Source organism: Cupriavidus sp. GW823-FHT07B10 (assembly GCF_058794355.1).
Window position 1 is genome coordinate 1 of sequence record NZ_JBXAGS010000010.1, and the last position, 56,077, is coordinate 56,077.

The 56,077-nt window shown below is 65.5% G+C and carries 53 protein-coding genes and 3 pseudogenes; 34 read left to right on the forward strand and 22 right to left on the reverse strand.

Going from position 1 to position 56,077, the window contains the following annotated elements:
• Both AC1Q6V_RS20500 and AC1Q6V_RS20505 read right to left on the reverse strand, forming a co-directional pair.
• Positions 1–244, reverse strand: a pseudogene (locus AC1Q6V_RS20500) (bifunctional D-altronate/D-mannonate dehydratase); the annotation flags it as partial.
• A 19-nt stretch (positions 245–263) separates the two neighbouring features.
• A complete protein-coding gene (locus tag AC1Q6V_RS20505) occupies positions 264–1,028 on the reverse strand; it encodes a GntR family transcriptional regulator (RefSeq protein ID WP_011615407.1) in 765 nt (254 codons plus the stop codon).
• 161 nt (positions 1,029–1,189) lie between these two features.
• Here AC1Q6V_RS20505 and AC1Q6V_RS20510 point away from each other — a divergent pair, with 161 nt between their 5' ends.
• The 3 genes from AC1Q6V_RS20510 (at position 1,190) to AC1Q6V_RS20520 (ending at position 5,673) form a co-directional block, all read left to right on the forward strand.
• Positions 1,190–2,686, forward strand: coding sequence for a mannitol dehydrogenase family protein (locus AC1Q6V_RS20510; RefSeq protein WP_010809551.1), 1,497 nt, complete (start codon positions 1,190–1,192; stop codon positions 2,684–2,686).
• A 36-nt stretch (positions 2,687–2,722) separates the two neighbouring features.
• On the forward strand, positions 2,723–3,742 hold the full coding sequence (locus tag AC1Q6V_RS20515) for a TRAP transporter substrate-binding protein (protein ID WP_439670574.1): 1,020 nt from the start codon (positions 2,723–2,725) through the stop codon (positions 3,740–3,742).
• Between the two features lie 62 nt (positions 3,743–3,804).
• Positions 3,805–5,673 (forward strand): TRAP transporter large permease, encoded by a 1,869-nt coding sequence (locus AC1Q6V_RS20520; protein ID WP_454751393.1) that lies wholly within the window; start codon positions 3,805–3,807, stop codon positions 5,671–5,673.
• Positions 5,674–5,752: 79 nt separating this feature from the next.
• Here AC1Q6V_RS20520 and AC1Q6V_RS20525 read toward each other — a convergent pair whose 3' ends face one another.
• The gene (locus AC1Q6V_RS20525) at positions 5,753–6,289 is read right to left on the reverse strand and encodes a response regulator transcription factor (protein ID WP_010809554.1); all 537 of its coding nucleotides are present in this window, start codon (positions 6,287–6,289) and stop codon (positions 5,753–5,755) included.
• A gap of 455 nt (positions 6,290–6,744) precedes the next feature.
• Here AC1Q6V_RS20525 and AC1Q6V_RS20530 point away from each other — a divergent pair, with 455 nt between their 5' ends.
• The 8 genes from AC1Q6V_RS20530 to AC1Q6V_RS20565 are packed head-to-tail and all read left to right on the forward strand — an operon-like array spanning position 6,745 to position 16,241.
• Positions 6,745–7,887 (forward strand): hypothetical protein, encoded by a 1,143-nt coding sequence (locus AC1Q6V_RS20530; RefSeq protein WP_058698647.1) that lies wholly within the window; start codon positions 6,745–6,747, stop codon positions 7,885–7,887.
• Positions 7,888–7,925: 38 nt separating this feature from the next.
• Positions 7,926–9,002 (forward strand): serine/threonine-protein kinase, encoded by a 1,077-nt coding sequence (locus tag AC1Q6V_RS20535; protein ID WP_136227771.1) that lies wholly within the window; start codon positions 7,926–7,928, stop codon positions 9,000–9,002.
• Between the two features lie 38 nt (positions 9,003–9,040).
• Positions 9,041–10,339 (forward strand): hypothetical protein, encoded by a 1,299-nt coding sequence (locus tag AC1Q6V_RS20540; protein ID WP_010811756.1) that lies wholly within the window; start codon positions 9,041–9,043, stop codon positions 10,337–10,339.
• Between the two features lie 51 nt (positions 10,340–10,390).
• Positions 10,391–12,469, forward strand: coding sequence for a hypothetical protein (locus AC1Q6V_RS20545; RefSeq protein ID WP_011615415.1), 2,079 nt, complete (start codon positions 10,391–10,393; stop codon positions 12,467–12,469).
• Between the two features lie 21 nt (positions 12,470–12,490).
• Positions 12,491–13,576 carry a hypothetical protein gene (locus AC1Q6V_RS20550; RefSeq protein WP_010811754.1) on the forward strand — a complete coding sequence of 362 codons (1,086 nt, stop codon included), beginning with the start codon at positions 12,491–12,493 and terminating at the stop codon, positions 13,574–13,576.
• Between the two features lie 59 nt (positions 13,577–13,635).
• Positions 13,636–14,502 carry a hypothetical protein gene (locus AC1Q6V_RS20555; protein WP_011615416.1) on the forward strand — a complete coding sequence of 289 codons (867 nt, stop codon included), beginning with the start codon at positions 13,636–13,638 and terminating at the stop codon, positions 14,500–14,502.
• Positions 14,499–15,173, forward strand: coding sequence for a hypothetical protein (locus AC1Q6V_RS20560; protein ID WP_010811752.1), 675 nt, complete (start codon positions 14,499–14,501; stop codon positions 15,171–15,173). The genes AC1Q6V_RS20555 and AC1Q6V_RS20560 overlap by 4 nt, the downstream gene beginning before the upstream one ends.
• Before the next feature lie 12 nt (positions 15,174–15,185).
• A complete protein-coding gene (locus AC1Q6V_RS20565; protein WP_136227772.1) occupies positions 15,186–16,241 on the forward strand; it encodes a DUF4438 domain-containing protein in 1,056 nt (351 codons plus the stop codon).
• 192 nt (positions 16,242–16,433) lie between these two features.
• Here AC1Q6V_RS20565 and scpA read toward each other — a convergent pair whose 3' ends face one another.
• From scpA to AC1Q6V_RS20610, 9 genes are read right to left on the reverse strand one after another with little or no spacing between them, the layout of a single operon-like run.
• A complete protein-coding gene (scpA, locus tag AC1Q6V_RS20570; RefSeq protein WP_454751082.1) occupies positions 16,434–18,512 on the reverse strand; it encodes a methylmalonyl-CoA mutase in 2,079 nt (692 codons plus the stop codon).
• Positions 18,509–19,345, reverse strand: coding sequence for a Pnap_2097 family protein (locus tag AC1Q6V_RS20575; protein WP_454751081.1), 837 nt, complete (start codon positions 19,343–19,345; stop codon positions 18,509–18,511). Before AC1Q6V_RS20575 ends, scpA begins: the two co-directional genes overlap by 4 nt.
• A 1-nt stretch (position 19,346) precedes the next feature.
• A complete protein-coding gene (locus tag AC1Q6V_RS20580) occupies positions 19,347–20,633 on the reverse strand; it encodes an MSMEG_0569 family flavin-dependent oxidoreductase (protein ID WP_010811747.1) in 1,287 nt (428 codons plus the stop codon).
• Positions 20,634–20,668: 35 nt separating this feature from the next.
• Positions 20,669–20,956, reverse strand: a complete 288-nt coding sequence (locus AC1Q6V_RS20585; protein WP_010811746.1) for an MSMEG_0570 family nitrogen starvation response protein — start codon at positions 20,954–20,956, stop codon at positions 20,669–20,671.
• 8 nt (positions 20,957–20,964) lie between these two features.
• Positions 20,965–21,960 (reverse strand): sll0787 family AIR synthase-like protein, encoded by a 996-nt coding sequence (locus tag AC1Q6V_RS20590; RefSeq protein WP_010811745.1) that lies wholly within the window; start codon positions 21,958–21,960, stop codon positions 20,965–20,967.
• Complete coding sequence (locus tag AC1Q6V_RS20595; RefSeq protein ID WP_454751080.1) at positions 21,957–22,511, reverse strand: MSMEG_0567/Sll0786 family nitrogen starvation N-acetyltransferase; 555 nt, start codon at positions 22,509–22,511, stop codon at positions 21,957–21,959. Before AC1Q6V_RS20595 ends, AC1Q6V_RS20590 begins: the two co-directional genes overlap by 4 nt.
• On the reverse strand, positions 22,508–23,611 hold the full coding sequence (locus AC1Q6V_RS20600; RefSeq protein ID WP_454751079.1) for an MSMEG_0568 family radical SAM protein: 1,104 nt from the start codon (positions 23,609–23,611) through the stop codon (positions 22,508–22,510). The genes AC1Q6V_RS20595 and AC1Q6V_RS20600 overlap by 4 nt, the downstream gene beginning before the upstream one ends.
• Positions 23,604–24,620, reverse strand: coding sequence for a Nit6803 family nitrilase (locus AC1Q6V_RS20605; RefSeq protein WP_010811742.1), 1,017 nt, complete (start codon positions 24,618–24,620; stop codon positions 23,604–23,606). The genes AC1Q6V_RS20600 and AC1Q6V_RS20605 overlap by 8 nt, the downstream gene beginning before the upstream one ends.
• Before the next feature lie 20 nt (positions 24,621–24,640).
• Positions 24,641–25,123: an MSMEG_0572/Sll0783 family nitrogen starvation response protein gene (locus tag AC1Q6V_RS20610; protein ID WP_010811741.1), complete on the reverse strand. Its 483-nt coding sequence runs from the start codon at positions 25,121–25,123 to the stop codon at positions 24,641–24,643.
• Between the two features lie 414 nt (positions 25,124–25,537).
• Between AC1Q6V_RS20610 and AC1Q6V_RS20615 the strand changes: the two genes are divergently transcribed.
• Positions 25,538–26,929, forward strand: coding sequence for an aminotransferase-like domain-containing protein (locus AC1Q6V_RS20615; protein ID WP_011615425.1), 1,392 nt, complete (start codon positions 25,538–25,540; stop codon positions 26,927–26,929).
• 71 nt (positions 26,930–27,000) lie between these two features.
• On the opposite strand, the gene AC1Q6V_RS20620 is transcribed toward AC1Q6V_RS20615, so the two are convergent.
• The 6 genes from AC1Q6V_RS20620 to catA form a co-directional block, all read right to left on the reverse strand.
• The gene (locus tag AC1Q6V_RS20620) at positions 27,001–27,696 is read right to left on the reverse strand and encodes an alpha/beta hydrolase (RefSeq protein WP_454750959.1); all 696 of its coding nucleotides are present in this window, start codon (positions 27,694–27,696) and stop codon (positions 27,001–27,003) included.
• A gap of 109 nt (positions 27,697–27,805) precedes the next feature.
• Positions 27,806–28,591 (reverse strand): 1,6-dihydroxycyclohexa-2,4-diene-1-carboxylate dehydrogenase, encoded by a 786-nt coding sequence (locus AC1Q6V_RS20625; protein WP_010811738.1) that lies wholly within the window; start codon positions 28,589–28,591, stop codon positions 27,806–27,808.
• Positions 28,592–28,608: 17 nt separating this feature from the next.
• A complete protein-coding gene (gene benC / locus AC1Q6V_RS20630) occupies positions 28,609–29,628 on the reverse strand; it encodes a benzoate 1,2-dioxygenase electron transfer component BenC (RefSeq protein WP_439670584.1) in 1,020 nt (339 codons plus the stop codon).
• 21 nt (positions 29,629–29,649) lie between these two features.
• Positions 29,650–30,165, reverse strand: coding sequence for a benzoate 1,2-dioxygenase small subunit (benB, locus tag AC1Q6V_RS20635; protein ID WP_439667935.1), 516 nt, complete (start codon positions 30,163–30,165; stop codon positions 29,650–29,652).
• On the reverse strand, positions 30,162–31,595 hold the full coding sequence (benA, locus tag AC1Q6V_RS20640) for a benzoate 1,2-dioxygenase large subunit (RefSeq protein WP_010811736.1): 1,434 nt from the start codon (positions 31,593–31,595) through the stop codon (positions 30,162–30,164). Before benA ends, benB begins: the two co-directional genes overlap by 4 nt.
• 104 nt (positions 31,596–31,699) lie before the next feature.
• The gene (gene catA / locus AC1Q6V_RS20645) at positions 31,700–32,623 is read right to left on the reverse strand and encodes a catechol 1,2-dioxygenase (RefSeq protein WP_454750960.1); all 924 of its coding nucleotides are present in this window, start codon (positions 32,621–32,623) and stop codon (positions 31,700–31,702) included.
• Positions 32,624–32,769: 146 nt separating this feature from the next.
• On the opposite strand from catA, the gene AC1Q6V_RS20650 reads away from it, so the two are divergent.
• The 5 genes from AC1Q6V_RS20650 (at position 32,770) to AC1Q6V_RS20670 (ending at position 36,947) form a co-directional block, all read left to right on the forward strand.
• A complete protein-coding gene (locus AC1Q6V_RS20650) occupies positions 32,770–33,687 on the forward strand; it encodes a LysR family transcriptional regulator (protein WP_010811734.1) in 918 nt (305 codons plus the stop codon).
• Between the two features lie 113 nt (positions 33,688–33,800).
• Positions 33,801–34,946: a muconate/chloromuconate family cycloisomerase gene (locus AC1Q6V_RS20655; RefSeq protein WP_454750961.1), complete on the forward strand. Its 1,146-nt coding sequence runs from the start codon at positions 33,801–33,803 to the stop codon at positions 34,944–34,946.
• Positions 34,947–34,991: 45 nt separating this feature from the next.
• On the forward strand, positions 34,992–35,270 hold the full coding sequence (catC, locus tag AC1Q6V_RS20660; RefSeq protein WP_010811732.1) for a muconolactone Delta-isomerase: 279 nt from the start codon (positions 34,992–34,994) through the stop codon (positions 35,268–35,270).
• 13 nt (positions 35,271–35,283) lie between these two features.
• Positions 35,284–36,066 (forward strand): 3-oxoadipate enol-lactonase, encoded by a 783-nt coding sequence (pcaD, locus tag AC1Q6V_RS20665; RefSeq protein ID WP_011615432.1) that lies wholly within the window; start codon positions 35,284–35,286, stop codon positions 36,064–36,066.
• Between the two features lie 26 nt (positions 36,067–36,092).
• A complete protein-coding gene (locus AC1Q6V_RS20670) occupies positions 36,093–36,947 on the forward strand; it encodes a 3-oxoadipate:acetyl-CoA acetyltransferase (protein WP_010811730.1) in 855 nt (284 codons plus the stop codon).
• A 133-nt stretch (positions 36,948–37,080) separates the two neighbouring features.
• Here the strand turns inward: AC1Q6V_RS20670 and AC1Q6V_RS20675 are convergent, their stop codons facing one another.
• Both AC1Q6V_RS20675 and AC1Q6V_RS20680 read right to left on the reverse strand, forming a co-directional pair.
• The gene (locus AC1Q6V_RS20675; protein WP_010811729.1) at positions 37,081–37,776 is read right to left on the reverse strand and encodes a TetR/AcrR family transcriptional regulator; all 696 of its coding nucleotides are present in this window, start codon (positions 37,774–37,776) and stop codon (positions 37,081–37,083) included.
• Between the two features lie 74 nt (positions 37,777–37,850).
• Positions 37,851–38,018 carry a hypothetical protein gene (locus AC1Q6V_RS20680; RefSeq protein ID WP_454750962.1) on the reverse strand — a complete coding sequence of 56 codons (168 nt, stop codon included), beginning with the start codon at positions 38,016–38,018 and terminating at the stop codon, positions 37,851–37,853.
• Positions 38,019–38,066: 48 nt separating this feature from the next.
• Between AC1Q6V_RS20680 and AC1Q6V_RS20685 the strand changes: the two genes are divergently transcribed.
• The 5 genes and pseudogenes from AC1Q6V_RS20685 to AC1Q6V_RS20705 form a co-directional block, all read left to right on the forward strand.
• A complete protein-coding gene (locus AC1Q6V_RS20685) occupies positions 38,067–39,791 on the forward strand; it encodes an AMP-binding protein (RefSeq protein ID WP_454750963.1) in 1,725 nt (574 codons plus the stop codon).
• Between the two features lie 71 nt (positions 39,792–39,862).
• Positions 39,863–41,044 (forward strand): isovaleryl-CoA dehydrogenase, encoded by a 1,182-nt coding sequence (locus AC1Q6V_RS20690; RefSeq protein WP_492350770.1) that lies wholly within the window; start codon positions 39,863–39,865, stop codon positions 41,042–41,044.
• Positions 41,045–41,108: 64 nt separating this feature from the next.
• Positions 41,109–42,716, forward strand: a complete 1,608-nt coding sequence (locus tag AC1Q6V_RS20695) for a carboxyl transferase domain-containing protein (protein WP_492350771.1) — start codon at positions 41,109–41,111, stop codon at positions 42,714–42,716.
• A gap of 18 nt (positions 42,717–42,734) precedes the next feature.
• Positions 42,735–44,750, forward strand: coding sequence for an acetyl/propionyl/methylcrotonyl-CoA carboxylase subunit alpha (locus AC1Q6V_RS20700; RefSeq protein ID WP_492297440.1), 2,016 nt, complete (start codon positions 42,735–42,737; stop codon positions 44,748–44,750).
• Between the two features lie 22 nt (positions 44,751–44,772).
• Positions 44,773–44,892 (forward strand): annotated as a pseudogene (locus AC1Q6V_RS20705) (hydroxymethylglutaryl-CoA lyase); the annotation flags it as partial.
• Positions 44,893–45,103: 211 nt separating this feature from the next.
• Here the strand turns inward: AC1Q6V_RS20705 and AC1Q6V_RS20710 are convergent.
• Positions 45,104–45,301 (reverse strand): formate/nitrite transporter family protein, encoded by a 198-nt coding sequence (locus AC1Q6V_RS20710; RefSeq protein WP_354666099.1) that lies wholly within the window; start codon positions 45,299–45,301, stop codon positions 45,104–45,106.
• 414 nt (positions 45,302–45,715) lie between these two features.
• On the opposite strand from AC1Q6V_RS20710, the gene AC1Q6V_RS20715 reads away from it, so the two are divergent.
• From AC1Q6V_RS20715 to AC1Q6V_RS20750, 8 genes and pseudogenes are all read left to right on the forward strand, one after another.
• Positions 45,716–46,900 carry a methionine adenosyltransferase gene (locus tag AC1Q6V_RS20715; RefSeq protein ID WP_454750263.1) on the forward strand — a complete coding sequence of 395 codons (1,185 nt, stop codon included), beginning with the start codon at positions 45,716–45,718 and terminating at the stop codon, positions 46,898–46,900.
• 240 nt (positions 46,901–47,140) lie between these two features.
• Positions 47,141–49,624, forward strand: coding sequence for a heavy metal translocating P-type ATPase (locus AC1Q6V_RS20720; RefSeq protein WP_492316398.1), 2,484 nt, complete (start codon positions 47,141–47,143; stop codon positions 49,622–49,624).
• Positions 49,625–49,997: 373 nt separating this feature from the next.
• Entirely contained in the window at positions 49,998–50,264 is a 267-nt protein-coding gene (locus AC1Q6V_RS20725) for a DUF2933 domain-containing protein (RefSeq protein WP_058698034.1), read from the forward strand.
• Positions 50,264–50,929: a methyltransferase family protein gene (locus AC1Q6V_RS20730; protein ID WP_058698033.1), complete on the forward strand. Its 666-nt coding sequence runs from the start codon at positions 50,264–50,266 to the stop codon at positions 50,927–50,929. The genes AC1Q6V_RS20725 and AC1Q6V_RS20730 overlap by 1 nt, the downstream gene beginning before the upstream one ends.
• A gap of 36 nt (positions 50,930–50,965) precedes the next feature.
• Positions 50,966–51,232, forward strand: a complete 267-nt coding sequence (locus AC1Q6V_RS20735) for a DUF5676 family membrane protein (protein ID WP_010809982.1) — start codon at positions 50,966–50,968, stop codon at positions 51,230–51,232.
• 188 nt (positions 51,233–51,420) lie between these two features.
• Positions 51,421–51,711: a hypothetical protein gene (locus AC1Q6V_RS20740; protein ID WP_454750521.1), complete on the forward strand. Its 291-nt coding sequence runs from the start codon at positions 51,421–51,423 to the stop codon at positions 51,709–51,711.
• Positions 51,698–52,495, forward strand: a complete 798-nt coding sequence (gene ppk2, locus AC1Q6V_RS20745) for a polyphosphate kinase 2 (RefSeq protein ID WP_011615440.1) — start codon at positions 51,698–51,700, stop codon at positions 52,493–52,495. Before AC1Q6V_RS20740 ends, ppk2 begins: the two co-directional genes overlap by 14 nt.
• 163 nt (positions 52,496–52,658) lie before the next feature.
• A pseudogene (locus tag AC1Q6V_RS20750) lies at positions 52,659–52,865 on the forward strand (MFS transporter); the annotation flags it as partial.
• A gap of 26 nt (positions 52,866–52,891) precedes the next feature.
• Here AC1Q6V_RS20750 and AC1Q6V_RS20755 read toward each other — a convergent pair.
• The gene (locus tag AC1Q6V_RS20755; RefSeq protein WP_010809980.1) at positions 52,892–53,752 is read right to left on the reverse strand and encodes an MBL fold metallo-hydrolase; all 861 of its coding nucleotides are present in this window, start codon (positions 53,750–53,752) and stop codon (positions 52,892–52,894) included.
• An 84-nt stretch (positions 53,753–53,836) separates the two neighbouring features.
• Between AC1Q6V_RS20755 and AC1Q6V_RS20760 the strand changes: the two genes are divergently transcribed.
• The 4 genes from AC1Q6V_RS20760 (at position 53,837) to AC1Q6V_RS20775 (ending at position 55,993) form a co-directional block, all read left to right on the forward strand.
• The gene (locus AC1Q6V_RS20760; RefSeq protein WP_010809979.1) at positions 53,837–54,175 is read left to right on the forward strand and encodes an ArsR/SmtB family transcription factor; all 339 of its coding nucleotides are present in this window, start codon (positions 53,837–53,839) and stop codon (positions 54,173–54,175) included.
• Positions 54,169–54,603, forward strand: coding sequence for a YeeE/YedE family protein (locus AC1Q6V_RS20765; RefSeq protein WP_010809978.1), 435 nt, complete (start codon positions 54,169–54,171; stop codon positions 54,601–54,603). Before AC1Q6V_RS20760 ends, AC1Q6V_RS20765 begins: the two co-directional genes overlap by 7 nt.
• A 1-nt stretch (position 54,604) precedes the next feature.
• Entirely contained in the window at positions 54,605–55,036 is a 432-nt protein-coding gene (locus tag AC1Q6V_RS20770; protein WP_010809977.1) for a DUF6691 family protein, read from the forward strand.
• A gap of 372 nt (positions 55,037–55,408) precedes the next feature.
• Positions 55,409–55,993 (forward strand): hypothetical protein, encoded by a 585-nt coding sequence (locus AC1Q6V_RS20775; RefSeq protein WP_439670595.1) that lies wholly within the window; start codon positions 55,409–55,411, stop codon positions 55,991–55,993.
• Positions 55,994–56,077: the final 84 nt, after the last annotated feature.

A 56,077-nucleotide genomic window follows, 5' to 3' on the forward strand; every position in this document is an offset into this window, starting at 1 on the left:
CCCCCCCCCCCCCCCCCCCCCCCCCCCCCCGATACAGGTATTGCCAGATGTCCTCGAGGTTGCGGGGATCGCGCCCGATCAGGCACGGAATCACGTGCTCGTCCAGATAGGCCTGGACCGCCAGTTCCCGCCCGTTGAGCGTGGCATCGCCCAGGCCATGGACGCCTTCATCCGTCATCACCTTGACCGTGACAAAGTTGCGCCCCGGACAGGTGACAATGGTTTGTACCGATTCGATCTTCAAGTCGCCTTCCCCCGCGAGGTCAGTCAGTGAAATAGCTCTCCGGCGCCTGCTTGCGCAACGCCTGGAGGTGCTCGGTGATGTGGTTGATATGCGAAGCGACGCTGGCCCCGAGGCCCGCGACATCGCGTGCCGCCATCTGCGCCAGCATCTGCTCGTGCTCCTGCAGCGCGCGGCTGGCGTGGTCGGCCACCCGGCCCAGCAGCAGCCAGCGCACCCGGTCGAAATGCCGCTTGATGGGCTCGAGCATGGCCCAGACGTTGTGCCGGCCCGCAAACTCGAACAGCCTGCGGTGCATCAGCTCATCCAGCTCCGAGAACAAGTCGGTCTGGTTGCCAGCGACGGCGGCGCGCTGGCGCTCGACGATGCTGCCGAACTCCGCCAGTTGCTCGCTCGTGATGGACAGCGCCAGCTGCACGTGATTGGCGCATTCCAGCGTGCAGCGCACGAAGCGTCCCTCCTCGATCAGCGAAGTGCGCACCGGCGCAACGATGGTGCCGACCTGCCGGTAGATCTGCACTAGCTGCTCGTCTGCCAGCATGGCCAGCGCTTCACGTACCGGCGTGCGGCTGACCTCGATTGCCTGGGAGATCGCCGCTTCCGACAGCGCCATGCGCGGGGGCAGCGTGCCGCGCACGATGGCTCGCTGCAACATCGCATGGACCTGGGCGGTGTAGGAGCGGTCCTTTTCCAGCTGGAATCCAGCCAGCGCACGGGTCAGGACCTCTTCGGCATTGAAGGCTTCCTGGGAATTTTCGCGGACAAGCGAGATACGGGAGGCGCGCATTTGGGGTCGGTTATTTGAGTATCACTGCCATGGTAGCACGTCGCCATTTTCCCAATGGTTCGGCGTAAACCCGCATGGATTCGCCAAATACTCGCGACTACAGTGCACAACACCGCCGCACTACCATGGCAGCAACCAGAGAAATGTGAGCCTATATCGATATGCAGCCCATTTCCGCCACGGCAGCACGCCATCAGCGCCTCTCACAAGAAGCCCTTCTCAAGGTGCGTGCCGGGGTCGAGCGTCCTCGCTACGATCGCTCCGGCCTGGGCCGGGGCATCGTGCATCTGGGTCTGGGTGCATTCCACCGCGCCCACCAGGCGCTGTACACCGAAGCCGCCCTGGCGCAGGGCGATACCCGGTGGGGAATCATCGGCGTCAGCTTGCGCAGCCCCGCCACGGGCAACACGCTGCAAGCCCAGGACCATCTCTATTCGGTCACCGAGCGTCATGGCGATGCCAGCCACACACGGATCGTCGGTGCCGTGGTTGCGTCGCTGTATGCGCCACAGGCCCTGAAGCAGGTAATCGACGCCATCGCTGACCCGGCGGTCAGCGTCGTCACCAGCACCGTGACCGAGAAGGGTTACAGCCAGCTCCCGTCAACGACCGGGCTCGACCTCGGCGATGAAGACATCCGCCACGACCTGGCCAACCCGGAGCGCCCCCGCAGCACCCTCGGCATCCTTGCGGCGGGCATACGCCGCCGGCCGCGCGGCGCCCCGCTCAGCGTGGTGTGCTGCGACAACATGGCGGGCAACGGCGACACCTTGCGTCGGCTGCTTGCACAGTTCGCGGAACTGTCCGATCCAAACCTGCCACGGCGCATCGAGGACGAGATCGCACTGCCCAATTCAATGGTCGACCGGATCGTGCCGGCCGCCAGCACAGCATCGCTCGACCTGGCCAGCCGGCTGCTCGGCGTGCGCGACGAAGCCGCCGTCGTGTGCGAGCCCTTCACGCAATGGGTCATCGAAGACCGTTTCGCGGGACCACGGCCCGCATGGGAAGCCGGTGGCGCGCTGCTGACGACCGATGTCCGGCCTTACCAGGCAATGAAGCTGCGCCTGCTCAACGGCACCCATTCGGCAATGGCCTATGCCGGTCAGCTTGGCGGATTTTCCAGCATCGCAGACGTCATGGCGAATCCCGCTGCCGCCGCATTCGCGCGGGGCGTAATGCAAGACTTGCGCGCCACTGTTGCGGCGCCGCCAGGCTATGACGTCGACCGCTACTGTCGCGAACTGCTGCATCGCTTCGAGAATACCGCCCTCGCCCACCTGACCGCACAGATCGCGACGGATGGCACGCAGAAGATCCCCGTGCGCTGGCTGCCCGCCTTGCGCGAAAGCTGCAGCGCGGGCGTCGAACGGCCATTCCTTGAGCGTGCGCTGGCGATGTGGCTGCATTACCTGCGAACCGGCCGCAGCGACTGCGGCGAGGTACTTGCGATCAGCGACCCCGGCGCCGCGGCATTGGCCGATCGCCTGCGCAGCGCAGGCTGCGACGCCGATGCCGCGCGCCAGGCGCTCGGCCATGCCGCCGTCTTTGGCACCACGCCGTGGCCTGCGCCCCTTGCCGCCCGCCTTGCCGCTTACCTGGCGGCACTGGCAAACCGCGGCGCGGCGGCATTGCTGTCCATGCCGCCGCGCCAATAAGGCGCCAGATCTTTCAATACAGGAGCACACATCACCATGACTTTCTCCCTGACACGCCGCCAGTTCGGCGCCCTGGCCGCAGGCAGTCTCGCGCTCGCATTGCCGGTACGCCACGGCCTTGCCCAGGGCGCCGGCATCCGGCTCAAGTACGGCACGGCGTTTCCTGCGGACCATCCGGGCACACTGCGCATCAAGGAAGCCGCGGAGGCCATCCGCAAGGACACCGGCGGCAAGGTGGATCTCCAGGTGTATCCCGCCAGTCAGTTGGGCAGCGAGCCCGACATGATCTCGCAGACCCGCGCCGGAGCCATGGATTTCATGTCCACTGCCGGCACCAACCTGCAGACGCTGGTGCCGACCGCCGGCATCAACGGTGTCGCCTTTGCCTTCAAGGACTACGCCACGGTCTGGGCGGCCATGGATGGCGACGTCGGCGCGCACGTGCGGGCAGCGCTGGGCAAGGTCAACCTGCACGTGTTTGAAAAGTGCCTGGACAACGGCTACCGCAATATCACCTCGGCCAGCCGGCCGGTTCAGACCCCTGCGGACCTGAAGGGCTTCAAGATCCGCGTTCCCGGCATCCCGCTCTGGATCTCGATGTTCAAGGCGCTTGGCGCCGCGCCCACCGCCATTCCGTTCGGCGAGCTCTACTCCGCGCTGCAGACGCGGGTGGTGGACGGCCAGGAAAACCCGCTGGCCCTGATCCGCAGCGCCAAGCTGTACGAAGTCCAGAAGTTCTGCTCGCTTACCGCGCATACCTGGGATGGCCACTTCATCTTCGGCAACGCCAGGAAATTCCAGGCGCTGCCCAAGGAAGTGCAGGCGACCATCGCCACCCATTTCGACAGCGCGGCGCTGCGCCAGCGCGAAGACATCGCCAGGCTGAATGTCGATGCGCAGGCGGAACTGGGCAAGCTCGGCATCACGCTGAACCGGCCCGATCCCGCGCCCTTCCGCCAGTTGCTGCAAAGCGCGGGCTTCTACACCGAGTGGAAGAAGAAGTACGGCGAGGAAGCCTGGGCCAAGCTCGAGAAATACGCGGGCCGCCTGGCCTGACGCCATACCACCAGACTGAACGAGAAGCCGCGCCTCAGCGCGTGCCGCATGGAGACACGACGATGGAGCACACTGCCGAAACCTTCGCTGGCGCACCGCAGGAACCAGGCGCCGCCCTTGCCGTGTGGGGCCGCGCCATGCGCTGGGTCGTGGAGATTCCGGCCGCGCTGATCGTGCTTGCCGAGATCGCCATCCTGGGCGGTGGCGCCTTCGCGCGCTATGTCCTGCATGCGCCGATCCCCTGGACCGATGAACTGGCCAGCATCCTGTTCCTCTGGCTGGCGATGCTGGGCGCCATCATTGCGCTGCAGCGCAGCGCGCATATGCAACTGACCACCTTCATCAAGGACCTGGCGCCGGGCAGGCGCGCGTGGCTCGATGCCTTTGGCATGTGGCTGGTGGTGGCGTTCCTGCTGATGCTGGTCTGGCCGGCCTACGAGCACCTGAGTGAACACATCGAAGTCTCGTCGCCAACGCTGGAGATCAGCGAGGGCTATCGCTCCGCGGCGGTGCTCGCCGGCGCGCTGCTGATGCTGGCGACGGCCGTCATCCGGCTGGTCGCGCAGGCCGACTGTAAACGGGTTCTCGTCAGCGGCGTGGCGGTGGGCGTAATCGGGGCAATCTTGTGGGCCTTGTCCCCGGTGCTGGCAGAACTCGGCAACATCAACCTGGTGATCTTCTTCCTGCTGGTGCTGGTGGTATGCGTCGCCATTGGCGTGCCGATCGCCTTTGCCTTCGGCCTGGCCACCATGTGCTACCTGGCCTTCACCACCACGACCCCGCTGTCGATCGTCCCGAACCGCATGCAGGAAGGCATGTCGCACCTGATCCTGCTCGCCGTGCCGCTCTTTGTCTTCCTGGGCGCGCTGATCGAGATGACCGGACTGGCGCGCGCCATGATCAGTTTCCTCGCCAACCTGATCGGGCATATGCGCGGCGGCCTGCAGTACGTGCTGCTCGGCGCGATGTATATCGTGTCCGGCATCTCCGGCGCAAAGGCAGCCGACATGGCAGCGGTCGCGCCCGCGCTGTTCCCGGAAATGAAGCAGCGCGGCGCCAGGGACGGTGACCTGATCGGATTGTTGTCGGCGTCCGGCGCGATGTCCGAAACGATCCCGCCCAGCATCGTGCTGATCACGGTGGGATCGGTCACCGGTGTGTCGATCACCTCGCTCTTCATCGGCGGCCTGATGCCTGCGGCCGTGGGCCTGGTCATGATGGCCTGCGTAGTCTGGTTCCAGACGCGCAAGGAAGACATGAGCACGGTGGTACGCCCTACGCGCGCCGTGATCGTGAAATCGCTGCTGGTGGCCCTGCCGGCCCTGGCCTTGCCCGTGATCATCCGCACCGCGGTAGTGGAAGGCGTGGCCACCGCGACCGAAGTGTCCACCATCGGCATCTTCTACGCAGTGCTCGCCGGCATCTTCGTCTACCGGCGCTTCCACTGGGGCAGCATCTACCCGATGCTGGTCGATACCGCTGCGCTGTCCGGCGCGATCCTGCTGATCGTCGGCTGCGCCACCACAATGGCGTGGGCGCTGACGCAATCGGGCTTCGCCGGCGACCTGGTGAAGATCATGTCCGCCGTGCCGGGCGGCAAGACCGGATTCCTGCTGGTGTCGGCGCTGGCATTCGTCCTGCTCGGCAGCCTGCTTGAAGGCATCCCGGCCATCGTGCTGTTCGGCCCGCTTCTGTTCCCGATCGCAAAGATCGTCGGCGTGCATGAAGTCCACTACGCCATGGTGGTGATCTTCGCCATGGGCCTGGGCCTGTTTGCGCCACCGTTCGGCGTCGGCTTCTACGCGGCTTGCGCCATCGGGCGGGTCTCGCCTGACGTGGCCATGCCGCGGGTCTGGCCGCACATGGCGGCGCTGCTGGTGGCTTTGCTGCTGCTGACACTGGTGCCTTGGTTCTCGATCGGGTTCCTGTGAATGCAGTCTTTCGTGCACCCGTCGATGTCTGCCTGAAAAATCGTGTCGTTCCTTCCGGTTAGCCGATACCGGACCGCCGTCAGGTTTGGGCGCCGTCCGCGCCTCCAGCGCATGCCTGCATATAGCAGAACACCATCGCCGCGCGCGATCGGACACCGAGTTTGCAGTAGATCGTCTTGAGATACGAGCGGACGGTAAATTCGCTGATATGAAGCCGGCCCGCGATCTGCTTAGTCAAATAGCCCATGCAGACGAGTTGCACGATCTGCAGTTCGCGCACGGTCAACACGCTTCGCACATCGGGGACGGCGGGACGCGGCTCGCCGGCCGGCAGCGGCGCGGCCGCCGGCACGGCCACCGGATCAGCGATCAGGGCGTAATAGTTCCCCTCGAACTCGAACTGGGTAATCTCGCCTTCCCCGTACGCCCCCCCGCGTGGCGCACGCAGGCCGCCTACCTGCAGCAACCGACATCGCCGGCCGCCCAGTTCGACCTCGCAGACCTCTCTCCCCCAACTGCCCGACCGGATTGCCGCCGCCCCGTACCCGGCCGTGGGCGAATCCCCTAATGCGCTGTACGGTGCCAGCAGCGCCCCCCGGCGGAATCTGTGAAGCATGGTTTTTTCCTTCTTGTCGTTCCGCCTGGCAACACGACGACGAGCGAACGGCACGCCGGATGCCCGCATGACGGCACAGCTCAACTGCCGGCTTCGAGTCCGCATTCGTATCCATGCGCGCTGACAAGCTGCGTTCCCCTGAGTCAGGCTGCAGTGCCCCCGCTGCACTTTTCCCTGACACAGGCCGCTCGAAACTTCTTTGTTTTGGCATATGGCCGGTGACTTTGCAAGGAAAAAGCGAGAGCGCAAGCAGGCTACCCCATTCCGGCTACGGCAAGGCGGCACGCCCCGCCTTGCGGGCCCGTTGTGCCGTACCCCGATGCGCCGGTCCTGTCGCGCCCGGCCGGTCGCGCGAATCCCGCCGTGCCAGAGGCATCGGGCGATGCGGCGGGCACCTCGCCGCATCTAGAGTGGCCATGACAGCGGCATGACACACGGCCGCGTGGAGGCATGCGATGAGCGACCAATTCGACAATGACCTGATGGAAGACCTCAGTTTGGACGAATACGCCAGTAGCACGGACTACGGCGACACGGCCGACGACGCCGCCGATCATGCCGCGCTGCAATCGGGCTTGGCGCGGACCGCGTCCCCGTTTGACGAGGACGGGGGCGACGATGCTTTCACGGACGAGACAGATTCGGCCGATATGGCGGCCGCGCAAGACACCGACATCGGCGACCACATCGACCAGATGGCCGTATGGAACGCCTTCGAGGAAGAAGTAGCCGACGGCCTCGACGCCGCCGACGACGACGAATTTCTCGGCCGCCTGCTGGGCGGCCTCGGCCGCGCGGCCGGGGTGATAAGCCGCCAGGCCGGACGCATGCAGGGCGTCGCACGAAGGGCGGGCCGCGTGGCGGGACAGGTGGGCCGGGTGGCGCAGGCTGCTTCCCCCACCGCCAACGCGGCGGCCGCCCTTGCGCGCATGCTGGGCGCGCCGAACCTTGCGCGCGGCCTGCAAACCGCTGGCCGCCTTGCCGGGGACGTCAGCCACGCGGCGCGCCAGGCGCGCCGGCAGGCGGGCGCCCTCGGCACCCTTGGCGGCGGCACTCAGGACATGCTCGCGCAGATCAGCCAACTGCTCGCCTCGCAGGCCAGCGCGAGCCAGGGCATGGACGCGATGATCGATCTCTATGCCAACGACGGCATCGACGAGGCCCTGCCCGCAGCGGTGGCGCTCGCCACGCGAGCCGCCGCGCGCGGACTCGGCCTGTCAAATGTGGCGCAACTATCGGCCGCGGGCCGGCGGCAACTCGTGCGCGGCGTCGCCAGCGCGGCACGCGAACTGGTGCGCGCAGGCGGACCCGGGGCCACACGCGCCCTGGCACCGCTGGCGCGCGCCGCCACCCGCGTCGCACGCCAACGCCAGCAACCGCCGAACCAGGCCGCGCGGGCGCTGCGCCGTGGGCTGCCCCAGGCCGCGCGCCGCGTCGTCGCCAATCCCCGCATGCTCGATCGCCTGGCGCAACCCGCTCCCCCTGGGCCGATGGCCCGCCCCACAGGCATCGGCCGCGGCGTGCGCACCATCCGGCCGAGAAGACCCCGGACCTTCCACTTCGGCGGACCTGTGACGCTGACGGTCGCACCCCGCTGAGCCAATCACAACTTGAGCCGCACACCAAGGAGCACACCATGGACCGATTCGAGGCCGATGTAATGGACGAGCTGATGGATGAAGCCGCCGAGGGCCCCACTCGAGGCAGCGCGATGGACCTGATGCACGACGACGGGTACGACGAATCCGACGAGGGCAATGACAGCTACGACGAATGGGATGAAGGCGAGGACAACTTCGTCGGCCGCGTGCTCGCAGGCGGCGCGACCCAGTATGACGAAGGCGAGGACGAGGGCGATACCTACGAGGACGTGGACGGCATCGACTCCGTCGACGAATACGAGGCCGCCTACGACGAACTGGACGGCATGGAGGACGCCGTGGCCGATGCCATGGAAGCCGGTGACGCCGACGAGTTCTTCCGCCGCCTGCGGCGCATGGCGAGCGGCGCGGTCAATGTCGCGCGCCGCGTGGGGCAAGGCATTGGGCAGGCCGCGCGTGTGGTGGGACCGATCGCCAGCATGATTCCTCTTCCACAAGCGCAGTTGATCGGGCGCATCGCCAATGTGGCCGGGCGCATGCTCGCCGACGGCGCCGACGAGTATGAGACCTTCGACGAACTGGTGGATGGACTCGACGAGGATGCGATCGACGCCGCCGCGCCGGTGCTGGCCGGCATGGTGCTCCGCCGCGCCCTCCCCTCGGTCGCGCGCGCCGCGCCCGCCGTGCGTCGCGCCGCGGTGCGCGGCGTGGCCCAGGCGGTGCGAACGGCCACCCGCACCAGCGGCGCCCCCGCGGCACGCGCGGTTGCACGCGCGGTGCGCGCCACGCAACGCACAGTGCAGGCGCGCCAGCTGCCGCCGCGCGCCGCTGTGCGTACCGCCACCCGCACTGCGCAAGCCGTGGCACGGCGACCCCAGGCGGCGCGCCAGCTGTCGCAGCCGCTGGTGCCTGCGGCGCGCCGGGCCACGCCGCGCGGCCGCGGCGCGCAGGCCGCCGCGCGCACGATAGCGCCGTTAGCGCGCCGTGTCGCGGCAACCGGCCCGCGCGCCCAGTCCCGCAACTATGGCGGCCATGGCGTCGGCTGCCCACACTGCGGCGGCCGACGCATGCATGTGCGTGGGCCGGTGACCATCATCGTCCGTGGCGCATGAATCGTCGCCAGTGACACCGATCGGAACGGGGGCCGGCCATGAACCTGCAGCGATTCCTGAGCGCAAAGATTCGCGGCCTGTCCGCGCGCCTGTCGCGGCTGGCCCGGGTCGACAACGCCTTTGTCGGACTGCGCCCGCAAGACATGCCCCATGCGCCTTCGCAGCAACATTTCGACACGGCCAACGCGCGGCTGGCCCAGGCCGAGCAACGCATCCGCGCGCGCTTCGATCAGATCCTGCCGGACTGGCAGCAGAGGCCTGCGCAACGGGTGTTGATCGACGTGGCGCTGGTCGAGCGCGAACTTGACCGCGCGCGGCGGCTGTTCGGCATGTTCTACGAAGTGTTCGCGCAGCGGGGCACGAGCTTCGGCCCGTCGCTCGCCGCGCACGACGTCATCGCCGAAGACTGCTACCGCGCCGTTCGACGCGCCGCGCCACGCGTCTTCGATGGCCCGCTGCTCAAGCCGGTCTGCTACATGGAGCACGGCTATTCTCCCGCGACGATGCGCCGTGGCGTGGCGCTGTCGCGGCTGCTCGGCGAGGCCAATCCCTTTCCGCTGATCCGCATACCCTGGGACCGAGACCAGCCGTGGCAATCAGTCTTCCTGCATGAAGTCGCCCACAACCTGCAGGCCGACCTCGGCATCTGGAGGGAGAACCGCCAGGCCGTACTCAGGCGCACCATGGGCAAGACGCGCGATCCCTTCCTCGCCACCGTCTACGGCCGCTGGCACAAGGAGATCTTCGCGGACCTCGCGGCCATCCTGCTCGGTGGCCCGGCGGCGGCCTGGGGCATGGCGGATTTCCTCGCGCACCCCCAGCCGCGCACCATGACCTACCGGCCCGGCGGCGCGCATCCCACCGCCTACCTGCGTGTCTACCTGCTGGCCGAAATGCTACGCCGGCTCGGCTTCGCGCGCGACGCCGCACGGTTGTTACGGGTTTGGCAAAACCTGTACCAGCCCTCCGCCGGGCACCGCATACCCGCCGCGCTGATGCTGAGCGTGCCGCGCATCGTCCCGGACGTCGTCGACGAGATTGCGTTCCAGACGCGCCGCAACCTCGCCCAGCGCGCCCTGGCCGACATCATTCCCTTCTCGCGTGACGACGAGGCGGCCATTCGCGAAGGCGCGCGGCTGCTTGCGTCCGAACGTGAAACCGGACTGCCTCCCCGCCACCTCGTGAGCGCCGCGCACTACGCGATAGTGGACGGGCGCATCCCGCCGAGGCGCCTCGCGCACTGCGTGATCGGCCAGCTGAGCGCGCGCATGGCCTCGCGACGCCCGCGCGCAGCGCCGTACGAGCCGCAGCCTGCGCTATTGCACCTGGTGTCGTAGGCGCGCACGACAACACACGCATCACGCCGTTCAACGCAACAGAGGATCACCATGGCCTATCCCGCGATTCCCCAACCGGTTCCGTCCGGCTCCGACGGCAAACCCATGAGCATCGGAAACAGCCAGCGGCTCGCCTTCGATACCCTGCTGCGGCGCGAACTGAAGATCGGAGATCCCAACGACGCCCAGCAGATCGCGAGAGCATTGCTGGACCGCTACCAGTCCGACGCGCGCGCGCAGGGTATCGGCGGCGAGGCTCAGGGACTGCCGTTCCTGAATACCGCGGCTCCACGGCCCTCGGCCATCGCTGCGCCGGAGGCGACCGCGACCAATCTGGATCTGGATCAGGCCCGGGCGGATGTGGAGCAGGATCTGCAGCAACTGATCGCGAGCAACCTGACCAAGGACATCCGGCCAGAGCTGGAGGGGTGGCATCAGACCCTGTCCCTCACCATCGACGATGGCGTCGCGGCGGCACGCCAGTCCCTCGACCCCTACAGCCGGGACCGGGCTTTCGCCGCACGGCGGCGCCTGGGCGAATATGCCAGGCTGGCGCGGATGGTGGGCGCGCTGTCCACCGAGCTAAACGAAAGCTATCGCAATCTCGGGCAGAGCCTCGACGAAGTGGCTGCGGTGCTTCTGGTGTTGATGGGCGAGGCGCTCGCCAATACAGGCTTCCAGGGCGGGCGCACATTACTGCGCGTGCCCTACTCTGAACTGCAGGCGCGGCGCGACCAGGTGCTGGTGTGCCTGCGCAATATGTCGGGCGTGGCCCAGGAATCGCTGGACCAGAACACGATGCCGCGAGGCCTGGCCGCCTATCGCGGCCTGCACGCCAGTCTCGAAGCGCATGGCCAGTCGGACCTGCGGGCACTGCTCCACGAAGCCGACCTTTCCCGTGCGATGGACGAAATGATCCAGCTGTGTGCGGGAGGCTCGAGCGACGGGCTGCGCCGGGTCGGCGCGACCGCATGGAACATGCTCGGGCGGTTCTCGCGCTTCGTGCAGGTGACGCTGCACCTGCCGGTCCGCGACGCGCCACCGCTGCTGGCGTTTCAGGACGCCTTGCAGTTGTTCGTGGACGGCTTCCAGGCTTCCGGCGGCCTGCGCCTCCTGCGCATTGCGCGTCCCAGCGTACTGATGTATGGCCTTTACGGAGGGAGTGGCACCACCTTTGCCGAGCAGCGTCTGATGAATCTGGTCAGTCTGCGCGGCAGATTTGCTTCGACCATCGACTGTGTCACCCGTTGCGACTGCGACCCCGATACGCTCAAGCTGCAGGTCCTGCTTGACCGTGTCCTGCACGATCTCGACCGCGCAATCGATCTCTACGCCAACGGCACCGAAGAGTTTGGCATGCCGGAACAGCGTGCCGCCGCCCACGCCATCTTTGCGCTGGCGCTGCGTTACCCCGATGTCTGGCTCGATGCCGCTGCACCGATGAAGGACATCACCAATCCCGACAACCCGACGGGCGCAATGCTGTCGGAAATGGCCGCACTGCTGATCCCGGCAGGGGTCAGCTTCGCCGCCCCGCAGGATCCGGTCATCCCCGCGCCCCAATGGCGTGTATGGGACAAGCACACCATTGATCACTTCGATCTGACGGGGCCGGCAGGACCGACACCGCTCGCCTGGCTGATGCATGGCGAGCTTGTGCTCCAGCTGCAGGCCGAGCGCGCACTGCGGCCCATCGTCGAACAGATGACATCCGGCTGCATTCCGGCCTCGGATATGCTTGCAGATGCGACGCTCGCCCCCGTCTATCACAGTCCGCCACATATGGGGACCTTTGGCAATATCGGAATGCTGCCGGGATACCAGCGCGGCGCGTTGATGATGATCGAGCAGCGCGTGCCCGAGTGGCACCGGCGCAACCGCGACTATCGCGAGCACGCCCCGCAGATTCCGCCGCATCCGGACGGCTCGATCGATCGTATCGCGCACGAGTTGGGGGAACGGAATCGCCGGCGACTCCTTACGCCGGGCACGTCCGCCGTGCCGCCCGCCGCTGCCCCCGCCCCTCTCACTCCCGGTGCGGCTGATGCCTTCGACGGCACCGAAGGTACTGGCGCCGACGGTAGCGGAGCGGGCCCTGCGGGTCCCGACGGCGGCCCTGCCAAGGCCTGACCCCCGACGACGGAGCGCATCATGAACTTCCAGACCACCGAAACCATTCAGCGCCTGTGGGAGACCTTTCTGCAGGAGCAGCTGGCCAGCCTGCCGCCCGACCAGCGCGACGCCTTCGCCTCGCAGTTCGAGCAGCGTTACTCTGAACTGTTGTCCAAACCCAATGGCAGCGGGGAGGAAGGCTTCTTCGATCTGCTCGGCCTCGGTCCGCAGGGGGCAGTCGGCTTCGAGAAGATCGGGTATCCCTATGTACAGCCTGACTTCGACGATTCAATCATCCCGAGCCAGTTGCATGCGGCTGCCGAGCTGTACTTTATCTATCAGCACGAGCGCATGAAGATCTTTGAGGTGGTCGAGACCCTGCTGCGCTTGTTCCGCCTGGGGAAGATGCGCATCCAGCGCGGCCCCGGCGCGCGCGGACTCTATCTGCTCGAAAAATGGCGGCCACTGCGCTACACCCGGCAGGACCGCATGGTGGCCTATCGGCGCGCCTTCAACTATGGCACCGCGCAGGCCCCGGCCGGCGCAGTGGTCAACCGCAATTTCCATCGCCAGATGGTCGGCTTCATGGTGGCGATGGGCCAGTACTTCCGCGATCTGCTGATCGGCGAAGTCATCCGGGGCGGACAGCTGATCGACCAGCGTCCCTTCGGCAGCGTCGGCACCATCCAGCGCATCGGGCTCGACCTGCGCTATGCGCTGGACCGGTCTACCTACGGCAATATCTTCGCGCTCGCGATGGAAACCGGGCATTACCTGATCCAGGTGCTCAAGCTGCTGGATTCGCCCGACATCAAGAAGGCCTTTGACGCCAACACCAAGTGGGATGTGGTCGAGATCGTCTCGAATCGCTATCTCGGCGGGGTGGCCGAGCCCTCGCAACGGGCCAAGATGGCCGAAAGCGGCCGGCGGATCCTGCAGTTTGTTGCGGACAATGATTTCAAGACCGCAACCGATCCGATCCTGTTCCAGAGCGTGGTGCGGCCCATGGGCGCGCACGCGGAAGCGTGGGTCGCCGCGTACCGGATGACGCCCGAGGGCCGAGGATTCCCCGGCGTGACACACGCGCTGAACAGCGTGCTCGGCGTGCCGCAGGCTGCGGCCTGACCGTGGCGCGCCGTACATTTGCGCATCCCTGACCGCGGCTGACACGGAGACGCCCCGCCATGCATGCTGAGGACATGATCGTATCGGTACGGCAACGCAAGCTCGCCTGCATCCTCGATCCCGCGCTGGTGCTCGGGTCGCCCTGGGGGCCGAGCCTGGCGTTGCGGCTCACGCGGGTGCTGGAGCCCTGGCTCACGCGCGCGTTCTGGCAGGTCATCGATGCGAGCGAGATGGTACTGCCAGGCCTCTCGGCCAACGGCGCGGCACTGGACAGCGGCGGCGCCGTGCCGAGGCCGCTCGAACCCGCTCTGATTGCGTGGATCGCGATGCGCGACTGCACCGATGCCGCGTCGTGGCCGTTTCGCTGGGTCGGAGACAACGTGGCCGGTTCCCAGCTCGGCGACGCTGCCGACCATGCCGTGGTCGAGCGCTACGAGGTCCTGCTCGACGCCCTGCTGCGCCGCTGCGAGGGGGCAAGGCCGGCGCTCGGCCCAATGCCCTCCCCCTGGTGGGATCCGCTCGCCATCGCCCTCGACACGCTCGCACTCTCCGCCACGCTCGATGCCGCCATCGTGCTGACCACGCTTGATGGTGACGGCGCACCGTGGCCGGTGCATGCCCTGTGGCGAAGCGGCGTCGACGTGCGGCATCTGGACCCGCTGCCTTCCGAATCCCTGTTCGGCGCCGAGCGCTCGCTGCTGCGCGACGCACTGGCAGCGGCAGGAGTGGCCGGGCTCGCCGAACGCCTGCCCAGGCTGGCCGCGCTGCATGTAATGGCGTCGTCGCCGCACCATGCTTGCGTCGATGGCCCGCTGGTCGGGACCGGCCATCATGCCGACCCCTGGCAGCAAGCCACCGCCTGGTGGTATCCCCTTTGCCCCACTCCGGCGATCGGCACACCGGCCCCGCAAGGAGCCGAAGCATGAGCGCAGCAATCGACCAGTTCGTCGACGCCATGCTTGACGATGCCGTTCGGCACTGGACGCGTGAGCGCGGACGCGCCGGGGATGCCGACCCTGCCGTCGGCCGCAACGAATGCCTGCCGGCCTCGCGCGCCCGGCATCTGGCATGCCGTGATCTGGCCGCCGCCGAGGCCCGGCCGCGCGGGCAGCGTCCGGCGCTCATCGTCATCAATAACCTGCGTGGCCGTTGCGCCGAGCAGATCCTGGTCGAACGCCTGTGCCTGCGCGGCTTCGATGTGCGCAACCAGCTCCGCATCGGCCCGCGCAGGGGCGGCTCGGTGCTCGATCTCACGCCGATGCCGGCTGCCCCCAAGCGCCTGCCGGCAGGCCTCGAAAGCAAGCTGCTACACGCAACCGATTACCGCGACGCCAACGGACGGCTACGCCTGAGCCATCTTGCGCGACAGGTGGTGCGCGACGTGGACCAGGTGCGGCGCCATATGCGCCAGTCCCGGACCAGCGCCGTGCCCGGGCTGCCGCAGCGCGTGCGCCTGTTCTATCAGGTCAGCGGACGCGTGACCGATGCGGAGCTGCACCATATCGCGCACACCGTCTACGACGCCGTCGCGGCCGAGAACCGGCGCGCGCCGGGACAGCCGCAGATCGCCGCCACCGTGGTGCGCAGGATGCGATAGGAGATGGCACCCATGTCCCGCCCGATTCCGCTCGTCCAGCAAGCCCTGTCCCGTCCGGCCGGCCGCGACGGTGCACGCCCCGTTCCCCGAATCAATGCCGACGAACTCGTGGCGGTGTCCGTCCTTGGGCAGATCGCGCATCCCGTGGGGCGCGCCTCGCCCTACCGCATTGGCTACGACGGCGTGCCGCGCGTCCTGCCGGGTACCGGCGGCATCGTGGTCAATAGGCGCATCGGCGATCCTTGCGTCGGGTTGGCGGGCGACCATATCGAGCCGGGGGTCGCCCTGCACAACAACGGGCGCGAGATCGTCGGCCCACGCGACGGACCCAACAGCGCCCTGCTGACCTATGCCTGCGTCGGCAATCCGGCCCGTGTGGTCAACGGAGCGTGCGCGGGCCGGACTGGTGTGGTGACGGGCAAGCACGGCGGCGTCAACCACGTGCTGGTGGACTTTCCCACGGAGGTGCTGGTGCGCCTTTGCATCGGCGACCGCATCCAGGTTCTTTCGCATGGACTGGGATTACGACTCCGCGACTACCCCCGAATCGAAGTCCTCAACTGCTCGCCGCGCCTGCTGGCGCGATGGGGCCTGCTGGAGCGCGATGGCCAGCTCCATGCGCCGGTCACGCATCTGGTGCCGGCGCGCGTCATGGGCTCCGGGCTGGGAAAGAACAATGCATGGCGCGGGGATTACGATATCCAGCTGTCGGACCGGCAGGCACGTGAGCGCTACCGTCTGGGCAGCCTGCGCTTCGGCGACATGGTGGCGATCATCGGCGCCGATACGCGGCGGGGGCCGCGCTACGCCAATGACCGCGTGACCATCGGCGTCGTGGTACACGGCGACAGCACGGTCAGCGGGCACGGCCCGGGCGTGACGCCGCTGCTCACAGGCCCCGCCTCGCTGCTGCGGCCGCTGCTCCGCCCGCAAGCCAATGTAGCCGAAATCCTCGGCGTGCGGCGAGCCGCGCCGCCACGTACCCAGCTGACACTGCCGGAGCGCGACCGGCGCGTTCGTTGCGCGGTGCCAGAAGCGCCACCGCGGCTGGCGTTCGCCACGCGGTAGGGCGAAGGTTCTGGTGCAAATACGAAACGCGGGAAGGTCGCGACCCGGTTGTCGGACATCTCAGCAAGCGGAAGCATCGCCATCCAGGCGGCACGCCTCTGGCCGCGGCCGTGCAGGCGCTGCTGCCGCTGTGTATCACGCATGCGCCCGGCTACATGCTGGTGGGCGACGTGGCGATCGAGGACGTCACGCTTACGCCGTAGGCATCCTCGACAACGTGAGCGCAGCCACGATGGTGCTCACGATGATCTCCACCGGCGTGCCCGGTCCGAAAATCCCCTGCACGCCGCACTGGCGCAGCAAGCGCCTGTGGTCTGCCGGAACAATGCCGCCGACGAAGACCGGCACTTCGAGCGCACGCTGCCGCAAGGCGTGTAGCAGCGCCGGCAGCAGATCCAGATGCGCGCCGCCCAGCGTGGAGATGCCGATGGCATCGAAGTCGCCATCGCAAGCAGAAGACGCAACCGCCTCGGCGGACTGAAACAGCGGTGTCAGTTCGACCGCGAACCCGGCATCCGCAAGCCCGGCCGCCACCGCTTTCGCACCGCGGTCGTGGCCGTCCTGGCCCAGCTTGGCCACGAGGATCCGGGGCGCGCGGCCGAGCCGCTCGCGCAGCGCACTGACGCACTCGCAGGCCGCCAGCCATTCCGTGTTGCCAGCGCGAGCCGTGCCGTACAGCGCAACGTCGTAGGACGCCCGGACAGTATGGCGCGGCCAGACCTGGAGCAGGGCCCGGGTACATTCCCCGACCGTGGCGCGGCAACGCATGGCATCGATCGCACAGGCTAGCAGGTTGCGGCCGCCGTGCCTGGCGGCCCCGGTCAGCGCCGCCAGCGCATGCCTGGCCGCGGCGTCATCGCGGCGGCTGCGCAGCGCGTCCAGGCGGCGTGCCTGTTGCACGCGCACCTGGGTACCGTCGATCTCCAGGCATTCCTGGCCATTGTCGTCGGGCTCCTGGTAGCGGTTGACACCCACCACGACCTCTTCCTGCGCATCGAGCCGAGCCTGCGTCCGCAGCGCGGCCTGGTGGATGCGCCGCTGCACCCAGCCGGATTCGAGGGCTGCCAGGATGCCACCCTCAGCGTCGATGTGCGCCTGCACCGCGCGAACCTCCGTCACCATGCGGCCGGTCAGCGACTCGATCAGGTAGGAGCCCGCCCACGGGTCCGCCACGTCGCACAGGCCAAACTCATGCTGGAGGATCAGCTGCGTATCGCGGGCCAGCCGCGAGGCCTGCGCGCCCGGCAAAGCCAATGCCTCGTCAAAGCCGTTGGTATGCAGCGACTGCGTACCACCGAAGATCGCGGCCATCGCCTCGATCGTGGTGCGCGCGACATTGTTGAGCGGCTGCTGCGCGGCGAGGGTCCAGCCCGAAGTCTGGCAATGCATGCGCATGGCGGTGGCGCGCGCGCTGGTGCCGCCCAGCTCGCACACGATGTCGTGCCACAGGAGCCGCGCGGCGCGCAGCTTGGCGATCTCGACGAAGAATGGCTTGCCGACGCCGAAGAAGAAGCTCAGTCCGCCGCAGAATGCATCGACATCAAGGCCGCGCTCTCGCAGCAGGCCGACATAGGTCCTGGCATTGGCCAGTGTCAGTGCCAGTTCCAGCACCGGATCGGCGCCTGCTTCCTGGAAGTGATAGCCCGAGATCGACATGCCGTTGAACTTCGGCGCATGCGCGGCCAGCCATTCGACCACGTCGGTGGCGATGCGCAGCGACGGCTGCGGCGCATGGATCCAGGTGTTCCGGACCATGAACTCCTTGAGGATGTCGTTCTGGATGGTGCCGCGCAGCTGTTCGAACGGGACGCCCGATTCCTCGGCCGCGACCAGGAACGCTGCCAGTACTGGCAGCACCGCACCACTCATGGTCATCGATACCGACACACGGTCCAGCGCAATGCCATCGAACAGGCGCCGCATATCGTCGACCGAGTCGATGGCCACGCCGGCCATGCCGACATCGGCCTGCGCCAGTGGATCGTCGGAATCATAGCCGCGATGGGTCGGCAGGTCGAAGGCCACCGACAAGCCCTGCGCGCCCTGCTTCAGGGCCTCGCGATAGGCGAGGTTCGACGTCACGGCGTCGCCGTATCCCCCGTACTGGCGGATGGTCCATGGCCTGCCGCGGTACATGGAGGGATAGGGGCCACGAACGAACGGGGCCTCGCCGGGCATGCCGCCCAGGTGGCCAAGACCAGTCAGGTCGCCGGACCCGTAGACCGGCTTCAGCTCAAGGGCGCCTGCCGGGTCATCCCGTTTCGCGTTCATCGTTGCCTCCACCGCTTCTGCGTGACCACATCTGCGATCTTCTCGCCGTCGCGGCTGCGCCGGATCTCACACCAGTGCGTCAATCCTTCCTCGTCCTCGCGCAGCGCGGAGAAGATCAGCTCCAGCGACTCGCCGACATTGACGTTGCCATGGAAGAACAGGTCCCGCGCGAACACCGTGGGCGGATCCGCGTCGCGGCGCCATTGCCATTCCGCGCGATCGACCATGGCCTGGAAGCTGGCGAAGTACAGCAGGTCGGCGCCATTGAAGTCGTTGCAGGGGCACGGCAGGTACTCGGCGGCGTGGCAGACGCGATGCCGGGCCTGATCGAGCCCGAGATGCGTACCCCAATCGCCGCAGCGAAATCGCCGCGCCAGCAGCGACAGTTCCGCCGCCTGTGCCGACGGGCCGGCGCCGGCCCACTGCGCGGCCACGGTCGGCATGGTGCGCACGACCGAGCGGTTGTCCCGCTCACGCGTGCGGCGGATGAAGGTGGACAGCATCGTCACGCTGGCGCGGCAGTCCCCATGCATGTCGACCGCATGTTCGCTGAGGTGCTTCACGCCACCCGCTGGCACGATGTGCGAACCGATGCTGAACCCGGCGTGCTCGCCGACCGTTTGCGGCGCGGCATCGCGCACGCGGATCGCGGTGAACGCCGCATACACCGGATTGCCCTCGGCATCGCGGAAGTCCGGCACCCCCAGGCCGGCGCCGGCGGCCAGCAGGCGCCAGTGCAGGTCGCCGCAGGTCTTCAGCAGCCAGTTCTCTGACAGGCCGGTGTATGCCAACTGGGGCATGCCGGCCACATGGCGCGAGACGACGGCTTCCATGTCAGGCGGCCAGCGCGGTGTCGGCCCGGCCTGCGGCGACCAGGGCGGCCAGGTACTCGGCGTCGCGCGCGATGCCGGAGAATCGCCCCGATCCCCACGTGTGCAGCCAGGGCAGGCCAAGAAAGTACAGGCCGGCGTGTGCGGTCACGCCACGTTCGTGGCCCGGATAGCCGCGGCCGTTGAACACCGGCACTTCGAGCCAGCTGAAATCCGGCCGGAAGCCGATGCACCAGATGATCGAACCAATGCCGGCTGCCTGGGGATCGAGTTCGGTGCGCTCGGCCGGCGGCGTCCACACGGGCTCATAGACGCTCGGCGGCGACGCCTCGATACCTCGCTCCGCGATGAACTTGTCGATGCTCGCGTTGATGCGGTTGTAAGTCGCATCGGCATCGTCCAGGTTGCGACGCAGGTCCGGCGCAAAACGCAGTTGGCCTTCGAGGTAGTCGTCGAGCAAGCCGTAGAGCTCCATGCCCTCAGTGGCAAACCTGCGCAGGTCGATATCGCGCCCGCCGTCGCGGCCGGTGACATAGTGATTGGTGTTGTCGCGAACGCCCTCGCGCAGCGGATGCTCGGTGACCGGCAGGTCGTAGTATTTCATGTCCGCGAGCCAGTCCACGACGTCCCGCCCGCGATAGAAGCGCGCGCAGCGCGGCGCCTCGCCGACGGCCAGGTACACCTTGCGGCCGGCCAGGTGCAGGTCTTCCGCAATCTGCGCGCCCGACTGGCCCGAGCCAACCACGAGCACCGCACCCTCGGGCAGCGACTCGGGATTCCTGTATTCGGACGATTGCAGTTGCCGGACCGACGCCGGCAGGCGCTCGGCCATGCGCGGCACGATCGGCGTGTGATAACCGCCCGAGGCCACCACCACCTGGTCTGCGGTGAATGCACCCTGGCTCGTCACCACGGCAAATCCCCCCTGAGCGCGCGCCTTCACTTGCCGTACCTCGGTGTGCTCGAGCACCGGTGCGCCGACCGTCCGGATAAAGCCATCGAGATAGGCCGTGATCTCATCCTTCTTCATGAAGCCGTGCGGATCATCACCCTGGTAGGGATAGCCCGGCAGCGCGCATTGCCAGTTCGGCGTCACCAGGCAGAACGCATCCCAGCGTTGCGTGCGCCAGGTATGCGTGACGGTGTGCTTCTCGATGATGAGATGATCGATGCCGGCCTGCTTCAGGAAGTAGCTCATCGATAGTCCGGCCTGGCCGCCGCCGACAATGATGACGCCGTAGTGCCTGGGTTCTGCGGCCTGGTCCGGATTGGTGTAGATGACGTTGGACATGTTGGATCCTTTAAGGCGAGGAATTTGAAGAACGGCTAGCTGCCAAAGCCGAGAAACCGGACGGTGGCGCCGTCCTGGCCCCGGAACCGCTGCGCGGCGATTTCCAGGATGCGGAGCTGGTCCATCGCGGACGAGCAGGCGTAGCCATACCTGGCACGCACCCGCTCGGAAGCGGCGCCCAGCGCGGTACGCGCGCGCTCGACGAACTCGTCCAGCGGATACGCCGCCCCTTCGGCAAAGTGCTCCGTGACGATCGAGGATGGGGAATAGCAGGCCATCTCGGTCTGGTCAGGCCAGCGGATGCGGAAATAGGTAACTGGCATGGCAGGTCTCAGGTTGGGGAATCAATCGGCGTGGCCAGGCGCGTCGGCAGGATGAACCCCGCCTCGCGGAAGTCCCACAACGTGGCCCGTTCGCCGGCGTGCGTGAGCGTGGCGACACGGGAATTGTCGATGGCGCCGATCTGGGCGCAGGCAATGCCGCGATCGAGGAAGCGTCGTTCGACCGCCTGCGCATCGTCGTCATCGACAGCCAGCAGGAAGCCATAGCTGGGGAATGCCGTCAGCCATCGCTCCAGCGGCACGCCATCGGGCCGCGGAATGCGCTCCAGCGCGATGCTGGCGCCCACCCCGGAGCATTCGAGCAGCATCAGCGCGGTGCCGAGCGCACCCGCCATGCTGATGTCCTTGGCCGCGGTGCAAAGGCCGTCTTCGGCCAGCACCGGCAAGAGTTCGAGATCCGCGCGCAGTCGTTCGCCCGGCGCGCCCGTCGATGCGTTCCAGAACGGGTACGGCTCCGCGAACGCGCCGCGCAGGTCCACCGCCATCAACAGGCGCTGCCCGGGACGCGCCGCGAAACTCGACAGCAGCTTGCGCGCCCGGCCAACGATCGCCACGGCAAGCTGGCTTTCCTCGCTGCGCGCGTTGCTGTGACCGCCGACGATCGGCACGCCATAAGCGGCAGACGCCGCTGCCATGCCCTTGAGCACTTCAGCGGCGTCGGCGGCGCCATGGCTCCATAGCGCATCGACCACGGCCGTCGGCCTGCCGCCCATCGCATAGATATCGCTGATGTTGACCATGACCGCGCTGTAGCCGGCGAACCACGGCATCGTGCGGATGAAATCACTGACCAGTCCTTCAATGGCGAACAGCAGGTAGCCGTCGCCATCCCGCCATGCCGCGCAGTCGTCGCCGACATCGACAGCCATGGCCGCGTTGCGTCCGGTGGCCGCGGCGCCGAGTGGCGACAGCATGGCCGGGATATCAGTCTTATGCGCAAAACCCCGGCTGCTGCGCAAGGTGTGTACGAGGTCGTCGAGGCTCATCGCACGGCCCTGCCTTCCGCAATCAGGCCCGCGTGCGGCGTATGACAAGGTGGGTAATGGTTCAGGTCTGCCTGCATCAGGTGGTGAGGCCGCCCGAGCAGCGTCTCCTCTGCCAGGACGTGCCAATGCAAGCGCCTGAACAAGGGCACGTTCTGGCTCTGCACGTGCGCAAGGAAGCGCCGGCAGCCGATCGCGTGGGCGCTGCTCACCGCCAGGCGGATCAGCGTCGCACCGATCTTGCCCTGGCTTCGGTATGCCGCATCCACCGCAAGCCGCGAGCCGAACCACACGCCCGGCTCGCTTTCATGGATGCGAACCGTGCCGACCACGGTGCCGGGATGGCGGGGCAATTCCTGCTCGAAGCGCACCGCCACCAGCAGTTGCGCCACGCCGTCCACCGCGTCCCGGTCGTCGCCCGCGAAGATGCCCTGCTCCTCGCAGAACACGGCCTGGCGCAGGCGATAGGCCTGCTCCGCCTCCCAGGTGTGCTCCGCCCAGCGGATGCGGAACATCGGGATGCCCGGCACCTCGACGCAGAGATCGCTTTTCATGCTGTCGCTCCGTCGGTCACCAGTGCCGCCTCGCGCTCGTAGGTGGCCAGTGACGAGCACGCGCCGCACTTGCCGCAACCTGCCTTGATGTCGGACGAGCGCATGCCGGCGGCACGCAGCATGGCGCCGAGCGGCTGCAGGATCGACTGCATGAAGGCCGGCGAGGGTGCCGGGTGGTCCTCCAGCGGCGTGCCGGAGATCGGCACGAAAGGCACCACGAACGGATACACCCCGAGCTCGATCAGCTCGCGCGAGATCGACAGGATGGCTTCCGCGGTGTCGCCGAGTCCCGCGAGGATGTACGTGCTGACCTGCCCCCTGCCGAACACCGCAACGGCGGCCTTGAAGGCTTCCATGTAGCGGCTCGGAGGCACCGCCGCCTTGTCCGGCATGATGCGCTCGCGCAGCGCCGGCGTGACGACCTCGAGGTGCATGCCGAGCGTGTCGATGCCGGCGGCCTTCATGCGCTCAAACCAGCGGTCGTCGTCGGGCGGCTCGCACTGCGCCTGGATCGGCAGGTCGACCGCGGCCTTGATGGCGAAGGAGCTCTCGCAAAGAATAGCCGCGCCCCGGTCCGGCGTCGGCGGCGTGCCGGTGGTCAGCACCATATGCCTGACGCCGTCGAGCAGCACTGCGGCGCGCGCCACTTCGGCCAGTTGCTCCGGCGTCTTGCGCGCGATCGTGCGGCCCGCCGCCAGCGACTGGCCGATCGAGCAGAACTTGCAGGTCTTTTTGCGGCTCTCGTAGCGGATGCAAGTCTGCAGCACCGTGGTGGCCAGCACATCGGCGCCATGCAGCGTGGCGATATGCGAGTACGGGATGCCCTCCAGGGTCTGCAGCGCATGGAAACGCGGCGCCTTCGGAAAGCTGATGCTGGCAATCGGGATGGTGCCGCGCATCAGCGCGCTGCGCCCCGTTCCGTCGGGCGCCTGCGCCACGAACGGCGAGTGCCACGCGGTACTGGTATGCACCGGCACCATGATGGTCACGCCGTCGATGGTGACCGCCTTGTGATCGGACGGACCCGCCCCGCCGCGCCGGCTGGCCGCGCCGGCATTCGGGTCTTCCAGGCGCAGCCCGACGGACTGCAGTTCAGTCATCAATTGCCGGCTCGAAGCCGGCACGCTCGCGCTGGATGTCATCGCGGATACTCCCATGGAAGTTGGAGAAGGCGCCTGCCATCGGCACTGCCGTCGCCGCCGGCCGCTCATTGATGGCAAGGCTTAGCAGTTCCGGGCGCGCGTAGTGGCCCACCGAATCCATCATTCGCTTGCGCTTGGTGATGAGCGACATGTCGAGGTCGGCAATGACCATGCCCTCGCCCTCGCGCAACGGCGGCGCCAGGTGCTGGCCCTCCGGCGAGATGATTGCAGTGTTGCAGCCGCCGCGCAGCGCCTTCTGCAGCGCCGGATCGGTGGTCACGGAGGCGATCTGCGCTTCGGTCAGCCAGCCGGTGGCGTTGACCACGAAGCAGCCGGATTCCAGCGCGTGATGCCGGATCGTGACTTCGATCTGCTCGGCAAAGATCGGCCCGACCAGCGAGCCCGGGAACTGGCTGCAGTGGATTTCCTCGTGCTGGGTCATCAGCGCATAGCGGGCCAGCGGGTTGTAGTGCTCCCAGCACGCCAGCGCGCCGACGCGGCCGATCGCGGTGTCCGCGACCTTCAGGCCGGCCGCATCGCCCTGCCCCCAGATCATCCGTTCGTGGAAGGTGGGCGTGATCTTGCGGCGCTTGACCGCGAGGTTGCCCTCGGTGTCGAAGATAAGCTGCGTGTTGTACAGGCTGCCGTGGTCGCGCTCGTTCACGCCGAGCACCACGACCATGCCGTGCCGGCGTGCGCGCCCGGCGACGGCATCGGTGACCGGGCCGGGCACCACCACGGCCTGCTCGTACAGCCGCATGTGGTCGCTGCCGGAGTGCACCGGCGGCCGTACGAAGGAGAAGTACGGGTAGTACGGCACGAAGGTCTCCGGGAAGACGATCAGCTGCACGCCTTTCCCGGCGGCCTCGTCGATCGCCTCGCAGACCTTGGCCAGCGTGCCTGCGCCGCTCTCGAGGTCGGGCGCGATCTGGACCGCGGCCGCGCGCACAATGCGTTTCTGTGACATGGTGGCACCTGCCCTTTTGCTCAGACCGTCCAGGTATCGATGATCAGCGCGTTCTCCTTGCGGTGCAGCAGCTTAAGGTCGAGCACATCGAGCGGATTGATCGGGCGGATGCCCTCGATCAGCGAGGCCTCGCCGTGGCCGTACAGGGCCTGCAGGGCGAAGCGGCAGGCGTAGACCTTGCCGCCCTCGTCCATGAACTTGGTGAGCTGCTTGTTGAAGTTCATATGCCCGGGGAATGCCTCGTCGCCAAGCGTCGGGAAGCCGCGCTGAACGCCAAGGTTCACGCCGGGGCCGTACAGCAGGATCGAGGTCTCGAAGCCCTTGCGCAGCAGGCGCGTGGCCTGCAGCATGTTGACGAAGCCGATCGAGCCTTCGAAGGCGACGGTGTGGAAGGTCACCAGCGCCTTCTCGCCGGCTTCGGCCTTTACGTCCTCGAATACCTTCTCTTCATAGTCGACCAGGAAATCGCCCTTCTTGTGGGCCGGTTTGCTGACAGCAGGCATGCTTCTCTCCGTTGCGTTGATGGGGCAGTGCGGCCGACCGATCCCTTGCCGATCGACCGTTCGGCGCCAGGCCGAACACGCCAACATCCGCAACCGATGTGCCACGCAATGCCCGCAGTCATGCGATCAATCTCCAATCAAGCCGAAGCCGACCAAATGATCGGCCCAATGATCGCAACGGCTTTGGCCATGGATGCCACCAAAGGCGCACAGCGCACGCCATGACGGCTTCGCCACAATGCACATTTTTGAACGGGAACCAGCCGCCTGGTGCGCACGCGTGGTGCATCCGCGCTGATATCGCACCATCATTGAGAACTTCTGATGCAATCGCTTATGCGGCTTGGTAAGCGATCATTCGGGTGCTACCCTCAGGGCACTGAATGCCATCGCATCGCGCAGCGGGAGACCACGGTGTCCAACCTGACCAGCCATTGGGTAAAACGTATCGCCGGCAGTGCCAAGCCGGCCTATTTACTGATTCCGGACCTGATCGAGGAGGCACTGGCCGACGGCCAGTTGCGCGCGCGCGACCGGCTGCCGCCGCTGCGCGACCTGGCCGAAGCGCTGCAACTGAACTACACCACCGTGGCGCGCGGCTACAGTGAAGCGAGGAAGCGGGGATTGATCGACACCAAGACAGGAAGTGGCACCTACGTGCGCGGACGTGCGCCCGCGATGCCGCTGCGCGGCGGCACGGGTGCGGAGATGTCCATGAACATGCCGCCGGAGCCGCCCGCGATGACAGCGCGGCTTCGTTCCGCCATGGCGCAACTGCTGGAGGCTGCCGATCCCTACACGCTGCTGCGCTACCAGGACTTCGGCGGAACCCCGGCCGATCGCTCGGTTGCTGCGAAATGGCTGCGCCGCTGGGTGCCGGCATGCAGCGCGGACACCGTGCTGGTCACGCCCGGCATCCACAGCGCGCTGGTTGCACTGCTGTCGCAGCTCGCACGGCCGGCGCAGACCATCTGTGCCGACGCGCTGGCCTACCCCGGCATCAAGGCCATCGCCGCGCAGCTCAATATCCAGCTACAGGCGCTGCCCGGCGACGAGGATGGCCCGTTCGCCCACGCCTTCGAAGCCATGTGCAAGACACAGAAGCCGGCGGCGCTCTATTGCAATCCGACCATCCAGAACCCGAGCACGCGCACCATGCCGCAGGCACGCCGCGAGCAGCTCGCCGAAGTCGCGCTGCGCTACAGCGTGCCGATCATCGAGGATGATGCCTACGGCATGCTGCCGCTGCGGGCACCACAGACGTTTGCCGCGCTCGCCCCGGAACTCACGTATTACGTCACCGGCCTGTCCAAATGCCTGGGCGCCGGGCTGCGCATAGCGTTCCTGCACGCCCCCACCGCCCGGCAGGCGCAGCGCCTGGCTGGCACCCTGCGGGCAACGACGGTGATGGCGAGCCCCATCAACACATTGCTCGCTACATCCTGGATCAAGGACGGAACGGTGGACGACATGCTCAAGGCCATCCGCGCCGAAAGCGCGGCGCGGCAGTTGATTGCGCGCCATGTGCTCGAGGGCCTGGCCTATGACGCGGACCCGGAGGGCTTTCACCTGTGGCTGCCGATCCCGGCGGCTTCAGCGTGGAGCCCGTCGGAACTGGCGCTGCACTTGCGCTCGCGCGGCATCGGCGCGGTATCGGCCGCCGCCTTCTCGACCGACGGCAACCCACCCGATGCGATCCGTGTCTGCCTGGGCGGCCCGGGCGAGCGCGATGAGATCGAGGAGTCGCTGCGGATCATCGCGGAAACGCTCGATAATCCGCATCACTTGCATTCAGCGATGCTGTAGCCGGGGGGCTCCCCCTTGACCGTGCAGCTTTCCGCTGTTCGGCGCACTGGTCCGGCGGGGCGTTCAGGGCGCTATCCCCTGACCGACTCCGTCGCGGCTTCGTCGATCAACGCTGCAACCTCGGCTGGCTTCGAAGCCAGCGAAGCATGGCTTGCCGCCAGAGTCACGACCTTCCGGGGATTGAGCCGGGCCGACATCTTCAGTTGGTTTTCGGGGGCGATCATTCTGTCTTCGCTGGAAATCTGGTACCAGGACGGCTTCTTTTTCCAGGCCGGCGTCGTGATGACGTCGCCGAAGGTGCTTGCAAGCGGCGCCTTCTGCGTCACCGCCATCACCAGCGCGTCGTCGGGCGAAAGATCCTGGCAGAAGCTCTCATGGAACTTATCGGATTTGAGCCACAAGTAGCCGTCGCTGTCGGGTTCGAGATTGGGCGCCGCAACCGGAAGATGCTGATGCGTAATGCCACCGGGGCTCTCCCCCGCATCTGGCGCAAACGCCGCGATATACACAAGCCCCACCACATTGGGCTGGTCACCCGCCTGGGTAATCACCGCACCACCGTACGAATGCCCCACCAGGAGGACCGGCCCCTTCTGCTGGGCAATCATCTTGCGGGTACGCTCGACATCGTCAGCAAGCGATGTCAGCGGCATTTCAACGGCGCGGACGTTCGTATACCCCTTTCGCGCCAGTTCAACGATGACTTTTCCCCAATGCGCGGCACCTCCCCAGAAACCGTGCGCCAGAATGATCGAGGGCTTGGTCATGATCTGACTCCTATCTGCCAATGAAGGCTGTAAGCCGAACAATGCAACACGCTGCAGTCCCTCGGCGGTCGGACTGCGCTCCAATCGATTCCACCCAGACGCTGGCTCATCAGCCCTGATCCCCGCCGCCAACTGGCAAGACCGTGCCGGTAATGTACGAAGCCTCGTCCGAGGCGAGAAACAGGATGGCATGGACCTGCTCGTCGATCGTGCCATAGCGGTGCATCAGGCTCGAGGCCCTGGTCTGGTCGACAATGGCCTGGTACCAGATGGCCTCCTGCTCGCTCTGCGCTGCCATGTTGCGCGGAATCCTGCGCGGCGGCGCCTCGGTGCCGCCGGTGGCCACGGCGTTGACGCGCACGCCTTCGTGCGCATGCTCGAAGGCGAGGCTGGCCGTCAGTGCGTTGACGCCGCCCTTGGCCGCCGCGTAGGGCACGCGGTGGATGCTGCGCGTGGCAATCGACGACACGTTGACGATGACGCCCTGCCGGCGCGCGACCATGCCGGGCAGCACCGCGCGGCAGCACCACAGCGTGGGGAACAGCGAGCGCCGGATCTCGGCTTCGATCTGGTCCTCCTCATAGGCCTGGAAGGGCTTGGCCCAGATCGTGCCGCCCACGTTGTTGACGAGGATGTCGATGCGGCCGAAGGCTGCTTCGGCCGCCTGCGCCATCTGCGTGGCGCCGGCATAGCGCTCCAGGTCGGCGTGCACTGCGATGGCCTGCCCGCCCGCAGCAACGATCTGCGCCGCGACTTCATCGACCAGCGCCGATCGGTCGACCAGCACCACCGAGGCGCCCTCGGCGGCGGCGGCCTGTGCGACGCCGCGGCCGATGCCTTGCGCGGCTCCGGTCACGATCATGGCTTTGCCGGCAAAGCGTGTAGCAGTTCTCATGTTGTCGTGCTCCTCGCTCATGCCGCGTTGCTGGCCGAGAACTTCTCATAGTAGAAGCCGGCGGGCGTGATGCCGCTCTGCTGCAGCCAGCCGCGCACGGCCTCCACCATCGCCACGGGGCCACACAGGTAGATGTCGACATCGCCGCCGTTGAGCCATTCCGGCTCCACATGGGCTGTGACATAGCCCTTGCGTGGGTGGTTACTGGCAGCGTCGGCGACGCAGGTACGGTATTCGAAGCCGGCCAAGGCACCCTGGGCCGTATCGATGCGTGACAGCGCCACCAGGTCGATGTCGTTGGTGACCCCGTAGACCATGCGCACCGGCTGCGCACAGCCACTGGCGGCCAGCACATCGAGCATCGACAGGAACGGGGCGATGCCGGTGCCGCCGGCCAGGAACAGCACCGGCCGTGTCACCGCGCGCAGGTAGAAGCTGCCGTACGGACCCGAGAACGCCACGCGCTCGCCGGACTTGGCCTGGCTGGTCAGCCAGGTGCTCATCCGGCCTTCCGGCACGTTGCGCACCACGAAGCCGGTGCGCGCGCTGCCGGGCGCGGAGCTGAAGGAATAGGAGCGCGTCTGCCCGGTGCCCGGGATCTCGACATTGACATACTGGCCGGGCAGGAAGTCCAGGCCGGCGGCCTCGTCCAGGTCGATGGAAAAGCCGATGGTCGAATCGGAGAGCTGTTCCAGCTCGGCCAGCGTCCCCTGGTAGGTGGTGACGCCGGTCTTGCACGCGGCCGACGAGGCGGGCACGCGAATCACGCAGTCCGAACGCGGGCGCGTCTGGCAGGCCAGCACGTAGCCCCGGCCAGCTTCCTCCGCGGTCAGCGCATCTTCGATATAGCTGGATTCGGGCAGGTCATAGCTGCCCGACTCGCACAGCCCGCGGCAGGTGCCGCAGGCGCCATCACGGCAGTCCAGCGGGATATTGATCTGCTGCCGGTAGGCGGCATCGGACAGGGTCTCGTTCTCGCCGCAGGTGATGAACCTGGTGACGCCGTCCTCGAATTGCAGGGCGATGGTGTGTTCCATGGCGCGTTCCTCCAGCCTGGATCAGATGTGATAGATGTCGATGACCTGGTTGATGTAGTCGTTCTTGAGCACGACATACTTGTCCAGGATGCGCGGCTGCGCGCCGGAGAGGTCGAGCGTGTAGCGCGACATGCCGAAGTAGCTGTAGGTGGTCTGGTAGCGATGGCTCAGCGTGTGCCAGTTGAAACGCACGGTGCAGGTGTCGCCCGCCACCCCGAGCACTTCCACGTTGCTCAGGTTGTGGCTGGTGCGCGTGTCCGGAATGGTGGCGCTGGAGCGCTCGGTCTTGATGCGGAACACGCGATCCTCCAGGCCCTGGCGGGTCGGGTAATAGATCAGCGAGATCTCGCGCTGCGGGTCGGTGATCAGCTTGCCGTCGTCATCCCAGCAGGGCATCCAGAACTTTGCGTCGGGGTGGTAGCACGCAAGCCATGCGTCCCACTCTTCGTCATCCAGCAGCCGTGCCTCGCGGTACAGGAAGGACTGGATGGCGGCCAGGTCGACCGGTTGGTCGAGGGTGATGTCGGCGGTGCTCATGCTGCGCTCCCTGCGGCGGCGTCGGTGGTGTCGGTGGCTTCATTCGCGGCTTCGGCGGATTGCTCTGCCACGGCCTTCTTCATCACGTCCAGCCAGTAGCGGTGCTGCACCGTGTAGAGGCCCTCGTCCTCGGTGCGCACCCCGCTCATCACGGGCTTGAGTCCGATGCGCTGCGCGGCCTCGTCGGCACCGTCGATCCAGTGCTTCGCGCCGCGGCACATGTCGTTCCAGGCCAGTGCCTGCCCGGCGTAGCCCTGCTGGCAAGCGCGGAACTCCTCGAGGTCGTCGGGGGTGGCCATGCCGCTGACGTTGAAGAAGTCCTCGTACTGGCGGATGCGGCGCGCGCGCGCCTCGTCGGATTCTCCCTTCGGCGCGATGCAGTAGATGGTGACCTCGGTCTTGTCGACGGCCAGCGGACGCAGCAGGCGGATCTGCGAGCCGAACTGGTCCATCAGGTAGACGTTGGGATAAAGGCACAGGTTGCGAGAGTTCTGGATCATCCAGTCCGCGGTCTCGGCGCCGCAACGCTCGGCGAATTCCTCGCGGCGGCTGAAGTTGGGGCGGTCCTCCGGGTTGGCCCAGCGCGTCCACAGCAGCATGTGGCCATGCTCGAAGGCGTAGAAGCCGCCGCCCTGCTGGCCCCACTTGCCGGCGTCCATGGCGCGGATCTTGTCTTCCTGCGCGTTCTTCTGCTTGCGCTGGCTGGTGGTTGCGGCGTAGTTCCAGTGCACCGCCGACACGTGGTAGCCATCGGCGCCGTTCTCGGCCTGCAGCTTCCAGTTGCCCTCGAACGTGTAGGTGGACGAGCCGCGCAGCACCTCGAGCCCGTCGGCCGACTGGTCGACGATCATGTCGATGACGCGCGCCGCTTCACCCAGGAAATCCTTCAGCGGCGGCACGTCAGCGTTCAGGCTGCCGAACAGGAAGCCGCGGTAGTTCTCGAAGCGCGCCACCTTCTTCAGGTCGTGCGAGCCTTCCTTGTTGAAGCAGTCAGGGTAGCCGGCGTTCTCGGGATCCTTCACCTTCAGCAGCTTGCCGCTGTTGTTGAAGGTCCAGCCGTGGAACGGGCAGGTGTAGGTGGCTTTGTTGCCGCGCTTGTGGCGGCACAGCATGGCGCCGCGGTGGCTGCACGCGTTGATGAAGGCGTTCAGTTCGCCCTGGCGATTGCGCGCGATCACCACCGGCTGGCGGCCGATATGGGTGGTGTAGTAGTCGTTGTTGTTCGGGATCTGGCTTTCGTGCGCCAGGTAGATCCAGTTGCCCTCGAAGATGTGCTTCATCTCGAGTTCGAACAGCTCTTCGTCAGTGAAGGCCGCGCGGTGCAGCCGGTAGTCGCCGCTTGCCTTGTCTTCCACCAGGAAGGTATCCAGGTCGAGGCGCTTTGCGCCGGGGCGAACGGGGGCCTTGCCCTCCGGATAGATGGGGATCATGGAGTTGTCTCCTGCCGATGTCTTGTCGCCGGGGCGGCGCTGCGCATGGCGCTGCCGCCCGGACTGGATCTGCCGGCCCGCGCGGCGGGCGGCATTGCGGAAAATCAGGCGGCGGCGCGCTGGCGCTCCACCTCGGCGGCGGGGGCGCCGGCCTGCTCCGGCAGCAGCCGGAAATCGAAGTCGATCGAGGCGAACGGCTTGTCCACGCCGTGTTTGTCGAGCGCGGCGGCTTCGGTGACGCGGGTCACCGCCGGCACCAGCCCCTCGCGGCTGGCGAAGGCGAAGTCGTCCCACAGGTATTCGTCGCCGTCGATGTTGATCTGCGTGGTCAGCTTGCGGTGGCCGTCCGCCGACACGAAGAAGTGGATGTGGGCCGGGCGCCGGCCGTGGCGCGCAAGCTGGTCCAGCAGGCGCTGGGTGGTGCCTTGCGGCGGGCAGCCGTAGCCGTTGGGCACGTTGCTGCGGAACTGGTAGCGGCCGTTTGCATCGGTGACGATGGTGCGGCGCAGGTTGAAGTGCGACTGGGTCTTGTCGAAGAACGAGTAGTTGCCCATCAGGTTGGCATGCCACACCTCGACCCTGGCGCCGGGCAGCGGCTTGCCGTCGGCGCCGTACACCGTGCCGTGCATGAACAGGACCTCGCCCTTGCCGTCGTCGCTACCATCATCGAGCCGGGCAAAGCCGGTGCTTTCCGGGGCGCCGGCCACGTAGAGCGGGCCTTCGATGGTGCGCGGCGTGCCGCCGGTCAGGCCGGCGCGGGCTTCGGCCTCGTCGGCGCGGACGTCGAGGAATCGCTCCAGCCCCAGGCCGGCGGCGAGCAGGCCCAACTCCTGGGTGGCGCCCGCCTCGGCGAAGTACTCGATGCCCTTCCAGACATCGCTGGCGCTCAGGTCGAGGTCCTCGATCGCCTTGAACAGGTCCGCGGTCAGGCGGACTACCACCTGCTGCACGCGCGGGTCGGGGGTGCCTTGCGTGCCGGTGGCGACGATAAAGCTGTGGACCAGGGCGTCGATTTCCGAGTGAGTCATGGGGGTCTCCATAGTTGTGGTTGGGTCCCGGTTCATGCTTTGCAGGTATCGAGCTTGTCTTCCGGGCACGGATGGAGCATAGTCAACGGCAGTTTTGGCAGTCCAACACTGATTTAGTATCCCATCGATACTCAGGAGGTATAGTCTTGGAATTGCGGCACCTGCGTTACTTCGTGGCGGTGGCAGAGGAACGCAACTTCACCCGGGCGGCCGAGCGGCTGCATATCGCACAGCCGCCGCTGTCGCGCCAGATCCAGCAACTGGAGGACGACCTGGGTGTGCAACTGTTCGAGCGCCACTCGCGCCCGCTGAAACTGACCGACACCGGGCGCTTCTTCTATACCCACGCGCTGCAACTGCTGGCCCAGACCGCGGAACTGCAGGCGATGACCAAGCGGGTCGGCAAGATCGAGCACAAGATGTCGGTCGGCTTTGTCGGCTCCACGTTGTATGGGATGCTGCCGCGGATCATCCGGCGCTTCCGGCAGATGCACGCCGATCTCGAACTGAGCCTGCACGAGATGTCGACCATGGACCAGATCAAGGCGCTCAAGGAGGGGCGCATCGATGTGGGCTTCGGGCGCATTCGCCACGAAGACCCGTCGGTGCGGCGCGTGGTGCTGCGTGAGGAGCGCATGATCGTGGCGCTGCCGGTCGGCCATCCGCTGGCTGACGCCAAGCCCGAGCTCGCGCTGCACGACCTGGTCGGCGAGCCGCTCATCATCTTCCCCAAGGCGCCGCGCCCGAGCTTTGCCGACCAGGTGCTGGCCGCCTTCCACGACCGCGCCCTGAAGCCGCGCCGCCTGCACGAGGTGCGCGAGCTGCAGATCGCGCTCGGGCTGGTGGCGATGGGCGAAGGCATCTCGGTGGTCCCGAGCAGCGTCTACGGGCTCAAGCGGGGCGACGTGACCTACAAGGAACTGGACGATCCCAAGCTGGTGTCGCCCATTATCATGAGCACGCGCATGCTGGACGAGTCGGCCGACCTGCGCTCGCTGCGGGACATGATCTACCAGCTCTACGAGGATGAGGGCATGGCCTACCTGCCGCCGCCGAAGGAATAGGGCGCAACGGGCGGTTCATACTCTGTAGGTATGAAATCAGACGCCAACGGTCTTGGACACCCCAAAAATAGCCCTCCATACTCCGGTGCAACGTTCAACTGCATCAGGAAGGTATGAAAGTGGCGACGCAGCAAAGCATCACGGCCATCGAGTCCATCGAGGCCATCCTGGTCGATCTTCCGACCATCCGGCCGCACCAGCTCGCCATGGCGACCATGCAGCGGCAGACGCTGGTGATCGTCCGCCTGCGCTGTGCCGACGGCATCGAAGGCCTCGGCGAGGCGACCACCATCGGTGGACTTTCCTACGGCGACGAGAGCCCCGAGGGCATCAAGCTGACCATCGACAGCTACCTTGCACCGGCGCTGCTGGGCCAGGATGCGGCCAATGTGCATGGCGCCATGGCGCGCCTCGGCAAGGTCGCACGCGGTAACCGCTTCGCCAAGTCGGCGCTCGAGACCGCACTGCTGGACGCGCAGGGCAAGCGTCTCGGCGTGCCGCTGGCGACACTGCTGGGCGGCGCCGTGCGCGACACCCTGCCGGTGCTGTGGACGCTCGCCAGCGGCGACACCGCGCGGGACATCGACGAGGCCGTGCGCCTGCTCGCCGAGCGCCGCCACGATACCTTCAAGCTCAAGATCGGCCGGCGCAGCGTGCGCGAGGACGTCGCACACGTTTCCGCGATCAAGCGCGCGCTGGGCGAGCGCGCGCGTGTCACGGTGGACGTCAACCAGGCCTGGAACGAAGCGGATGCCGCCACCGGCATTGCCATGCTGGAGACCGCCGGCATCGACCTGATCGAGCAGCCCACGCCACGCGAGCAACGCGCCGCGCTGGCGCGCCTGGCGGCGCGTTTCGTGGTGCCCATCATGGCCGACGAAGCGGTGTGCGGGCCCGAGGACGCGATGGAACTGGCCCGCATCGGCGGCGCCGACGTGTTCGCCCTGAAGATCGCCAAGTCGGGCGGCATCTTCGGCATGCTGCGCACGGCCGCGGTGGGCGATGCGGCCGGCATCGCGCTGTATGGCGGCACCATGCTCGAAGGCAGCATCGGCACCATTGCCGCCGCCCACGGCTTTGCGACCCTGCCGCAACTGGCGTGGGGCACCGAACTGTTCGGCCCGCTGCTGCTGAAGGACGACATCGTGGCCGAGCGCCCCGTCTACCGCGACTTCGCGTTGCACCTGCCGCAGGGCCCCGGCCTGGGCATGGCGCTGGACGAGGACAAGCTCGCCCACTACCGGCGCGACCGCGCCTGATTCCCTGCCATCAGACCCCATCAGAATCGAAGCGAGGAGACACCAATGCTGTATCTGGTACGAATGGACGTAAGCCTGCCGCACGACATGCCCGCCGCGCAGGCGGAGGACATCAAGGCGCGCGAGAAAGCCTATGCGCAGGACCTGCAGCGCCAGGGCAAGTGGCAGCAGCTCTATCGCGTGGTGGGCGAGTATGCCAACTACAGCGTGTTCGACGTCGAGTCCAACGAGGCGCTGCACACGCTGCTGTCGGGGCTGCCGCTGTTCCCGTACATGAAGATCGCCGTCACGCCGCTGGCGCCGCATCCTTCATCGATCCGCTGAGGGAGCCCACGTCATGCGCTTTGCCACCCGCGACGGGCTTCGCCTTCACTATGAACTTAACGGTCCGGCCGGCGCGCCGGTGCTGGCCCTGTCCAACTCGCTGGGCACCACCCTGTCGATGTGGGACCCGCAGATGCCGGCGCTGCTGGAGCGCTTCCGCGTGCTGCGCTACGACACGCGCGGCCATGGCGCCTCCGGCGTGCCGGCAGCGCCGTTCGGCATGGCCGAGCTCGGGGCCGACGTGCTGGCGGTGATGGACCATGCCGGTGTCGAGCACGCCCACTTCTGCGGCCTGTCGATGGGCGGCATGACCGGCATCTGGCTGGCACGCCACCATCCCGAACGCTTCGGCCGCTTCGTGCTGGCCAATACCGCGGCGCTGATCGGCCCGGCGTCCGGCTGGAACACGCGCATCGAGCGCGTCAGCAACGAGGGCATGGCGGCAATCGCCGGGGGCGTGCTGGCCCGCTGGTTCACGCCGGCGGCGCTGGCCGGCGATCCGGCGCACATCGCGCCCGTGCTCGCCATGCTCGCATCCACGGATGCCGATGGCTATATCGCCAACTGCGCCGCCGTGCGCGACGCCGACCTGCGCGGCCTGCTGCCAGGCATCCGCTCGCGCGTGCTGGTGATCGCGGGCGTGCAGGATGCCGCCACCACGCCGGAACAGGGCCGCGAGCTGGCGCAAGGCATTGCCGGCGCCGAATACCTCGCGCTCAACGCCGCGCATTTGTCCAACTGGGAGTTGCCCGAGGCGTTTTCGCACGCGGTGATCCACTTCCTGTCACAGGCGTGATGCCATACATCCTTACCGGAGCCGACATGACCCAGCCCTGCATCATCTCCGTCGCCATCACCGGCTCGCTGCCGCGCAAGCGTGACAACCCTGCCGTGCCGATCACTGTCAGCGAGCAGGTCGAATCCACCCAGGCCGCCTTCGAGGCGGGCGCCACGCTCGTCCACCTGCACGTGCGCAATGACGACGAGACGCCCTCCTCCGAGCCCGACCGCTTTGCCCGCGTGCTGGAGGGCATCCGCAAGCATGCGCCGGGCATCATCACGCAGGTCTCCACCGGCGGCCGCTCAGGCGCGGGAAGGGAGCGAGGGGGGATGCTGTCGCTGCGCCCGGACATGGCGTCGCTTGCCACCGGCTCGGTCAATTTCCCCACTCGCGTCTATGACAATCCGCCAGACCTGGTGGACTGGCTCGCCGCGGAAATGAAGGCCTACGCCATCAAGCCCGAGATAGAGGCCTTCGACCTGTCGATGATCTTCCAGGCGGTGGCCATGCAACAGGCCGGCAAGATCGACGGCGCACTGCATATCCAGTTCGTGATGGGGATCAAGAATGCGATGCCGGTCGATCGCGAGGTGCTTGCCTTCTACGTGCACACCTTGCGGCGCCTGGCACCCGATGCGACCTGGACCGGCGCTGGCATCGGCCGGGACCAGCTGACGATGGCGCGCTGGTCGCTCGAACTGGGCGGCCATTGCCGCACCGGCCTGGAAGACAATGTGCGGCTTGACAAGCAGACACTGGCGCCCTCCAACGCCGCGCTGGTCAGCCAGGTAGCGGCCTTGTGCGAGGAATATGGGCGCCCCGTGGCGACAGTGGCCCAGGCGCGCGCGCTGCTGGGGCTGCCATCAATGGAAATCGACGGGCGTTCGCCCTGGTAGATTAAGGCCTATTCGAAGACGTGCAGGGCCGCCAGCAGGCGATCGCGTATGGCGGCGCATGAATCCGGCAAGGGTCCCTCGCAAGAACTAGATCAGTGGATTAGTGGACCGGCGCTTCAAGGCGCGCCGCACGTCAACCGTTGCCCGCCCTTCTCAATGCTGCGCCGACTTCTCCATAGAATGCGCGCAATTTCTCCACCTCGACGTCTACAGGCAGCAAGGCGGGCCACAACAACGCCACCATATCCCTGGCCGTCTTCTCGATATCCACTTGCCGCTGCCGGGCGATCGCGTCCCACAGGATGTGCTCCATCGGGCCGAGGATTGCCGAGCGCAGCAGGCTCAACGGCAGGTCATCCCGGATCTCGCCGTTGTCCCGCGCCCGCGCCAGCAAGTCCATCAACGGTGCCGTATAGCGGCGCTGCAGCGGTACGAACACCTCTCCCAACCCCGGCCCTTTTGCACGCCCCTCCGACAACACCAGCGCACACAAGCCCGTCCCCTGGATCAGGAACAACCTCAGGTGTGTCCTGACATAGAACTCCAGCTGCACCTTTGTGCTTTGCCCGTGCGGCATGCCTTGTTCCACGGTGCTGATGATCTCGTCATACCAGTCCTCGATCACGCGTGCGCATAGCTCGCGCTTGCCATGGAAGTAGGTGAACACCGTGCCCTCGGAGATGCCCAGGCGCTGGGCGATCTCGGTGGTCGTGGTCCGCTCATAGCCGAGCTCGGCGAATACCTCGCGGCTGACGCGCAGGATGTCCCGGATGCGTTGTTCCGCCTTGGCGCCCGCCGGCACACGGCGGGGCGATGTGACGTCTTCCATCTTGATTGAGTCCTTGCTTGCCCGAAGGCGAGATTATAGGGCCGGCTCAGCCCTGACTTGAGCTTTACTCAATTTTAGGTTGCCATTTCGATTGGCACGATGTATTTTTCGATCATCGCACCAACGGGTGTCAGGCGAGCCTCGAAGGAATAGCCAAAAATAAGCAACCGCGCCGCAAATATTCGGGAAAACCCGGAGACGCCACCCCAGAATCCATCGATACGCTGTTTATTGAGTAACACTCACAAATATCCAACGTGACGAACCACAACCGGGCTTTGGAGACAAGTATGACGATGCAGGCCGAGTCCTCTCCCACCATCCTGCCGATTGGCGGGCTTTCGCATGTGAGAGGGGACACCACCATTCCGCTGTCGGAACAGACCGTGCCGGAGTTGCTGGCGCAAACGGTGGCTCGCTATCCCGAGCGGAAAGCCGTTGCCTTTCGCGAGCAAGGGGTGCGCTGGAACTGGCGCGAATTCTCCGATGCCGTGGACGCACTGGCGGCAGGCCTGCACACGCTGGGGCTGGCCAGAGGCGACCGAGTCGGCATCTGGTCCCCCAACCGGGTCGAGTGGCTGGTCACCCAGTTCGCCACGGCGCGGCTGGGGCTGGTGCTGGTGAACATCAATCCCGCCTACCGCCTGTCCGAGCTGGAGTACGCGCTGAACAAGGTGGGCGTCAAGGCGATCGTCGCGGCGGAAGCCTTCAAGACCTCACGGTACCTGGAGATGCTCCAGGTACTCGCCCCCGAACTGGCCACCTGCGCGCCGGGCGAACTGCAGGCGGCGCGGCTGCCGGCACTGCGCTGCGTCATCCGCATGGGCGACGACCATACACCCGGGATGCTCCGCTATGCCGACGTGATTGCGCGCGGCACAGGCGTGGCTCGGTCGACGCTGGATGCCATCACGGCACAGCTGGACCGCCATGACCCGATCAACGTGCAGTTCACCAGCGGCACTACCGGTGCGCCCAAGGGCGCCACGCTGACCCATCGCAATATCGTCAACAACGCACGCTTCATTGCCATGGCGATGCGTTTCTCCGAGCAGGACAAGCTCTGCATCCCGGTGCCCTTCTATCACTGCTTCGGCATGGTCCTGGCGGTGCTGGCCTGCGTGTCCTCCGGCGCGGCAATGGTGTTCCCCGGCCAGGCCTTCGAGCCGGAAGCCACCATGCAGGCAGTCAGCGAAGAACGCTGCACGGCATTGCATGGCGTGCCGACCATGTTCATTGCCCAGCTCGATCACCCGAACTTCGCGAGCTACGACTTCTCTTCCCTGCGCACCGGCATCATGGCGGGGTCACCCTGCCCGATCGAAACCATGAAGCGCGTGGTGTCGCAGATGCATATGTCCGAGGTGACGATTGCCTACGGCATGACGGAAACTAGCCCGGTCTCCTTCCAGAGCAGCACCACCGATCCGCTGGACAAGCGCACGACCACGGTGGGCCGCATCCAGCCGCACCTCGAAGTCAGGATCGTGGATGCGACAGGTGCCACGGTTCCCGTAGGAGAAACCGGCGAGCTGTGTACCCGCGGCTATTCGGTGATGCTGGGCTACTGGGATGACGAGGCGCGTACCGCCGAAGCCATTCGCGACGGCTGGATGCACACCGGCGACCTCGCCACCATCGACGCGGAAGGCTACTGCAATATCGTCGGCCGCGTGAAGGACATGCTGATTCGTGGCGGCGAGAACATCTACCCGCGCGAGATCGAGGAGTTCCTGTTCCGCCATCCGAAGGTCCAGGCGGTCCAGGTGTTCGGCGTTCCCGACCAGAAGTACGGCGAGGAGGTCTGCGCGTGGATCGTGCTCAAGCCCGGCGCGAGCGCCACGGAGGACGAGATCCGCGATTTCTGCCGCGACCAGATCGCGCACTACAAGATCCCGCGCTACATCCGCTTTGTCGACGAGATGCCCATGACCATCACCGGCAAGGTACAGAAATTCGTGATGCGCGAGCGCATGACGCAGGACCTGAAACTCAGCGAATCCAGGATGGCCTGACGCGCTGGCGCCGGTGCACGGCGCCAGCCAATCCCCCCGCTCCCACAGACAACACCAGAGACAACACCGCTATGAACACCCTCCCCGGCCTCAAGTTCGACCTCGGCGAAGACATCGAAATGCTGCGCGATTCCGTGCGCGCCTGGGCTCAGGCCGAACTGGCCCCGCGCGCCGCCGAGATTGACCGCACCGACCAGTTCCCGATGGACGCCTGGAAGAAGATGGGCGACCTGGGCGTGCTGGGCATCACCGTGGCCGAGGAATACGGCGGTGCCAACATGGGCTACCTGGCGCACATGATCGCGATGGAAGAAATCAGCCGCGCCTCGGCGTCGGTCGGCCTGTCGTACGGCGCGCATTCCAACCTGTGCGTGAACCAGATCCACCGCAACGGCACGCCGGCGCAGAAGGCGAAGTACCTGCCCAAGCTGGTCTCGGGCGAATGGATCGGCGCGCTGGCCATGAGCGAGCCCAATGCCGGCTCCGACGTGGTCAGCATGAAGCTGCGCGCCGAGTTCAAGGGCGACCGCTACGTGCTCAACGGCACCAAGATGTGGATCACCAACGGCCCGGACTGCGACGTGCTGGTGGTCTATGCCAAGACCGAGCCTGAGCTGGGCGCGCGCGGCATGACTGCCTTTATCGTCGAAAAGGGCATGAAGGGCTTCTCGGTGGCGCAGAAGCTGGACAAGCTGGGCATGCGCGGCTCGCACACCGGCGAACTGGTATTCCAGGACGTGGAAGTGCCGGTCGAGAACATCCTTGGCGCCGAGAACGGCGGCGCCAAGGTGCTGATGAGCGGGCTGGACTACGAGCGCGCGGTGCTGTCCGGCGGCCCGGTCGGGATCATGCAGGCGTGCATGGACGTGGTCACGCCGTATATCCACGACCGCAAGCAGTTCGGCCAGAGCATCGGCGAATTCCAGCTGATCCAGGGCAAGGTGGCCGATATGTACACCACGCTGCAGGCCGCGCGCAGCTATCTGTATACGGTCGGCAAGAACCTGGACGCGCTGGGCAGCGGCCACGTGCGCCAGGTGCGCAAGGACTGCGCCGCGGTGATCCTGTACACCGCCGAGAAGGCCACCTGGATGGCGGGCGAGACCGTGCAGATCCTGGGCGGCAACGGCTATATCAACGAATACCCGGCCGGCCGCCTGTGGCGCGATGCCAAGCTGTACGAGATCGGCGCCGGCACCTCGGAGATCCGCCGCATGCTGATCGGCCGCGAGCTGTTCGCGGAAACCATGTAAGCGCGCCTACCTTCGCCATCTGCCGACCGACAGCACCATCTCGCGGCACACCCAGAAGCACGATATGCCAATCATCGAAACCAAACTGAACGCCCGCTCCGAGTCCTTCAAGGCCAACGCCGAAGCCATGCAGGCCCTGGTAGCCGACCTGGAGGCCAGGATCGCGAAGCTCGCCGAAGGCGGCGGCAAGGACGCGCGCGACAAGCACCTGTCGCGCGGCAAGCTGCTGCCGCGCGACCGCGTGCAGCAACTGCTGGATCCGGGCACCCCGTTCCTGGAGCTGTCGCAGCTTGCTGCGTACGAAATGTACGACGATGCCGCGCCTGGCGCCGGCATCATCACCGGCATCGGCCGCGTGGCCGGGCAGGAGTGCGTGATCGTCTGCAATGACGCCACCGTCAAGGGCGGCACCTACTACCCGATGACGGTCAAGAAGCATGTGCGCGCGCAGGAGATCGCCGAGCAGAACAACCTGCCCTGCATCTACCTGGTCGATTCCGGCGGCGCCAACCTGCCCAACCAGGACGACGTGTTCCCCGACCGCGACCACTTCGGCCGCATCTTCTACAACCAGGCCAACCTGTCCAAGCAGGGCATCCCGCAGATCGCGGTGGTGATGGGCTCGTGCACCGCCGGCGGCGCCTACGTGCCGGCGATGAGCGACGAGTCCATCATCGTCAAGAACCAGGGCACCATCTTCCTGGGCGGCCCGCCGCTGGTGAAGGCCGCCACCGGCGAGGAGGTCAGCGCCGAAGACCTGGGCGGCGCCGACGTGCATACGCGCCTGTCGGGCGTGGCCGACTACTTTGCGCAGAACGACCATCATGCGCTGAGCCTGGCGCGCAATATCGTGCAGCACCTGAACCGCCGCAAGCCGGACCAGATCCGCCTGCACGAGCCGGTCGAACCGCTCTACCCGGTGCAAGAACTGTACGGCGTGATCCCGACCGACACGCGCAAGCCCTACGACGTGCGCGAGGTGATCGCGCGCCTGGTCGACGGCTCCGAGTTCGACGAGTTCAAGGCGCGCTACGGCACCACGCTGGTGTGCGGCTTCGCGCGCATCTGGGGCTACCCCGTCGGCATCGTCGCCAACAACGGCATCCTGTTCTCCGAGTCCGCACTGAAGGGCGCGCACTTCATCGAGCTGTGCTGCCAGCGCAAGATCCCGCTGGTGTTCCTGCAGAACATCACTGGCTTCATGGTCGGGCGCAAGTACGAGAACGAAGGCATCGCGCGCAACGGCGCCAAGATGGTGACCGCGGTGGCCACCGCGCAGGTACCCAAATTCACGGTGATCATCGGCGGCTCGTTCGGCGCCGGCAACTACGGCATGTGCGGGCGCGCCTATTCGCCGCGCTTCCTGTGGATGTGGCCGAACGCGCGCATCTCGGTGATGGGCGGCGAGCAGGCCGCCAGCGTGCTGGCCACGGTGCGCCGCGACGGCATCGAGGGCAAGGGCGGCAAGTGGAGCGCGCAAGAGGAAGAGGCGTTCAAGCAGCCGATCCGCGACCAGTACGAGCACCAGGGCCATCCGTACTACGCCAGTGCGCGCCTGTGGGACGACGGCGTGATCGATCCCGCGCAGACCCGCACCGTGCTGGGCCTGGGACTGTCCGCGAGCCTGAATGCGCCGATCGAGGACATGAAGTTCGGCGTGTTCCGCATGTAATCACGACAAGGAAGACCGATGTTCAACAAGATCCTGATCGCCAACCGCGGGGAAATCGCCTGCCGCGTGGCCGCCACCTGCCGCCGGCTCGGCATCCGCACCGTCGCGGTGTACTCGGATGCCGACGCCGACGCGCGCCACGTCGCCTTCTGCGACGAGGCCGTGCATATCGGCGGCGCGGCCGCGCGCGACAGCTACCTGCGCGCGGACCACATCATCGAGATGGCGAAGGAGGCCGGCGCCCAGGCCATCCACCCCGGCTACGGCTTCCTGTCCGAGAACGAGGCCTTTGCCGAGGCCTGCGCCGCGGCGGGGCTGGTCTTCATCGGCCCGCCGGCGTCCGCCATCCACGCGATGGGCAGCAAGAGCGCGGCCAAGCAATTGATGGAGAAGGCCGCGGTGCCGCTGGTGCCCGGCTACCACGGCGAGGACCAGGGTCCGGCGCTGCTGCGCCGCGAGGCCGACCGCATCGGCTACCCGGTGCTGCTCAAGGCCAGCGCAGGCGGCGGCGGCAAGGGCATGCGCGTGGTCGAGTCGGGCGACGCCTTCGAGGCCGCGCTGGCCTCGGTCAAGCGCGAGGCCAGCGCCAGCTTTGGCGATGACAAGGTACTGGTGGAGAAGTACCTGACGCGCCCCCGCCATATCGAGATCCAGGTGTTTGCCGATACCCACGGCAACTGCGTCTACCTGTTCGAGCGCGACTGCTCGGTGCAGCGCCGCCACCAGAAGGTGCTGGAAGAAGCCCCCGCGCCGGGCATGACCGAGGCGCGTCGCCGCGCCATGGGCGAAGCGGCGGTGGCCGCGGCCAAGGCGGTGGGCTATGTCGGCGCCGGCACGGTCGAGTTCATCGCCAACCAGGACGGCTCGTTCTACTTCATGGAGATGAACACGCGCCTGCAGGTGGAGCACCCCGTTACCGAGATGATCACCGGGCAGGACCTGGTCGAATGGCAGCTGCGCGTCGCCGCCGGCGAAGCGCTGCCGCTCACGCAGGAGCAGCTGCGCATCGACGGCCATGCGCTGGAAGCACGCATCTACGCCGAGAACCCCGACAAACAGTTCCTGCCGTCCACCGGCACGCTGCGCTACCTGCGCACGCCGCCGGCGGTGCAGTTCATGCGCGGTGGTGATGTGCATGGCCCGGCCGGCATCCGCATCGACGCCGGCGTGCGCGAAGGCGACACCATCAGCCCCTTCTACGACCCGATGATCGCCAAGCTGATCGTCTGGGGCAAGGACCGCGACGAGGCGCTGGCGCGCATGCGCCAGGCGCTGGCGTCGTATCACGTGGTGGGGCTGTCGACCAACGTGGCCTTCCTGCAACGGCTGGTGTCGTCGCAGGCGTTCCGCACCGCCGATCTCGATACCGGCCTGATCGAGCGCAACGAAGCCACGCTGTTCCCGCCCGCCGCCCCGGTCGGCCTGGAAGTCATTGCGCTGGCGGTGGCGGCGCTGCTCGACCGCGAGACGCGCGAGCGCCGCGTCGACGCCGCCGACCAGCATTCGCCGTGGACCCATGGCGGCGCGTGGCGGCTGAACGGCGGCGTGTCGCGCACGCTGCGCTTCGGCTATGGCGAGCAGGTGCTGGAGGTGACGCTGAATACCGATGCACGCGGCAGCACGCTGATCTACGCGAACCAGGTTGTGTCCTTCGCCTGCAACTGCCAGGGAGATGAGATCCGCGTCGACCTCGGTACGCGCCACGCGCACGGCCAAGTGCATGCCGACGGCGAGGTGTTTCATGCCTTCCATGCCGGTGGTCACGTAAGCCTGACCTGGCTCGATCCACTGGCGCACGCTGGCGAGGCTGAAAGCGAAGACGGCAAGCTGACCGCGCCGATGCCCGGCAAGGTCATTGCCGTGATGGTCGAGGCGGGCAGCATCGTGACGCGCGGGGCCCCGCTGCTGGTGATGGAGGCCATGAAGATGGAGCACACCATCAGCGCACCGGTGGATGGTGTCGTCAGTGAAGTGCTCTATGGGGTTGGCGAGCAAGTGGCTGAAGGGTCGCAGCTCCTGGCGTTTGAAGCCTGATATCGTGGGGAGGTTTCCGGCAATGCAACCAGACAAAGTCAAGATCGTGGAAGTCGGTCCACGCGATGGCCTCCAGAACGAGAAGGCGTTAGTGCCGACCGAGATCAAGGTCGCATTGATCGACCAGCTGACCGAGGCAGGCGCCGGAGATAGAGCGATTGTCGGGGCAAAGACTGAAAGCCGATCAGCCCTTGCAGCGGGTGGCCACGGATCCATCCCCGGCGGCAGCACCATTGACAGTTCCAGGGTGTAACTAGCATCTGTACGGATGCGCACACCAATGAACGGCTGGGGGCTTGGGGCGCAATTGGCAACGGCAATGCGCTCCAAGCGCTCAGCCACTAGTCCGTTGTTCAGCACCGGATACCCTGGCAACCAACCAGCAATGCGAGTCCAGCCGCTTCGGCAAAGTTGGTCAAGCTCACAACCCCAAAATTGCGCAGCAGCTCGTAGCTGCTGATTCGCCGGTCGGCCCAGGCCATCACTAATAGGTTGTTGGCAGTGAATAGCTTGGCGCCGGGCACTACCAGCAGCAGCCCTAATGAAAACACCAGGCTAGCTACCAATCACGCAGCTGGTGGCGAACCCTAAACTTGGGTCGCTGGCAACCCGTACGGAATTCAGCGCTCCCCGCCCGATGAAAGCACCGGCCAGTATGCCCAAGCATCGCCATTTGCAGCAGCGGCAGGCGCGCCTTGGCCACCCGACGGCTTGCACCCGCTCGGCGTTTTCGCAACCTTCAAATGCCAGGCCACATGAGCCTAATAGTGCACCAGCGGCCCTGCCGCGACTTAGTTGGCAATCGAAAGTCATATTTTCAGCATTGATGCTAGGCAGCGCGAAAAACCGTGCTTGATTCGCGTCAACAACTCCTGGCAACCCGAGTCGGGAACCGAACCTTCGCGACTTGACCTACCGCGGCTACATAGAATGGCTACAGGGCGACGGCGTGAAGGGGGCTCGAGATGACCATCATGGAGAACATAGCGATTGCTATCTCGCGTGGGCCGTCATGGCGAGGTGAGCACACGGAAATGTGCGAGCACAAGGGCATCGGACATCCCGATAGCCTATGCGATGGGGCTGTCGAAGCTGCGGCTCGCGCCTTGTGCCGCGCATACTTCGAAGCCTATGGCGCAGTCCAGCACTTCAATCTGGACAAGGCGCTACTCATCGGCGGCATGAGCGCGCCAAAGTTCGGCGGTGGCAAAGTGCTGCGCTCAACGCGGTTGATAGTATCCGGCCCTGTTACCGAACTTCCGTCGGCCAAGGCCGAGCTAGTTGTCGAGCAGGCCATTCGTGAGTACCTGGCGACATCCTTGGGCGATATTGGCAATGACATCCGGATCGAGCCAATCCTCCGCCCCTCGGCCCCGAACCTCCGGCGCGTGACCAATGCAGCGTCTCTTTCGCTGTCCAATGACACATCCTTTGGCGTCGGCTATGCGCCACTCTCATCGCTTGAAAGAGCGGTGCTGTTGATTGCCGAGCTTCTGCGCTCACGTGCCGACAGGGGAATGTTTGAGGCGGCGGGCCTCGATTACAAGGTGATGGGGAGTCGGCTGGGTGCGCATCACCGTCTCACTCTTGCGCTGGCCTTTGTCGACCGATGCGTCCAAGGCGTCGATGAGTACTTCATCCTCAAGGGCCGGATTGGGTCGTATCTGGCCGAGCACATCGGCACCGACTGTGAGATTGCAATCAATACCCTCGATCGCCGGGATGCTTACGACGAAAGCGGGATTTACCTGACGGTCACTGGCTTAAGTGCTGAGCATGGTGATGACGGCCAGGTCGGCCGCGGAAACCGGGTCAATGGCCTGATTACCCCCTATCGGCCAATGTCGCTGGAGGCCGCAGCGGGCAAGAACCCGGCGTCACATGTCGGCAAGCTCTACAACGTGCTCGCCCACCGGTTAGCCTCTCATATTCAGGCAAGCGTGGATGGCGCGGATGAAGTCGTCGTCCGGCTTCTCTCCGGAATTGGACGCCCCATCGACCAGCCCCAACTGTTTGCCATTGATGTCGTGGCCGAGCGCGGCCTCTCGAGCGCCCAGGAGCAGCAAGTTCGTGAACTCGCGACGCTACAGCTGGCGCAGCTTCCTGCCTTGGTCAATGAGCTGGTCTATGGCACGGTAGCGGTCTTCTAGGCCCGGTGTATGGGGAGCAAAGCAACCTCGGCGCCGGCATCGGCTGGCCGAGCGGCTTCCCAGCCTTCAAACACATACGTCATGCGGCGTTCGACATTCATTCCTGAATCGGCACCCACCGCACCCCCGACCACCCATGAACGCTTGATTGAAATCAAGAAGCAAATCGACTGGTCACCCAGAATGAAAATGTAATTTATGCGCTGCAGCCCCTCTTAATAGCCCCAAGGAGAGGATGGAATGCCGACCAAGTCCACCACCCCTAATGGGGGGAGTTACGGCCTCACCGAAGCCCAGGCAGCTCCAACGGCCGCCGCAGGCCCGCCCGCCTCGCAGCAGCTCGTGCGTGACCCGGTCTGTGGCATGGAGATCTCCCCACGGGAGGCCGCTACCAGCACGGAGCTCGACCAGAAGCGATACTGGTTCTGCTCTCCACACTGTGAGCAGGTTTTCCTAGCCAACCCGGCGAAATATGTTCTTCACCCCGTTGATAGGCGTAGCTCGGCTGGGCCCTCCCGCAGTCCTAGCCCACCCGGCGTCGCTCCTATCCCTGCGGCGACGCCCGCGCTTGCTTCCCACGCCGCCAAGCAACTCGCCAAGGACCCTATTTGCGGAATGATGGTGGACAAGGCTACGGCCCTCTCCGCCGAGCGTGGCAACCGCAAGTACTACTTCTGCAGCGAGAGCTGCCTTCGGACCTTCGAGTCGCCAGAGAGCGAGTTGAAAGCCATGAAGACGCGCGTGACCATTGCGCTCACGGGCGTGCTCGCGCTGGCGGTGCTGCGGGCTGGCGCCTTCCTGGCACTGGCAGCCGGCGCGACGCTCGTGACTTGGGCCCCGATTCCCGCCTTGCCTTGGTTCACGTGGGGGATGTGGCTATTCCTTCTCGTCACGCCGGTCCAGTTCGTTGGCGGCTGGAGCTTCTACAAGGGCGCATGGAACGCCATCCGGACGCGCAATATCAATATGGACTTCCTCATCGCCCTGGGGACATCCGTCGCCTACTTCTACAGCGTAGTAGTGCTGTTCTTTCCGTCCTGGCTGCCCGTCAAGGTCGAAGAGCGAGACGTCTACTTTGAGGTGTCGGCGGTCATTATCGCCTTCGTGCTGCTGGGGAAATACATGGAGGAAATCATCAAGAAGAAATCCTCCGCCGCTGTTCGACGCCTGCTCGACCTGCGCCCCGCCGTCGCTCACGTGCTTCGCGACGGGACGGAGGTGGAAATCCCGGCTGAAAGCATCATGGTGGGCGAAGCGGTCGTTGTACGCCCCGGCGAGAAGATTCCCACTGATGGCAAGGTTATCGATGGCCAATCCAGTGTCGATGAATCGATGCTGACCGGCGAGTCGATGCCCGTGGAAAAGAAGCCTGGTGCCGCTGTCATTGGCGGCACGCTAAACCGCAGTGGCGCCTTCACCTTCCAGGCCACAAAAATCGGAGCGGACACCGCTCTCGCTCAGATTATCAGGATGGTCGAGGACGCCCAGGCCAGCACCGCGCAGATTCAGAGACTGGCGGACCAGGTCACCGGCTACTTCGTACCTGCGGTTGTTTCGGTCGCGATGCTGGCATTAGTGGGATGGACCGTCGCCGGTCATTTTCCGCAGGGACTGCTCGCATTCGTGGCTGTTCTGATTATCTCCTGCCCCTGCGCGCTAGGCGTCGCCACGCCAGCAGCGCTGATGGTCGGCGTCGGCAAGGGCGCGGACAACGGCATCCTGATACGCGGCGGTGAAGTGCTGGAGCGGGCCGAGAAGCTCACCGCGGTTGTCTTTGACAAGACCGGGACGATTACGCGCGGAGAGCCGACCTTGACCGATGTCATCCCCCTTTCTGGGCGAGAGAAATCTGACCTGCTGACTCTTGCTGCCGCTGTGGAAGCCGGGTCCGAGCACCCTTTGGGCGAAGCCATCGTGCGCGCCGTACAGTATCGCGCGCTCACCATTCCCAAGGCAGCCAGCATCAGCGCATTGTCTGGCATGGGCATTCAGGGCCTCGTCGACGGTCAGCAAGTCTGGCTGGGCAACCGGCGTCTCTTTGCACGCCAAGGCATCCCAATCGAATCGGCCGAATCTGTACTCGGGAAGCTCGAGGCCGATGGCAAGACAGCCATGCTGGTCGGCGCCGGCACACAATTGCTCGGCGTAGTGGCCGTGGCTGACACTGTGAAACCGGAAGCGAGCGAGGCAATCGCGGCATTGAAGGCGCGCGCCATCAAGGTTGTGCTACTGAGCGGTGACAACCGCCGCACCGCCGAGGCAATCGGCCGGCAGGTTGGCATTGAGCATGTCATTGCCGAGGTGATGCCGGAAGACAAGGTCGAGACCATTCACGCATTACAGAAGCAAGGGGAGGTCGTGGCCATGGTGGGAGACGGCGTCAATGACGCACCGGCGCTTGCCGCAGCGGACATCGGCATTGCCATCGGCTCAGGCTCGGATGTCGCGAAGGAAACTGGGAGCATCATCCTCATTCGCGATGATGTGCGTGACGTGGTTGCCGCCATTGAGCTGTCCCGCGCGACGATGCGCAAAATCAAACAGAACCTCTTCTGGGCGTTCATCTACAACACCATCGGCATCCCTATCGCCGCACTTGGACTCCTGAACCCCATCTTTGCCGCAGCAGCAATGGCACTGTCCTCATTGAGTGTGGTAGCCAACTCCGCATTGCTGAAGCGTGTACGACTTGGCTCCAGAATTGCCAGCCTGGAGGCGAGATGAAACACCCGGTGGCATGGATTTGCGCTGCCTTTGCAATGCTGCTCGCGGCAGCTATTGTCTACCGGTTTGGGCTGACACCGTTCACCATACTGGTTGGCCTACTCCTGCTGTCCTGTCCGGTCGTTGTGGTGTGGTTGAGTCTTCGCCTTTCGCGACAGTGCGAGCGCGATATACGAAACGCAGTTGAGCGTGAACGCCAAGACAAAGGTTGAAGAGAGGGTCTATGAACTGGTTATCACAGAGTCTCACTTGGCTCCTGCTTGGCGGAACGGCGAACAGTTTTTCAGCAAGACCAAGCGAGATACATACACCGACGTCATCGGCACCATGGCTGCTGCCAGGCGGTACGGCGTTCGCTTTATAGGAGGAAAACATGAACCACGACCACAACGGTCATGAGCGGCCTGGCGACGCACTGCGCACCGTGGCCAGGTCCAAGCTGGTCATGATTGGCTTTCTGCTGGTGATTGCCTACTTCCTATGGACTGAACACCGGGCACACGTCATTCAGTTCCTGCCATTTCTTCTGCTGGCCGCCTGCCCCTTAATGCACATCTTCATGCACGGTGGACATGGACATGGACACGGTCACGGACCGGATGACGCCACCAAGGACACGAACGCCAAAGGAGAGCGATGATGCAACCCGAAACACAATCCAGCTACGGTCTCTGGTCGCTGGTCATTATCAACTCAGCTGTCTTCATCATCTTCGCCTTCAGCTTCACCAAGCCGAAGACCCAGCGCGACTGGCGCTCGTTTGGCGCGTTCTCCGCGTTCATTGTGGCGCTCTTTACAGAGATGTATGGCATCCCCCTGAGTATCTATCTCCTGCTACCGTGGCTTTCGGCGAAGTTCCCGGGAATCAACTTCCTCTCGCATGATGCCGGTCATCTTCCGGAGATGATTTTCGGCTGGAGGGGCAACCCGCACCTGGGGCCATTTCACATCGCCAGCGACATCTTGATTTTTGGCGGCTTCATCATGCTGTCTTCCGCCTGGCGCATTCTGTACCTGGCCCAGCAGCAGCACCGCCTGGCGACCACGGGTCTCTATGCGCGCATGAGGCACCCCCAGTATGTCGCGTTCGTCCTGATTATGTTCGGCTTCCTGCTGCAGTGGCCGACGATAGTCACTCTGGTGATGTTCCCCATCCTGGTCTGGATGTATGTTCGGCTGGCCAAGTCGGAGGAGCAGGACGCACTGGCCGAGTTCGGGCAAGCATATGAGGAATATCGCCAAAAGACACCAGCGTTCATTCCGCATATCTCAGCCCGAGATGTTCCGCGGACGCGTCCTCATTGAATTCAACCGTCATCTTCCTTGCACCCGGAGGCTGCCATGAAACCCTTCAAGACTGGTTTGACGCTATCCGCCACGGTCGTGCTGTTCTACGTTCTATGCACGCTCGTCTGGATGGTTCTTCCTGAGCCCTTCATGAATTTCATGAACGCGCTCTTTCACGGGCTCGATTTCCGGCGCCTTCAGACCGGCGAATCAGTATCGTGGTGGTCCATCATCTATCCAGCCTTTGTGTTTGCGGTGTGGTTCTTCGCTGCCGGGGCATTCTTTGCATGGTTACACAACAGCCTTCAAGGAGAGACCTGATACCAAGAATGGCGATATGACTCCAAGTCCTTGCGCCACAGCTCTTTACGAGCTCGTGTCACCACTGGCATTGAGACTCTGCTCCCCAAGCCACAGGTCGAAGAGATGTTGCGCCAGGGAAAGGGAGACCACCCCTTCTCCACGCTTCGGGTCAGCCCCCAATCTGGTCCAGGACCTCGAAGCTGCCAATGCCTCGGCAACGCAAAGAGTACAGCGAGAGTACTGCGCAAATCATTGATGCAGAAGTGCGGACGATTCTGGGTGACGCCAGTCAGCGGGTGAAGCAAACATTGCTGGCAAACCGGCACAAGCCAGACGCGCTGGCAAAGCTACTGCTCGAACAGGAGGTCGTAGACCGACCTTCGCTGGAGCTGTTGCTCAACGAAAAAGTTATCCCGCTTTCACCTGGAAAGCCCCACCCTTTCCCACCCGATGCGCCCGACTCAAGGGAGGTGAACCATGAAAATGAAGACAAGTAGCAAGACGGCTCCATCCGAGGCAAGCGCCCTCTCCCATGACAGCTATGAGGAGAATCTCCACCTGCTTCAAATCGAGCTGGTCAAACTACAGAAGCACTTCATTTCCTGCAGCGACCGGATTCTGGTGATTTTTGAGGGAAGGGATGCGTCTGGGAAGGATGGGACCATCAAGCGCATTGTCGAACACCTCAGTCCGCGTGAAACGCGCGTCGTCGCACTGGGGAAGCCATCCGACCGTGACCGAGGCTCCTGGTACTTCCGCCGCTATGCGGCCGAGCTGCCTGCGGCCGGCGAGTTCACCCTTTTCAATCGCAGTTGGTACAACCGGGCCGGTGTGGAACATGTGATGGGCTTCTGCACCAAGGACGAGCATGAGGAGTTCATGGCAAGTGTCCCAGAGTTCGAACGGATGCTCGTGCGTTCCGGAATTCGTCTTATCAAGTACTACCTTGACATCAGCAAGGCCGAACAGAAGAAGCGCATCGAAGAGCGCCGCCGGGACCCGCTAAAGCAGTGGAAAGTCAGCCCCATTGACGAACAAGCGGTATCGCTTTGGAAGAAATACAGTAAGGCACGGAACGAGATGTTTGCTCGAACCAGCGACATCGTGCCATGGAACGTCGTGCGCGCCGACGACAAGCATGTCGCACGCCTCAGCGTCATCAAGGATCTACTGACCCGCCTTCACTATGCGCACAAGGACGCTGAGCTGATTCGCCCTAATCCGGAAGTTGTGTTTCCTTATGCAGAGGAACATCTTCTGAGCGGGGCGATTTCGAAGTGAGACGGTAGCGCAGCACGAACTTGTGACCTGCGAGGATGGATGAGATGAAGACCAGCATCATTGAAGTTGGAGGCCTGCTGTCCGTTCTGAGCAGGGGCGGAGGCTAATTGGGTCGCTGGCAGCACTACGGTGAAGTATGACGAAGCCGTAACAAGCCCGAGGGATGACCGGGCTGGGCATGGCGATGTTGCACCCCAATCTGAGCGCTGCGGTAGCCGACATCGCACACCCCAGTTGGCGGGCGTCCGCCATCGGCATCTACCGCTTCTGGCGCGACCTCGGGTATGGCATCGGCGCGCTCTGCCTGGGCGCAGCTGCGGCGCTCGGTGGCCGCGTCGAGAGTGCATTCCGGTTCGTCGCCATCGCAATGGGAACAACAATTGAAAACAACCTGCCTCAGATGACGTCCAGAGGGATTTTTAGATAGCGAACGCCATTCGCATCGGGCGGCGGCAACTCCCCGGCTCGTATATTGACTTGCACCGACGGCAGAAGCAGCGTGGGCATCGCCAGCGTCGCATCGCGCGCCCGGCGCATGGCCACGAACTGTTCCTCGCTCACGCCGTCATGCACGTGGATATTGCCTTCGCGCTGAGCGCGCACCGTCGTTTCCCATGCAGGCCCGCGCCCCTCGGGCGGATAGTCGTGACACATAAAGAGCCGTGTATTGCTCGGCAGGTCCAGCAGCTTGCGGATGGAGCGATACAACTCGTGTGCGTCGCCGCCCGGGAAGTCGCAGCGAGCCGTGCCGACGTCCGGCATGAACAGCGTATCGCCGACAAAGACCGCGTCCCCAATCTGGTAAGCCATGTCGGCGGGTGTATGCCCTGGCACATGAATCGCCCTGCCGGTCAGGCCGCCGATGGCAAACGTCGCTCCGTCGTCAAACAGGTGGTCGAACTGCGACCCGTCGAGCCGAAACTCAGGCTCCAGGTTAAAGAGCGTCTTGAAGACCCCCTGTACGTTGCGGATGTTCTGGCCTATTGCTGTCTGGCCACCCAGGTGTCGCTTCAGGTACGGCGCGGCAGACAGGTGGTCGGCATGCGCGTGCGTCTCGAGAATCCACTCGACTCTCAGTCCATGCGCGCGCACAAACGCAACAACCTTATCAGCACTTGCCGTCGATGTCCGACCCGCCTTGGGGTCGTAGTCCAGCACCGAGTCGATGATGGCGCACTCGGGGCGCCCCTCCTGAAAGACCACGTACGTCACAGTCCAGGTCGCAGGGTCGAAGAACGGCTGGATAGTCGGGTGCATGCTCGCCTCCTTGGATGCAGTACATTCTATTCACACACATTCTATTTTTCAATATAATATTAACAAGCAAAATGTAAACGACCTATGGACCAGCCCCACCCCGCCATCGACCTCGCCAGCATGCAAGCTGCTGCGGCGCAGGCCTGTACCCTGCTCAAGGTGCTTGCCAATCCGGACCGCCTGCTGCTGATGTGCCGCCTGTCCCAAGGCGAGCTGTCTGTCGGTGAGCTGGAGGAACAGCTCGGCATCCGGCAGCCGACGCTGTCTCAACAGCTCGGTGTGCTGCGCGAGAACAGCCTGGTGGCCACGCGCCGTGACGGCAAGAACATCTTCTATTCGGTGGCGAGCCCCCAGGCGCTTGCCGTCATGGCGGTCCTTTATGAACAGTTCTGTGCCAACCCCGATCAGGAGGCGACATGCTGATTGACCTCGCTAACTTCACGCCCGGCCTGTCACTGGTCGGCGGGCTCATCATCGGTGCGGCGGCCGCCGTGCTGCTGCTGTTCAACGGCCGCATTGCCGGCATCAGCGGCATCTTCGGCGGCCTGCTTAGCCTGCCTCGAAAGGACATGGCCTGGCGCCTGACCTTCCTCGCTGGCCTGGTTGGCGCTCCTGTGATTGCGAGCCTGCTCGGCAAGCCCGCCATTGCGGATATCCAGGCAAGCTGGGGCGAAATCCTGGCCGCCGGCTTCCTGGTCGGCCTTGGCACCCGCTACGCCAGCGGCTGCACCAGCGGCCATGGCGTGTGCGGCATCTCGCGCGGCTCCATCCGCTCGCTGGTCGCCACCCTCACCTTCATGGTGGCGGGATTCCTGACTGTCTTCGTGCAACGGCACCTGATTGGAGGCTGATATGACCGCCATGACTGCACTCGTCGCAGGCCTGCTATTTGGCATTGGCCTGATGGTCTCCGGCATGGCCAACCCGGCCAAGGTGCTGGGCTTTCTTGACCTTGCAGGAACCTGGGACCCGTCCCTCGCTTTTGTGATGGCCGGTGCCATTGCCATTGGCTCGCTCGCGTTCCTCATCGCCAAACACCGCAAACGCTCCTTCCTGGGGCTGCCTGTGCAACTGCCGGCCAGCACGGCCGTAACGCTGCGGCTGGTACTGGGCAGCGCCGCCTTCGGCGTCGGCTGGGGTCTGGCCGGCTTCTGCCCTGGTCCCGCGCTGGTTGCCCTGGGCGCTGGCTATCCGAAGGCCATTGGCTTTGTGGCAGCAATGGTGGCTGGCATGCTTGTGTTCGAGGTCGCGGAGCGCGCCAAATCAAGCATGCAACGGGCGTAAGCACGCCGGCACTGGCAGCGAAGTGCAGTTGGATAGAGGCGTGGCAGAGGAACAAACAATGCGCCGCAGGGCTGGCGCCGACGGGCGAAGTGGCGCTTTACACGGTTCCCGCTGACTTGCTGCCCTCATAGTCGATTTCCAGGTATTCCGCCGCCGGATTTGTTCCTGGCCAGACCGTTTCCTGGCAACCGGAGCATTGCTGCTGAGGGCATCCGCAAAATGGTCTGCGCAGATTGCTCCTGCGCAGACCAGCACATCGATGGGACTGAACACCCGGTACACCCATCGCTTCGTTGATCCCAATCAACTCAAATCCCTGACCGCCGCATACCTTGGACTAGGAACCATCATGTTTTCATAGGAGGATCTCCCATGTCCACCAACCATCGCCTCTCTACCCTTATCACTGCGGCCGCCGTGCTAGCGTGGGCGCCAGCAGCTTTCCCGGCGTCGCCGGCTACCGGCATTGAGCATGAGCAGCACCATCCTGAAAAGCGGCAAGATAAGGCTCCGGTCGTAACTCCCGGAGTTTCCAGCGATGCAAAGCTGGACGCCCAGGTTGCCCACCTGCGTGCCATCAGAGAGCGGCTTTCGCGTGCCAAAACGCCGGAGGAGCGTCAGGCCCTCTTGGCTGAACGCCATCAGGTCATGCAAGATGCAATGGCCATCATGCAAAAGGACATGATGAAAATGGGCGGCCCTGCTCGTATGGCTCCTGGCAAGAGAGTCGCCAAGGGAAACGCCCCATCAAATCAAATGCAGATGTGCCAAGACATGGCGGGTAGTCACATGGCGTTCATGCAGGAAATGATGCAGACGATGGCCAACGACCAAGGCATGGGCCCGGGCATGGGCATGGGTCCGGGCATGGGTCCGGGCATGGGTCCGGGCATGGGTCCGGGCATGGGGCCGGGGATGGGTCCGGGCATGGGTGGAAAGATGGCGCCAGGCGGATGATGGGTCTAGCCGTAAGGTTTGGCCCTCGTGCGGACTAATCCCGTCAGACCGCAAACCTGCCAGCCCCTTGCCGTCCGGCCGTCG

Coding starts and splice junctions, on each gene's coding strand:
- catA (WP_454750960.1), bottom strand. CDS start 32,623: ATGACTCACTCGGAAATCGACGCCCTGGTCCACAGCTTTATCGTCGCC.
- AC1Q6V_RS20675 (WP_010811729.1), bottom strand. CDS start 37,776: ATGGAAGACGTCACATCGCCCCGCCGTGTGCCGGCGGGCGCCAAGGCG.
- ppk2 (WP_011615440.1), top strand. CDS start 51,698: ATGAAGACAAGTAGCAAGACGGCTCCATCCGAGGCAAGCGCCCTCTCC.
- AC1Q6V_RS20510 (WP_010809551.1), top strand. CDS start 1,190: ATGCAGCCCATTTCCGCCACGGCAGCACGCCATCAGCGCCTCTCACAA.
- AC1Q6V_RS20655 (WP_454750961.1), top strand. CDS start 33,801: ATGAAAGTGGCGACGCAGCAAAGCATCACGGCCATCGAGTCCATCGAG.
- AC1Q6V_RS20700 (WP_492297440.1), top strand. CDS start 42,735: ATGTTCAACAAGATCCTGATCGCCAACCGCGGGGAAATCGCCTGCCGC.
- AC1Q6V_RS20545 (WP_011615415.1), top strand. CDS start 10,391: ATGGCCTATCCCGCGATTCCCCAACCGGTTCCGTCCGGCTCCGACGGC.
- AC1Q6V_RS20540 (WP_010811756.1), top strand. CDS start 9,041: ATGAACCTGCAGCGATTCCTGAGCGCAAAGATTCGCGGCCTGTCCGCG.
- AC1Q6V_RS20550 (WP_010811754.1), top strand. CDS start 12,491: ATGAACTTCCAGACCACCGAAACCATTCAGCGCCTGTGGGAGACCTTT.
- AC1Q6V_RS20580 (WP_010811747.1), bottom strand. CDS start 20,633: ATGTCCAACGTCATCTACACCAATCCGGACCAGGCCGCAGAACCCAGG.
- AC1Q6V_RS20740 (WP_454750521.1), top strand. CDS start 51,421: ATGCCTCGGCAACGCAAAGAGTACAGCGAGAGTACTGCGCAAATCATT.
- AC1Q6V_RS20725 (WP_058698034.1), top strand. CDS start 49,998: ATGAACCACGACCACAACGGTCATGAGCGGCCTGGCGACGCACTGCGC.
- catC (WP_010811732.1), top strand. CDS start 34,992: ATGCTGTATCTGGTACGAATGGACGTAAGCCTGCCGCACGACATGCCC.
- AC1Q6V_RS20560 (WP_010811752.1), top strand. CDS start 14,499: ATGAGCGCAGCAATCGACCAGTTCGTCGACGCCATGCTTGACGATGCC.
- AC1Q6V_RS20685 (WP_454750963.1), top strand. CDS start 38,067: ATGACGATGCAGGCCGAGTCCTCTCCCACCATCCTGCCGATTGGCGGG.
- AC1Q6V_RS20565 (WP_136227772.1), top strand. CDS start 15,186: ATGTCCCGCCCGATTCCGCTCGTCCAGCAAGCCCTGTCCCGTCCGGCC.
- AC1Q6V_RS20695 (WP_492350771.1), top strand. CDS start 41,109: ATGCCAATCATCGAAACCAAACTGAACGCCCGCTCCGAGTCCTTCAAG.
- AC1Q6V_RS20590 (WP_010811745.1), bottom strand. CDS start 21,960: ATGAGCCTCGACGACCTCGTACACACCTTGCGCAGCAGCCGGGGTTTT.
- AC1Q6V_RS20585 (WP_010811746.1), bottom strand. CDS start 20,956: ATGCCAGTTACCTATTTCCGCATCCGCTGGCCTGACCAGACCGAGATG.
- AC1Q6V_RS20775 (WP_439670595.1), top strand. CDS start 55,409: ATGTCCACCAACCATCGCCTCTCTACCCTTATCACTGCGGCCGCCGTG.
- AC1Q6V_RS20520 (WP_454751393.1), top strand. CDS start 3,805: ATGGAGCACACTGCCGAAACCTTCGCTGGCGCACCGCAGGAACCAGGC.
- AC1Q6V_RS20525 (WP_010809554.1), bottom strand. CDS start 6,289: ATGCTTCACAGATTCCGCCGGGGGGCGCTGCTGGCACCGTACAGCGCA.
- AC1Q6V_RS20595 (WP_454751080.1), bottom strand. CDS start 22,511: ATGAAAAGCGATCTCTGCGTCGAGGTGCCGGGCATCCCGATGTTCCGC.
- scpA (WP_454751082.1), bottom strand. CDS start 18,512: ATGAACGCGAAACGGGATGACCCGGCAGGCGCCCTTGAGCTGAAGCCG.
- AC1Q6V_RS20535 (WP_136227771.1), top strand. CDS start 7,926: ATGGACCGATTCGAGGCCGATGTAATGGACGAGCTGATGGATGAAGCC.
- AC1Q6V_RS20730 (WP_058698033.1), top strand. CDS start 50,264: ATGCAACCCGAAACACAATCCAGCTACGGTCTCTGGTCGCTGGTCATT.
- AC1Q6V_RS20670 (WP_010811730.1), top strand. CDS start 36,093: ATGACCCAGCCCTGCATCATCTCCGTCGCCATCACCGGCTCGCTGCCG.
- benC (WP_439670584.1), bottom strand. CDS start 29,628: ATGGAACACACCATCGCCCTGCAATTCGAGGACGGCGTCACCAGGTTC.
- AC1Q6V_RS20735 (WP_010809982.1), top strand. CDS start 50,966: ATGAAACCCTTCAAGACTGGTTTGACGCTATCCGCCACGGTCGTGCTG.
- AC1Q6V_RS20555 (WP_011615416.1), top strand. CDS start 13,636: ATGCATGCTGAGGACATGATCGTATCGGTACGGCAACGCAAGCTCGCC.
- AC1Q6V_RS20755 (WP_010809980.1), bottom strand. CDS start 53,752: ATGCACCCGACTATCCAGCCGTTCTTCGACCCTGCGACCTGGACTGTG.
- AC1Q6V_RS20625 (WP_010811738.1), bottom strand. CDS start 28,591: ATGAGAACTGCTACACGCTTTGCCGGCAAAGCCATGATCGTGACCGGA.
- benA (WP_010811736.1), bottom strand. CDS start 31,595: ATGATCCCCATCTATCCGGAGGGCAAGGCCCCCGTTCGCCCCGGCGCA.
- AC1Q6V_RS20770 (WP_010809977.1), top strand. CDS start 54,605: ATGACCGCCATGACTGCACTCGTCGCAGGCCTGCTATTTGGCATTGGC.
- AC1Q6V_RS20715 (WP_454750263.1), top strand. CDS start 45,716: ATGACCATCATGGAGAACATAGCGATTGCTATCTCGCGTGGGCCGTCA.
- AC1Q6V_RS20620 (WP_454750959.1), bottom strand. CDS start 27,696: ATGACCAAGCCCTCGATCATTCTGGCGCACGGTTTCTGGGGAGGTGCC.
- AC1Q6V_RS20505 (WP_011615407.1), bottom strand. CDS start 1,028: ATGCGCGCCTCCCGTATCTCGCTTGTCCGCGAAAATTCCCAGGAAGCC.
- AC1Q6V_RS20760 (WP_010809979.1), top strand. CDS start 53,837: ATGGACCAGCCCCACCCCGCCATCGACCTCGCCAGCATGCAAGCTGCT.
- AC1Q6V_RS20690 (WP_492350770.1), top strand. CDS start 39,863: ATGAACACCCTCCCCGGCCTCAAGTTCGACCTCGGCGAAGACATCGAA.
- AC1Q6V_RS20605 (WP_010811742.1), bottom strand. CDS start 24,620: ATGTCACAGAAACGCATTGTGCGCGCGGCCGCGGTCCAGATCGCGCCC.
- AC1Q6V_RS20515 (WP_439670574.1), top strand. CDS start 2,723: ATGACTTTCTCCCTGACACGCCGCCAGTTCGGCGCCCTGGCCGCAGGC.
- AC1Q6V_RS20720 (WP_492316398.1), top strand. CDS start 47,141: ATGCCGACCAAGTCCACCACCCCTAATGGGGGGAGTTACGGCCTCACC.
- AC1Q6V_RS20600 (WP_454751079.1), bottom strand. CDS start 23,611: ATGACTGAACTGCAGTCCGTCGGGCTGCGCCTGGAAGACCCGAATGCC.
- benB (WP_439667935.1), bottom strand. CDS start 30,165: ATGAGCACCGCCGACATCACCCTCGACCAACCGGTCGACCTGGCCGCC.
- pcaD (WP_011615432.1), top strand. CDS start 35,284: ATGCGCTTTGCCACCCGCGACGGGCTTCGCCTTCACTATGAACTTAAC.
- AC1Q6V_RS20610 (WP_010811741.1), bottom strand. CDS start 25,123: ATGCCTGCTGTCAGCAAACCGGCCCACAAGAAGGGCGATTTCCTGGTC.
- AC1Q6V_RS20530 (WP_058698647.1), top strand. CDS start 6,745: ATGAGCGACCAATTCGACAATGACCTGATGGAAGACCTCAGTTTGGAC.
- AC1Q6V_RS20765 (WP_010809978.1), top strand. CDS start 54,169: ATGCTGATTGACCTCGCTAACTTCACGCCCGGCCTGTCACTGGTCGGC.
- AC1Q6V_RS20575 (WP_454751081.1), bottom strand. CDS start 19,345: ATGGAAGCCGTCGTCTCGCGCCATGTGGCCGGCATGCCCCAGTTGGCA.